Origin of the sequence: Brevundimonas sp., assembly GCF_046299595.1 — a bacterium.
Taxonomy (GTDB): Bacteria; Pseudomonadota; Alphaproteobacteria; order Caulobacterales; family Caulobacteraceae; genus Brevundimonas.
Map to the genome: position 1 here is coordinate 1,759,415 of NZ_JBKBHQ010000001.1, position 57,033 is coordinate 1,816,447.

Here is a 57,033-nt window from a genome sequence, read left to right on the forward strand (position 1 = left end):
TCTTGCCCGTCATCGCCATCGTTGGCGCGCAGGGCTCGGGAAAGACCACTCTGGCGCGCGCGGCGGCCGAGGCTTTCGGCGCGGTGCAGGTCTCTATCGACGATGTCTATCTCACGCGCCTGGAGCGCGAAGCTATGGCGCGCGAGGCCCATCCGCTGCTGCTGATGCGCGGGCCACCCGGTACCCATGACCTGGGCCTGATGGAGCAGCTCATCGACAGCCTGGCGCGCGCCGGTCCTGACGATACGACGCTGATCCCCGACTTCGACAAGCGCGGCGACGACCGCTGGCCGCTCAGCTGCTGGCGCGAGTATCGGGGCCGCCCGCGCGCGGTGCTCATCGACGCCTGGTGCCTGGCCGCGCTGGCTGTGCCCGAGCACGATCTGGCCATGCCCATCAACGCCCTTGAGCAGCAGTTTGATCGGGACGGGCGCTGGCGCAGCCTCGTCAACGGGCAGCTGGACGGGCCCTATGCGCGGTTCGCGCAGCGGCTGGGCGGCACGCTGTTCCTGCGCGCGCCAGGCTTCGAGGTGGTTCACCGCTGGCGCTGTCAGCAGGAGGCGGACCTGCTGGGCGTGGCACCCGAAGCCCTGCCCGCTCACGAGCGCGACAGGCTCGCGGGCTTCATCCAGTATTTCGAGCGGGTGACGCGCCAGATGCTGGACGGCCATGTCGATGCCGACGTGACGGTCCAGCTCGACGAGCACCGCCGCGCGGGCGGGCCGGTCTGGCGCAAGTCCTCGCCTCGGGTCTAAAGGGCCATGATGGCGCGCACCGCGACATAGACCGCCACGATCAGGATCAGCCCGGCAAAGAGCCTGCGCCCCAGCACGACATTCTGGCCCAGCCTGCGCGCCAAGGGCAGGCCTGCGACGGTTCCGGCCACCCCGCCCAGGGTCATGGCGCCGACAAGCAGCGGATCAACCCAGCCTGACAGCGCATAGTTGCCCGCCGTGGTGGCTCCGAACGCGGCGACGCTGAGCAGTGAGGCGGCCTGGGCGGCGGACAGGCTCATGCCCGTGGCGCTCATGAGGCCGGGCACGATCAGAAAGCCCCCGCCGATGCCGAAGAAGCCGGCCGCCGAGCCCACGCCTGCGCCGGTCAGAGAGAGGCGGGGCGTCATGGCAAGGCTGAGGACCGGCTCGGGCCTAATCACGACGGGGCGCGGGCGCAGCATGGTCAGGCCCACCGCCGCCATGGCCACGGCAAAAGCGAGCAGAAGCTGCTGGCCGTCGATCATCTTGGCCAGGGACGAACCCGCCCATGCCCCGAGCGCGCCTGTGGCGGCGAACACGCTGGCACAGGGCCAGCGCACGCGGCCCGCCCGCGCATGACCTGCCAGGGCTGTGAGCGCATTGAGCGCCACGCCCGCTGCCGAGACGCCTATGGCCATGTGCGGCTCGCTGACGCCCACCACATAGAGCAGCAGGGGCACCGCCAGCACCGAGCCGCCGCCGCCGAACAGGGTCAGGAGAAAGGCGACGATGCCGCCCGAAAGCACGGCCAGCATAAGGGGAACAAGGTCGGTGACCATGCGGGCAGCCTGTCAGGAAGGGAGGATTTCAGGCCCGGGCCGCGCGGTTCCATGGCATGACGGCCAGCAGGCGCGCCATGCCGCAGAAGCCGGTGGCACCCGCGACGAACAGCCCTGCACCGACGAAGGCCGACAGGCCCCAGAAGCCGGGGTGGACGAACAGGCCGAGCGCAGCACCGATCAGGATCATGCCGCCTGCGGTCATCTGCACCTGGCGCATCAGCTCGATGGGCTGGGAGCGGTCCTTGCGGGTGGGCAGGCCCGCCGCCTTCCAGCCCTCCAGACCCCCCTCGACAACGAAGGCCTCGCCCTCGACGCTTTCGGCGAGCCTCACGCAGTTCATCTCGGTGCGGTTGCCGGTGCGGCAGGTGTAGATCACCTGCTGGCCCGGGCGCGCCCTCGGCGGAGCAAAGGCGGACAGGGGCAGGCTGATCGCCCCTTCGATGTGTTCGCGGGCGTGCTCGTCACGCTCGCGGATGTCGACCAGAACGGCGGTTCCGGCCTTGAGGCGGGCTGCGGCCTCGGCGGGTTTGACGGGGGTGAGCGTGCTCATGCTTCAGTCCTTTCTTGAGATTGAGTGCCTGGCGGGGGCGGGCAGAAGATCTCGGCCAGTACGGCGATGACCTTGAGCACCGCAGGGTCGGTGATGCGATAGAAGATGGCCGTGCCCTCGCGCCGCGTGCCCACCAGACCTTCTTCGCGCAGGCGCGCCAGATGCTGGGACAGGGCCGACTGCGACAGGCCCACCAGAGGCAGAAGCTGGCTGACGGCCAGCTCGCGCTCGCCCAGCTGGCACAGGATCATCAGCCGTTTCTCGTTGGAGAGCGCGCGCATCAGGTCAGCGGCCTCACCGGCGCTGGCCTGGAAACGTTGCAGTCCGATGGTGTCGAGGTCGATCATGAGGCCAATATATTCAGACTTGCTAAATAAGCAATAGCTAATATATAACCGAGAACGAGAGAGGAGATCCCATGTCCCAGAAAATCCCCGCAGGCACTCATCTGTCGCGCTCCGACAATGGCCCCGACGTGCGCGGCTTCTTCGATCCGGCGACCCACACCATCACCTATCTGGTCAGCGACCCGGCCACGGCGAAGGCGGCGATCATCGATCCGGTGCTGGACTTCGAGGCGGCCAGTGCGCGCACCTCGACGCGCTCCATCGATGCGGTGCTGACCGCCATGAAGGAGGCCGGTCTGGAGCTTGATCTGGTTCTGGAAACCCATGCCCATGCCGACCACCTGAGCGCGGCCGAGCACCTGCGCCGCATGGCCGGGGTGCCCGTCGGCATCGGCGCGCACATCACCCGCGTGCAGTCGACCTTTGCGCCGCTGTTCGGTGCCCATGACGTGGGCGAGGACGGCGCGGTGTTCGATCGTCTATATCAGGACGGCGAGCGCTTCACCCTGGGCACCCTGAGCGTGGAGGTGCTGCACACTCCCGGCCACACCCCGGCTTGCGTCAGCTATCTGATCGGCGATGCCCTGTTCGTGGGCGATACGCTGTTCATGCCCGATTACGGCACCGCACGGGCCGATTTTCCCGGCGGCAGCGCCAGCACGCTCTATCGCTCCATCCAGCGCCTGCTGGCCCTGCCCGAAAACACCCGGATGTTCGTCGGCCACGACTATCTGCCCGAGGGGCGCAGCGACTATCGCTTCGAGACCACGGTGGGCGAGCAGCGCCGCAGCAACATCCATGTCGGCGGCGGCGTCACCGAGGAGGCGTTCGTGCAGATGCGAGAGGCGCGCGATGCAACACTGAAGGCGCCCCAGCTGATAATGCCTTCGCTGCAGATCAATATCCGCGCCGGCGCCCTGCCGCCGGAAGACGCCGATGGCCGACGCTATCTCAAGATGCCGCTGAACACCCTCTAGCGAAAGGGCGCCGTTTCAGTCGGCGGGCATCCGGTTCTCGTTGATGGCGATGCGGCCGATCAGCCCGCGCACGATCAGGTCCAGCGCCGAGCCCTCGCGATAGTCCGCGGCGGCGACGAAGTTCACCCGGTCCTCGGAGATCAGGCGGTGAATCTTGTTGTGATCGCCCTGATTGCTGCGCGGGTCATAGACGGCGATGGAGAAGCCGCCCTTGGTGTGCATCATCTTCATGGTGGGCACATCCGTGTCGCCGTCGCCGATGAAGATCATGCGCGAAAACGGCACCGGGCGCTCCTCGTCGGGTATGAAGTGATTGATGCGCTCGTGCTCCCAGTGATTGTGCACGCCCTTGTTGATGCGGAACAGGTACTGGGTCTTGGTGGTGTAGTTGATGCCCACGGCGGGCCAGACCGCTTCGTCCTTTTCGTCATAGGCGAATTTGGAGGCGAAGACGTGCCGGAAGGCGGGGCGGATGGGACAGCCCTCGATCATCTCCTCCAGCCCCGCCGAGATGATGTAATGCTCGATCTCGAGGCCGAAGCGCCTGCCGAACGCATTCATGCGCTCGAACCACGACATGTCCTTCAGCCCCTCGAACAGGGCCACCTCGCGGCCGTGAGCCTGAAGCGCCTGACGGGTCACGGGCACGCCGTTGTCGCGCGCCAGCTTCAGCATCATCTGCATGTACATCAGTATGCCGTCGCCATCGGCCGCCTCGGTGGCCCGTGCTGCCTCGGCCCAGAAGTCGGGGGTGCCCATGCCCACCGAGGGGATGAAGCTGACTTCCTGCATGTTGCCGCGCGCGAGCGTGCCGTCGAAGTCGTAGATCAGTGCGGTCTTGAGGGGGCGCATGGACGCTCCTTGAGGGGCTGATGCCCGGTTCAGACCGAGCGCCTCTCCGATAGAAGGTCCGGGCCCTCCAGCGCAAGCTCGGGCGCGGCGGCATCGATGTGGGCGGCATCGGGCAGGTGCAGGGTGAAGGTCGCGCCCTTGCCCGGCTCGCTCTCCACCGAGGCCCAGCCGCCATGCAGCTCGGTCAGGGCCTTGACCAGGGCGAGCGACAGGCCCGGCCCGCCGCGCTCGCGCTTGACGAACCGGTCGAACACGCTGGCCTGCAGGTGATAGGCGATGCCCCGGCCCGTGTCAGAGACATGGATGCGCGCCTCGGACGGCCCGAAATCGAGGCCGAGGGCCACCTCGCCGCCCTCGCCGACGGCGCGGATGGCATTGTCGATCAGGTGATCCACCGCCTGGGCGATGCGCCGGGCATCACCGCGGATCAGCCGCGCGGAGGGGGCCAGTTCGAGCCGCAGGCTGGCCCCCCGGCCCTCAATGCGCGGACGGGCGCGATAGGCGCAGTCCTCGAGCAGGGCGGCAAGGTTCACATCGCCGAGTGACAGCGCCATCTCGTCGGCGTCGATCTGGGCCATGTCCAGCACATCGTCGATGGAGCGCGCCAGATGGGTGGCGGCCACGCGGATGGCCCCGGCGTGCTGGCGCGAGCGCTCGTCCAGCCGGTCGCCGCTAAGCTCCAGCAGCTCGGCATAGCCCAGTATGGTGGTGAGCGGAGTGCGCAGTTCATAGGAGACATTGCCCACGAACTCGCGCTTGAGCGCCCGCGATTCCTCCAGCGCCGCCTCGCGCTGGGCCAAGGCCTGTTCCAGCTCGCGCCGCGCGGTGACATCCGAGAAGGCGACCAGGGTGGCCCCGTCCGGCAGGGGCCGGGTCAGCCAGGCGGCCACGCGCCCGTCGCTGAGCCGCGACTCCCCTGCGATGGGCACGCGGCTTTCGGGATCGGGGTCGGCGATGCGTGCCTTCAGCTCCATCCACAGGCCCGCATCGGGCAGGCGCGCGCGGGCGGCTTCGGCGAGCGAGTCGAAGTCTCGGTTCTCGTTGACCGCCTCGGGACGCAGTCCCCAGAAGGCCTCGAAGGCCTCGTTGTGAAAGCGCAGGCGCCCGTCGGTGCCGAACACGGCCACGGCGTCGGAGAGCTTGTCGAGCGTGGCGGTCTGAAGCTGGATCTGGGCGTTGTAGAGGGTGCGAAGCTCGATCTCGCCGGTGATGTCCGAAAACAGAAGCAGCAGCCCGCCCAGCGGGTGGGGCTGGCGCACCACGCGCAAGGTGCGACCGTCAGGCATGGCCCAGCTGTCGTCCGGCGAGGCCTCTGTGGCTTCGTAGAAGTCCAGCTCCTTCTGTTTCCAGGCGCTGTAGTTGGCGGTTTCGGGCAGCAGGCGGCGCTGGCGCAGGCGATCGAGCAGTTCGCCGTGGGTCGGGCGCTCGTCCAGCCATGCGGCGTCAAGGGCGAACAGGTTCTGGAAGGCGGTGTTGTAGAAGGCGAGCTTGCGCGACGGGCCGAAGATGGCCACGGCATCGGCCAGGTGGTTGAGCGTCTCGTCGTGGGCGGCCACGTGCTGGCGCAGGGTGTCGCGCGTTTCCTCGGCCTCGGTGGCCTCAAGGGCGGTGATCATGACCTGACCGTCGCCCAGCGGCTCGGCCACCAGCCGCCATGCCCTGCGGCGCCCGTCGGCGCTGGTCCAGCGGAAACTTTCCTGGCGCAGGCCCGTGCGCGAAGCCTCGCGCGCCATGCCCGCCGCGCTGCGATCAAAGTTGAGGGCGCGGGCATTGGCATCAGCCACGCTCTGCGCGCCCACGAGCTGCAGCCATGAGGCATTGGCATAGACGAGCCGGCCGCCGGCATCGAGGCACCACACAGGCGTGGCGACCGCATCGGGGCTCAGGCCCGCCCCGCCCGCCTCGAGGGCAGGGGCAGGATAAAGACGGATCAGGCTCAGCGCCCCGCTGGCGCGCCCTTCGATACGCACGGCCTCCGCACCCTCGCCGGGAGCATCGAGCGTCAGGGCAAAGCCGCGGCCCTGGGCGATCAGGGCCTCCAGCGCCCCGGCATCGATGACGCGCGCGATCATCTCGTGCAGGGTCTCGATTTCGCCCTCGCGCATGGTGTCCGGGTCGAGGCCCAGCGCCTGCACCAGCCGCCCCTCGCCGATCAGGCGAAAGCGCCCGTCCTCGATGATGATGACATCCTGGGCGAAGGTGAGGGCCGCATCGCGGTGGTCGGCGAGCGCCTGGCCCATGTGCTCGGCGCGCATTTCCGCCTCGTGGGCACGGGCCAGCATCCGCGCGCGAAACCGCCACGCCCATGCACTGACCGACAAGGCCAGCCCTGCGGCTCCGGCCGCTGCCACGAAGGCGATTTCGGCTTCCGCCATGCCCGCTCGCCCGGATCGTCCCGAATCGGGTCAGCATAGCGCAAAGTCAGAATCGTGCACCTGTGCATCCGCTCACGCCCCTGCACGGATGCCTCTGCACGGATGCTCCTGCACAGAGGCTACTGCACAGAGGCCCGCACATTCAGGCCAGCGGCCTTAGCGCTATCGCCGCCCCTGCTTCTCGATCAGCACCGCCTGTTGCCATCGCCCCGGTGCCTTGTCGGTGCGGTGGATGCAGCCTGCCCAGCAGCAGGGGCGGCGCTTGCCCTCGCGCAGTTCCTCGCAGGTCCGCTCGATGCGGCGCTGGCGCGTGGCGGGCTGCTTGGCGTCCTCCACCCAGCAGATGAACTCGTTGCGCCCCAGCGGCGTCAGGCCCTGCCAGAGCGCCAGCAGCCTCGGGTCGGCGCGCAGGGCGGCCTGCATATCCTCGCCCGCCCGGTGGACGGTGCCGTGCGCAAAGCTGTCGCTCATCTCTGGAGTATCGCCTGAGAGGGTGTGACCTTGATGGGTCCGATCATGGATTAGCTGCGCGCGAAGGTCCATACCCGGCCTTGCGGCGGGGACGCAGCCCGCTGATATGAAGGCCATGACATCCTCGCACCGCGCGCCCTTTGCCGATGCCACCGCGCCTTCGCTGGACCTGTTCGCCGAGATCGCGGCCCAGGCCTGGCAGTCGCTGCCCCACGCCTTTCGCAGCCTCAGCGGCGACGTGGAGATCCGCGTGCTCGATTTTGCCGAGGACGATGTGCTCGAGGAACTGGGCATGGAAAACCCCTTCGAGCTGACCGGGCTCTATTCGGGGGTCGATCTGCGCAACCGCTCGGTGATCGATCCCATGCCCATGGCGTCCCAGGTGTTCCTCTATCGCAGGCCTATCCTCGATGAATGGGCCGAGCGCGGCGACGTCACCCTGGCGGACCTGATCGCCCATGTGCTGATCCACGAGATCGGCCATCACTTCGGCCTTTCCGACGACGACATCGAGGCCATCGAGGCCGACGCCCGCTAGTCACGCCCGCGCGTGCCGCCCGCCGCTGGCGAAAGGCCCGCCGTTCACGCTTCGTGAGCGGTCGATGCCGCCCGCCTCACGAAGCGGGCCCGTCAGCTCACGCAAAGCCGCTGGCGACGGCGCGCGGCGTGTTCATTCTGGCTCTCGACGGCGGACGGACATCCCGGTCCTGACGCCCTTCAGCAGATGGAGAGCCCCATGCGAAAGAACCTGATCCTGCGTAACGCCCTTGTCGTGTCCGGTGCCCTTGCCGCCGTGCTTTGCGCCAGCCCCGCCAGCATCGCCCACGAGGCGCGCTGCGGTACGCAGGTCGAGAGCGCTGCCGCCTCGGCCGACGGCCACAGCCTGACCTTCACCTTCGAGACCTCCGCGCGCACCGGTCAGATCATGGTGGCCCTTTTCGACAGCGAGGCCGCCTACAACGCCGATCAGGCCTCGCGCCATGCGATGGTCGATGTCAGCCGCGGCCAGACCAGCGTGACCTTCGATCACCTGCCTGCGGGGCGTTACGGCATGAAGGCCTTTCACGATGTGAATGCCAACGGCCAGCTCGACCGCAACCCCTTCGGCATTCCCGCCGAACCCTTCGCCTTCTCGAACAATGCGCGCGGCAACATGGGCCCGGCCCGCTGGGACCGCGCCAGCTTCGCGCTCGAAGGCGACGCCGCCCAGAGCATCGACCTGCGCTGAACGGCCACGAGGGGAAGGACCGCGCCATGACCGTCAACCGCCGCCAGATGCTGCTTTCAGCCGGAGCCATCAGCCTGATGACACCCGAGACCCTGTGGGCCAGAGCCGCCCTCGATCATGCAAGCCAGTGGGCGCTGGCCACCATGGATGTCGAGAGCGACGTGAGCGAGCGCTCCCTTACGCTCATCCACGGCCGCGTACCGGACGGGCTGTCGGGCACGCTCTATCGCAATGGCCCGGCCAAGTTCCGCCGCCCCGGCGGACGCGCGGCGCACTGGTTCGACGGCGATGGCATGGTGCGCCGCTGGCACATCGGTGATGGGCAGGCCCGCCTGTCGGCGCGCTTTGCCGACACGCCCAAGCGCCGACAGGAGACGCGGCTCGATGCCATGGTCATGCCGGGCTTTGGCACCCCTGCCGATCCGCGTGCCGAGATCATGAACCCCGACGATGCCAATGCCGCCAACACCTCGGTCATCCGCGTGGGCGATCAGGTCTGGGCGCTGTGGGAGGCGGGCTCGCCCATGGCCATGGATGCCGACAGTCTGGCCACCGAGGGCTTTGTCACCCTTCGCGATGACTTGCGCCATATGCCGTTCCTCGCCCATCCGCGCGTGGAACCCGACGGCACGATCTGGAATCTCGGCATGGCGATCCATCAGGCCATGGTCTGGAAGCTGGCCCCCGATGGCAGCCTGCTGGCCGCCGAGGTGATTGCACTGCCGCGCGGGGCCTATGTCCATGACTTCACCGCCACGGCCCGCCATCTGGTGATCGTTCTCCAGCCCTGGGTCGCGGCACCGGGCGCGCGCACGGTGGCCGACGGCTATCGCTGGCTGGAGGGTGAGAGCACCCTGGTGCTGATCGTGGACAAGGACGATCTCAGCCGCCGCCGCATCGCCGAGCTGCCGGGCTTCGGCTTCTTTCATCTGGGCGATGCGTGGGAAGATCAGGGCGGCACCATCCGTTTCGATGTCTGTGCCTATGCCGACATGGCCTTTGCGCAGAGCGGCGGGCGCGAGATTCTCAACGGCATCGAGGTGGGCGGCCAGCCCGCCACCCTTGCTCTTGCCACCCTCCCGCCTGAGGGGCCGGGCAGACTGGAGCGCACCGGTATCACCGCCGAGTTTCCGCGCGCCGGTGCCGATGTGGCGGGCCTCTCGCGCCGCTTCAGCGTCCATGTCACGGGCGAGCGGTCGGACCGGCCCCTGGCCTCGGGCGTGGGCGTCATGGACTGGCACAGCGGCATCTCGCGGCGCTTCGACCTTGGCGAGGCTCACGTGGTCGACGAGATGGTAGTGGTGCGAAAGCCCGGTGCGGTGCGCGAGGACGATGCCTGGCTGATCGGCCCGTCGATCAACCTTCACGAGGGCGTCAGCGAGCTGCACGTTCTGGACATGGCGCGGCTGGAGGACGGACCGGTGGTGTCCTGGCGCGCCGACATCGCCCTGCCGGCTGCCTTCCACGGCAACTGGTACGCCAGCTAGAGAAAGCCGCGATCTCGCAGGGCCTTCGCATGGGTGCGGCTGACCGGCACCTTCAGCCCGCTGATCAAGGTCAGGGTGGCGCGGCCATCGTCCCGCTCGACCGAGACGATGGCGTCGCGCGCGACCCACCAGCTGCGATGGGTCTGGGCACCGTCCACCGTGGCCAGCGCACGCACCGCATCTGACAGGCGCATCAGAACGAGGTCCGAGCCCTGGTCGGTGTGCAGGCGCAGGTAATGGTCCTCGGCCTCGATCGCCAGAAGCCGCGCCGCACGCAGGCGATGGGGCAGGCGGTCCATCAGCGCGGCGGGGCCGTCGGCGGGCGGGGAGGGTTGGCCAAGCTCGGGCAAGGTGGGCTCGGGCAAGGTGGGCTCGGGCAAGGTGGGCTCGGGCAGACTGGAGTCGGGTTGGGCGGGCTCGGGCCGGGCGGCGGGCTGTCTCATCTCGCGCAGCAGGTTGATGCCCGTCAGCAGGGCGGTGATGGCCAGCACCGGCACGATGAAGCCGCCCAGATACTCCAGCGGATAGGGACGCCCCCGGAAGAACAGCCCCGAGGCAAACCAGATGATCACCGACAGCGGGCCGGAGATCACCAGCACCTGCACGATCGCCCCCGTGAGCGGATGGCGGCGCAGGTCGATCACGCGGCAGATGGCGGCGCTGGATGCATGGCCCCACAGCCCGCCGAGGATCATCATCAGCGTCCAGTAGACGATGCGCTGCCCGAGGCTGGTGTTCGCCGTATTGAACGCACCGGATATGGCCAGGAAGAACCCGACCGCCAGGGCCCAGGCCAGCCCGCGCAGCAGCTCGGGGCGAAGAAAGGCGGGCAGGGACCAGCGCGTCCCTACAGTTTGCGGCTCCATGTCGCCTGTGCTCACGGGTCAGGTTTCCGCGGGGTCGGTCTCGCCGTCGCGCCGGCACGCGGCGCGAAAGCCTGCGGCGGCGAAGCGGACCATGTAGTCGCACGCCGCGTCCAGATCGCCCGAGCGGCACAGCCCCGCAGACAACCGGTCGATGCGCCCGGTCTCGCCCAGGGTCAGCGTCAGGGCGCCCGACAGATTGTGCCAGCCCCAGTAGAGATCCTCGTCCCGCGCCTCGGGCAGGATCTCGCGGATCAGTTCGATCAGACGGTGGATGGCCGGGTCGAAATAGCGGGCCATGATCTCGCCGCCGAAGGTGGGATTGGCATTGGTCTGGGCGACCAGGGCGGCATAGTGCTTCCAGCCCGGCCCGCCCTTGAGCGACCACTGGAAGGGCGGGCGCAGGAAGGCGTCGAGCAGGCCCTCCAGCGTCATGGAGCCCTTGTGATCGCGCGCATAGCGGTTGACCGCCTCGACGCGCTCGTTGTTCCAGATTTCGGCGCGGCGCAGGAACACGGCGTCGAACAGGTCGCGCTTGGCGCCGAAATAATAGTGGACCAGGGCCGTATCGACCCCGGCCTCGCGGGCGACCTCGCGGATGGTGACGCCGTAGAACCCGTGCTTCGAGAACAGGTCTTCGGCTGCATCCAGAATGGCCTCGCGCGTCTCGACGCCCTTGTGGTCCTTGGGCGGACGCCCGCGCCGGGCCGCAGCCTTGCGGGCGGGAGCCGGGGCAGGGGTGCCCTGTGCGGGCAGAGGGGTCTTGCTGGCGGTGGGGGCGCTCATGGCGCGAGCCTAGAGCATTTTTCCGTCACGTCGATATGACCCCGCCGTGATCGTGGAGCTGAAACAGCGGCGGTGACAGATGCAAACGCGCAACAGTGTTATGCCGAACTTTCGCCAGAGGTCCGACACGTCCCTGCCTTTTGTTTGACAGCTGGGTGAAAGGCGTTCACCTTCCGGCAAAATCATTGATCGCTGAATAAACAATTCGGCGCGGGAAACGCAGTCAGGTCGGGAGAACATCATGAACCGCATCATCAAGCCTGCCCTCATGGCCACTGTGGCCTGGGGCGCAATGTCGTTTGGCGCCGCGGCGCAGGACGCGCCGCAGTCCGGTCCGCAGGCCACCACGGTCGACGAGATCGTCATCACCGCCCGCCGCCGCGAGGAGACGCTGCGCGAAGTGCCCGTGGCCGTCTCGGCGCTCGGTGCCGAGCGTCTGGAACAGACCGGTGCCGCCGACATCACCGCCCTGCAGCAGCAGACCCCCAACGCCACCGTCCAGGTCGCGCGCGGCTCCAACTCGACCCTGATCAGCTTCATTCGCGGCGTGGGCCAGCAGGACCCGCTGTGGGGCTTCGAGCCGGGCGTGGGCCTCTATATCGACGACGTCTATGTGGCGCGCCCGCAAGGGGCCGTGCTCGACATCTTCGACATCGAGCGCATCGAGGTGCTGCGCGGGCCGCAGGGCACGCTGTATGGCCGCAACACCATCGGCGGCGCGATCAAATATGTGACCCGCCGCCTGTCCGACACGCCCGAGCTGAGCCTCACCGGTCAGGTGGGCTCCTACAACCAGCGCGACCTGATCGCGGTCGGCTCGCTGCCGCTGGCCGAGGGCCTGCGCGTGGGCGCGGGCTTTGCCACCTACAACCGCGACGGCTTCGGCGAGAACCTCACCACCGGTGCCGAGCACTATAACCGCGACGTGGTCGCCGGGCGCTTCAGCGTCGAGTTCGAGCCCAGCGCCAACCTGTTCTTCCGCCTCGCCTACGACCGGGTGGACGATGAGTCCAACGCCCGTCACGGCCACCGCGAGCTGAACGGCGGCTTTGCCGGTGCGGACGTGCTGCCGGGCCGCTATGACACACGCGCGGGCGCAGGCGACGCCAACTCGGTGCGCACCGAAGGCCTGTCCTTCACCGGCCAGTGGGTCGTGGACGACACCCTGACCTTCCGCTCGATCACCGCCTGGCGCGAGGGTCGCACGGACACCGTGATCGACTTCGACGGCACGCCCTCGCCCGTGCTCGACATCCCCGCCTACTATGCCGACACCCAGTTCACCCAGGAGTTCCAGGCCCTGTTCGACACGGGCGTGATCTCGGGCGTGGCGGGCTTCTTCTATCTGGACGGCAGTGCCGAGGGCGCCTTCGACACCATCATCGGCAACCTTGGCCTGAACATCGGCACCGGCGGCGATGTGCAGACCCGCAGCTATTCGTTCTATACCGATGTCAGCTGGAACATCACCGATCGCCTGCGGGCCTCGCTCGGTGCGCGCTACACCAACGACAACAAGACCGGCACCGTGTTCCGCGCCACCTATCTGGGCACCGCGCGCAGCCCGCTGACCGGTGGCGCGCCCGCGACCCCGCTGCTGACCAACACCAACTACACCAACCAGCGCGAGTTCGAGCAGTTCACCCCGCGCGTCTCGCTGTCCTATGACCTGACCGATCAGCTGACCGGCTACATTTCCTACAGCCAGGGCTTCAAGTCGGGCGGCTTCGACATGCGCGGCGATGCCACCGCCACGCCCCAGACCGTCAACGGCTATGATCCCGAGACCGTGGACACCTACGAAATCGGCCTGAAGGGCACGGCGTTCGATCGCCGCCTGACCTTCGCCTCGGCCTTCTTCTATTCGGACTATACCGACCAGCAGGTCACCACCCAGGTGCCCTCGGGCGCGACCATCGCCAGCTTCGTCGACAACGTCGGCAACTCGACCATCTACGGGGCCGAGTTCGAAGGCTCGCTGTTCATCAGCAGCAGTCTCACCGCCAACTTCTCGGTGGGCTGGCTGCGCGCCGAGTTCGACGAGTTCATCCGCTTCAACCTGGGCACCGGCACCTTCGAGGACATCTCGGATCTGGTGGTGTTCCAGAACGCGCCGGAGTGGAGCGGCTATCTGGGTCTGACCTGGACGGGTCTGGTGGCCAACGGCCTGCTGGCGATCACCCCGTCCATCTCGTACCGCGGTGCCTATTCGCAGTTCGAGTTCCCGAATCCGATCCTCGATCAGGATGCCTATACGCTGGTCGATCTGTCGGCGGTGTGGACTGCGCCGTCCGAGCGCTACCAGATCGCCTTCTATGGCCGGAACCTGACGGACGAGGCCTATCGCATCGGCGGCTACAACTTCCCCGGCGCAGCGTTCGGCGATTCGGTCAGCGCCTTCTACGGCCCGCCGCGCACCTACACCGTGGCCCTGAGGGTCCGGTTCTAAGCTCCTGAAGCGTGAACTTGCGGCGGCGCCTTACCTCCTGGGCGCCGCCGTATTTGTTTGTGCGAAAACGCTTTCCCACAGCGCCCTTCTGCCGCTAGCGTGCAGGGGCATCATCCGCGAGGGGTCATCACCATGAGCATCACTCAGGCCGTCAATCCGGCAACGCGCCCGAACTATCGCTACTGGGTGCTGCTGATGCTGTTCGTGGTCTATGCGTTCAATTTCCTTGATCGCCAGATCATCTCCATTCTCGCCATTCCGATACGCGAGGAGCTGGGCCTGTCGGACCGCCAGCTGGGCCTGCTGGGTGGCATTGCCTTTGCCTTTCTCTATTCGACGCTGGGCGTGCCCATCGCCTGGCTGGCCGACCGCACGAACCGCGTGCGCATCATCGCCATATCCCTGACGTTCTGGAGCGCGTTCACCGCCGTGTGCGGCCTGGCCCAGAACTTCTGGCAGCTGTTCCTGGCCCGCGTGGGCGTGGGCGTGGGCGAGGCGGGCGGGGTCGCCCCTTCCTATTCGCTGATCGCCGACTATTTCCCGCCGCGCTCGCGGGCGCGGGCCCTCGCGATCTACTCGCTGGGCATTCCCATCGGCTCGGCCTTCGGCGTGGTGGCCGGTGCCCAGATTGCGGGCGGCGCGCTGGGTGACAGTCTCGACTGGCGCTCGGCCTTCATCATCGTTGGTCTGGCAGGCGTTCTGGTGGCGCCGGTCTTCTGGCTTACCGTCAAGGAGCCGTGGCGCGGCGGGCTGGACCGCAAGGCGGCCGCAGCGCCCGAGATCAAGCATCCGCCCCAGCAGGGCGAGGGGCTGGCTGCGGGTGCCATCGAACAGGCTGCTGCCAAGCCGGGCATCGGTACGGTGCTGAAGCTCCTGTCGAAGAAGCCGTCCTTCTGGCTGCTGACCTTTGGGGCGTCGTGCTCGTCGATGATGGGCTATGGCGTGTTCTTCTGGCTGCCCAGCTTCTTTGCCCGCAGCTTCGGGCTCGGCATCATCGACACCGGCTGGCTGTTCGGTGCGGTGCTGTTCATCGGCGGGTGCCTCGGCATCCTGCTCGGCGGCGTGCTGGCCGACTGGCTGGGCAAGGCCCGCAAGAGCGCCTATGCCATCGTGCCCGCCATCGCCTTCCTGTTCGCCTTTCCCATGTATGTGGCGGGCGTGCTGGCGCCCTCGCCCATGCTGGCGGTGCTGCTGTTCCTGATCCCGACCGCCCTTGGCCTGAGCTGGCTGGGGCCGACGCTCTCGGCCTTCCAGCATCTGGCGCCGCCCGACATGCGCGCCATGGCCTCGGCCATCTTCCTGCTGATCAACAACCTGCTGGGCATCGGCGGGGGCATCTATGTGCTGGGCGAGATCTCGACCCTGCTGACGCCCACCTTCGGCGAGGAGGCGCTGCGCTATTCGATCATGGTGGGTGCCTCGCTCTATGTGGTGGCGGGCATACTGTTCCTGCTGGCCGCGCGCACGCTTGCGCGGGACTGGGAGCAGCAGGACTGAGCCGGCCCCTCCCTTGAGGGTCTGGCCCTGATGGTGCTTGCTTGAGGGGCGTCGCTCAGGCGCTCAGCGCGGCGTCGAAAAGCTGGCCCGAGCCATAGGCCCAGACGAATGCGGTCTGGGCGTCGGTTTCGGGCACGCGATGCTTGCGCGCCTTGCCCACGATCTCGAGGGCGCGGCCCGCGCTCATGCCGCGCTCGATCAGCACGCAGGCGGCCAGGGACGGCGCGCGCCCCAGCGCCGCGCGGCAGTGAATGACGATCTTCTCGCCTGCGGCCATGCGCGACGCCAGCGCCTGGGCGACCTCGCGGTAATGGGGCAGATCGACGGGAATGTCGTGATCGCGCACGGGCACATTGGCGAAGATGATCCCGTGCCTGGCGCACAGCTCGGCCTCGCGCGCCAGTCCCAGGGCCTCGGCCTCGGCGGTCTCGAGCATGCTGACGACCACGTCCACGCCGTCGTCGCGCCAGTCGATGATCTCGGTCTCGAGGTCATCGCCGCCATCGGGCCGTGGCGTGATGCCAAGGCGCCCCGGCCCGTCGGTCTTGATCCAGAAGATGCGCATCAGAAGCCGCGATATAGCCAATCTGCTCCGGCGACAATGGCACAGGTGCCACAGCAGAGCTGCCATTTCTCGCCCGCCACAAGCGGGGTGACAGTCGCATCAGGATGCGCTAGAAGCCGCTCCACATCGTTATCGACGGGGCGTCGGACGACGCTTCCAGAGCGGAGCGGCGGTCGACAGGCCCGCCGCTTTTTTGTTTCTGCCGTTTTTGCCCCTGCCCGTTTTTGCCCCTGCCCGTGTTCCACCGCCGGACCCGTCCGGTCCCGTTGCCTGAGCCTGATCCTTGCGCGCCAAGACTGCCGAAGACCGCCGCCTGCTTGAGCTGATCGACCCCGTGGCCGATGCCCTGGGTCTTGCGGTCGTGCGCGTGCGGCTGATGGGCGGCGATGCGCGTCGGCGCCTGCAGGTCATGGCCGAGCGCAAGGGCGAGCACGACATCGATGTCGAGGCCTGTGCGCGGCTGTCGCGCGCCATTTCCGAGGTGTTCGACGCGGCCGATCCCATCTCGGGCGAATATCTGCTCGAGGTCTCCTCGCCCGGCATCGATCGGCCCCTGACGCGCCTGTCCGACTTCGAGGCTTTCGAGGGCCTGGAGGCGCGCCTTGAGAGCGACCGCCTGATCGAGGGCCGCCGCCGGTTCCGCGGCACCCTGGCCGGGATCGAGGGCGATCACGTCTGTGTCGATCTGGAGGGCGAGGAGGACACCGCCCTCATTCCGTTTGCGTGGCTCACCGACGCCAAGCTGGTGATGACCGACGCCCTGTTCGAGCGCGGCCGCGAGGCCCGGGCTCATGCGACAACTGCCAAACCAGAGGACAACGCCGAATGAGCGTTACAGGCATCAGCGCCAACCGTCTTGAGCTTCTCCAGATCGCCGACGCGGTCGCCCGCGAGAAGGCCATCGATCGTGAGATCGTCATCGAGGCCATCGAGGAGGCGATCCAGAAGGGCGCCAAGTCCCGCTACGGCGTCGATCACGACATCCGTGCGCGCATCGACCACAAGACCGGCGAGCTGTCCCTGACGCGCCACGTCACCGTGGTCGCCGACGACTGGCAGCCCGAGGACGAGCTGGAGAGCTTCAACGATGCGGCCCTGGTGCGCCTCAGGGACGCCCTGCGCACGGACCCCGAAGCCGAGGTCGGCAAGGAGTATGTCGAGGATCTGCCGCCCTTCGACTTTGGCCGCGTCCAGACCCAGATGGCCCGCCAGGTGGTCATGCAGAAGGTCCGCGAGGCCGAGCGTGCGCGCCAGTACGAGGAGTTCAAGGACCGCGTGGGCGAGATCGTCAACGGTACGGTCAAGCGCGTGGAATACGGCAACACCATCATCGATCTGGGCCGGGGCGAGGGCATCATGCGCCGCGACCAGTCCATCCCGCGCGAGGCCTTCAACATCGGCGACCGCCTGCGCGCCTACATCTTTGACGTTCGCCCCGAATCCAAGGGCCCGCAGGTGCTGCTCAGCCGTGCCCATCCGGGCTTCATGGCCAAGCTGTTCGCCCAGGAGGTGCCCGAGGTCTATGACGGCGTGATCGAGATCCGCGCCGCCGCCCGCGATGCGGGCTCGCGCGCCAAGATGGCGGTGCTGTCCAACGATTCCTCCATCGATCCCGTGGGCGCGTGCGTGGGCATGCGCGGCTCGCGCGTGCAGGCCGTGGTGGCCGAGTTGCAGGGCGAGAAGATCGACATCATCCAGTGGAGCCCGGACGAGCCCACCTTCATCGTGAACGCCCTGGCACCCGCCGAGGTCTCCAAGGTCGTGCTCGACGAGGAGGAAGGCCGCGTCGAGGTCGTGGTGCCCGACGAACAGCTCAGCCTCGCCATCGGCCGCCGTGGCCAGAACGTGCGCCTGGCCAGCCAGCTGACCGGCTGGCAGATCGACATCATCACCGAGAGCCAGGACTCCGAGCGCCGCCAGCGCGAGTTCGCCGAGCGCACCGCCCTGTTCCAGGAAGCGCTCGATGTCGACGAGGTGATCGCCCAGCTTCTGGTGACCGAGGGCTTTGCCACGGTCGAGGACGTGGCCTTTGTCGAGGAGCACGAGATCGGCTCCATCGAGGGCTTTGACGACGAGACCGCCGCCGAGCTTCAGGCCCGTGCGCGCGAGTTCCTGGACCGTCAGGCCGGCGAGCTTGACGAGAAGCGCCGCAGCCTTGGCGTCGAGGACGGCGTGCTCGAGGTGCCGGGCGTCAGCCTGGCCATGGCCGTGGCCCTTGGCGAGGGGGGCATCAAGACCATCGAAGACCTCGCTGACCTGGCCACCGACGAGATCCGCGGCGGCTTCGAGCAGCGCGGCGGCGAGCGCGTGCGCGTGCCCGGCGTGCTGGAGAGCTTCGCGCTCAGCCAGGCCGACGCCGAGCTGCTGATCCTTCAGGCCCGTGTGGCAGCGGGCTGGATCGATGCGTCCGAACTGCCCGCTTCCGCTCTGGAAGCCGAGGCCGACGCCGGGTTCGAGGCCGGTGACGAGGGCTTCGAGCCGGGCGCGCTCGAGGGCGATGAAGCGGCGGCCTTCGGCGAGGCCCTCGAACAGTCCCGCGACGCGTGATGAGCGGGGTCGGCACGCGTGAGGCAGCACGGACCCACACCGGCTGAGAAGGATGGCCCCCGCCACGCGGCGGGGGACGATCCGCGCGCGCCTGCCCCGAACGCCTCTGCGCCCTCCAGGGCGTCCTCGCGCGAGCGTCGCGACCTTGTCTCGGGCGAGGTCATGGACGAGGCGCGCCTGATCCGCTTCGTGGCCGGACCTGATGGTGCGGTGGTGCCGGACCTGGCCGCGCGTCTGCCCGGACGCGGCCTGTGGGTCGCGGTGCAGCGCGACGCGCTCGAACAGGCGGTCCGCCGCAACCTCTTTGCCCGCGCCGCACGCCTGCCGCTCAAGCCCGCTGCCGACCTGCCCGATCTGGTGGAGCGGCTGCTGGCGCGGCGCGTGCTCGACCAGCTGGGGCTGGCGCGGCGCGAGGGCGTGCTTATATCGGGCTTCGAGAAGTGCCTGGCGGCGATCCGCGCGGGCCGGGCGGCCTATATCGTCGAGGCCTCTGACGGATCGGCCGACGGCCGTGACAAGCTGCTGAGGGCGGCGAACGGCCTCGAAAAGCCGCCGCCGGTATGCGGGGCTTTCAGCGGCGAAGATTTGAGTTTGGCCTTGGGCCTCGAAAATGCGATACACACCGTCCTGCTTGCGGGACACCGTGCGCGGCGCTTCACCGATGAGGTCGGGCGCCTGTCGGGATTTCGCAACCTACACCCCGTGGACTGGCCGGTAAGCGGGTCATCGGCGGGGCGCAGGCAGGAGACAGCCTTCGACGGGCGGGGCGCCGGGACCTGAAAGGGTTTCGGGGTCTTTGGCCTGTTTTTGTGTTTTATAACGAAAGGCGGCAGATGCGTCTGCCGCAGGTAAAGCGACCGGATGAGCGACGCGAACGACGACAAGACCAAGACTGGCGAAGGCCCCCAGGGCACGGGCGAGGGCGCATCTGGTGCCGCGACCGGCGGCTCGGGGGCATCGGGCCCGCGCGCGCCGCTGAGCCTGAAACCGCGCCAGGCCGGTTCGATTTCCACGGGCACCGTCCGTCAGAGCTTCAGCCATGGTCGCACCAAGACGGTGGTGGTCGAGACCAAGCGCCGCGCCGGTGGTGCCTCGCCGGTCCAGCGCCAGCAGGGCTTCGATGTCGCCAAGGCCCGTCCTGCCCAGTCCGAACCGCGCCAGCCCGCGCCCGCCCCTGTCGATGACAGCGGTGCCGGTGGCCTGTCCGCCGAGGAAATGGAGGCGCGTCGCCGCGCGATCGCTCTGGCCCAGGCCGAGAAACAGCGCCGCGACGAGGAAGCCCGCCGCAACGAGGAAGCGCGCCGCGCTGCCGAGGCCCAGCGCAAGGCCGAGCAGCAGGCCGCCCAGGCCGCGGCTGAAAGCGCGAAGGCGCAGGGCACTGCCACGTCCGAGGCTCCGCAAAAGCCTGCGCCGGAGGCTGCCTCGCCGACCGCCGCAGCGCCAGCTGCCGAGCCTGCGCCGGAGGCAAGACCGGAGGCGAGGCCAGAGCCCAAGCCTGCTTCCCGCGCACCTGCGGTCAACTTTGGCCAGCGTGCGCCGCGCCGCGATACCGAGCGTCCAGAGCGTCCCGCCTTTGGCGGCCGCAGCGCCCGCGAGGCGGCCATGGCGCGCAGCGGCTCGGGCGAGCGTTCGCCCGCTTCCGGTGGTGCGGGCGGAGCGGCCAAGCCTGCGGGCACGGTGCGCTATTCGGCGCTGAACCCGCGCCCGGCGCCTGCGCGCCCCGGTGCGCCGCGTGGCCCGCGTGAGGCCGCCGCCGCGCCGCCCGCGACGCCCGAGGTGGCCCGTCCGGCCCGCGCCGGTGTCACCGCCAAGGATCCGCGCCGTGACGACGACCGGGGCGACAAGCGTTTCTCCGATGCCGGACCGGGCAAGGCCGTCTCGCGCTCTCGCGGAGAGCCGCGCCGCCGCGAAGGACGCCTGACCATCCAGGCTCTGGCCGGTGACGGTGACACCGCCGAGCGGATGCGCTCGCTCGCCTCGGTGCGCCGTGCGCGCGAACGTGAGAAGGAAAAGCGCAAGGGCGGTGCCGCCGATACCCCGCGCGTGGCGCGCGACGTGGTGATCCCTGACGTCATCACCGTGCAGGAGCTGGCCGCGCGCATGGCCGTGCGCGGCGTCGACGTCATCAAGTTCTTGATGCGTCAGGGCATGATGATGAAGATCAACGACATCATCGATTCCGACACCGCAGAGCTGGTTGCCACCGAGTTCGGTCACACCGTGCGCCGCGTGTCCGAGTCGGACGTCGAGACGGGCTTCATCAGTGACGACGACGATCCCGCCGACACCCTGCCGCGCCCGCCCGTGGTGACGGTCATGGGCCACGTCGACCACGGCAAGACCTCGCTGCTCGATGCGCTGCGCTCGACGGACGTGGCTGCGGGCGAGGCCGGAGGCATCACCCAGCACATCGGGGCCTATCAGGTGCGCCTCGAGAGCGGTCAGCGCGTGACCTTCCTCGACACGCCCGGCCACGCGGCCTTCTCGGCCATGCGTGCGCGCGGTGCCAATGTCACCGACATCGTTATCCTGGTGGTGGCGGCCGACGACGGCGTCATGCCCCAGACCATCGAGGCCATCAATCACGCCAAGGCCGCCGGGGCACCGATCATCGTGGCCATCAACAAGATGGACAAGCCCGAGGCCGATCCCACGCGCGTCATCAACGACCTGCTTCAACACGAGATCGTGGTCGAGAGCCTGGGCGGTGACACCCAGGCGGTGCCGGTCTCGGCGCTCAAGCGCGAGGGCCTCGACAACCTGATCGAGGGCGTGCTGCTGCAAGCCGAGATGATGGACCTGCGCGCCAACCCCGAGCGCAACGCCGACGGCGTGGTGATCGAGGCCAAGCTGGACAAGGGACGCGGCCCGGTCGCCACCGTTCTGGTCAACCGCGGCACGCTCAAGCGCGGCGACATCGTGGTGGCGGGCTCTCGCTGGGGCCGGGTGCGCGCCCTGCTGAACGAGCGCGGCGAGCAGCTCACCGAGGCTGGGCCGACCGTGCCGGTGGAGATTCTCGGCCTCGACGGCGCGCCCGATCCGGGCGAGCCCTTCGCCGTCGTCGAGAACGAGGCCCGCGCCCGCGAGCTGACCGAATACCGCGAGCGCAAGCGCCGCGAGAAGCTGGCCGCCCCGGCCATGGCCGTGTCGCTGTCGGACATGATGTCCAAGCTTCAGGACAAGAAGGTCTCGGAGCTGCCGGTGGTCATCAAGGCCGATGTGCAGGGTTCGGCCGAGGCCATCGTGGGCGCCCTCGACAAGATGGGCACCGACGAGGTGCGTGCGCGCATCATCCACTCGGGCGTCGGCGGCATCACCGAAAGCGATGTGCAGCTGGCCAAGTCTGCGGGCTCGCCGATCCTGGGCTTCAACGTGCGTGCCTCCAGGCAGGCGCGCGACCTGGCCGAGCGCGAGGGCGTCGAGATCCGCTACTATGCGATCATCTACGACCTGATCGACGACATCAAAGGCGTGCTCTCGGGCCTGCTGGCACCGGTCCAGCGCGAGACCTTCCTCGGCAATGCCGAGGTGCTGGAGGTTTTCGACATCTCCAAGGTCGGCAAGGTCGCGGGCTGTCGCGTCTCGGAGGGCGTGGTGCGCAAGGGCGCGCGCGTGCGGATCGTGCGCGACGACGTGGTGGTGCTGGAACTGGGCGTGCTTCAGACGCTCAAGCGCTTCAAGGACGAGGTCAACGAAGTGCCCTCCGGTCAGGAGTGCGGCATGACCTTCCAGGGCTTCCAGGACATCAAGAAGGGCGACCTGATCGAGTGCTTCTCGGTCGAGGAGATCAAGCGGACGCTGTGATGATGCGCAGGAATATCGGCCGGGGGGCCATGGTGGCGGTTGCGGCCCTGATGGTGGCGACCCCGGCGCTCGCCCAGCAGGCGACGCGCTTCTATTCCTACGACCCGGCCAATGACGAGGCGCAGCGCATGACGCGCGGCATCACGCTGGAGGTGCGCCGCGGCCTGTTCGGTGCGTCACAGGTGCAGCGCTTCTATTCGACCGAGGCGCGGGGCTCGGCGGAACTGGAGCGCGTGTCCACCACCGCGCCCCTGCGGGCACTGCCTGCCGGAGCGGGTGAAACCAATGTCTATCGCATCGCCGAGGCGGGCGATGGCCGCGCGCTCGGCCGGGCGCTGTGCCCCGGCACGCTCGAGACCTGGCTGGTGATCGGACGGGTGCGTGCGCGCAGCGACATCCGCCTGCACGCCGTCGGGCGCACCGAGGCGGGCGAGATGCGCCTGTGCCGCACCATGAGCTACACCTATCGCGGCGAGTGGTCTGTGCCCAGCGACCTGCCCCCGCCCGCTGCCGAGCCCCTGGGCAACCCGCCCTCGCGCTGAGCGCCCGTGCGCGCCGTGCGGATCGCCGTGCCGCCAGAGCGCCGAGAAACCAGAGCGCCGAGAAAAGAGACGTCATGAGCCGCAACCGCTCCCGCCCCGGTCATCACCGCAGTGCCTCCGAAGGCCCCAGCCAGCGCCAGCTTCGCGCCGGTGAGCTGATCCGTCATGCTCTGGTCGAGGTGCTGCGCGAGGAGGAAATCCACGACGAGGCCCTGCGCGGCATATCGCTCACCGTCACCGAGGTGCGCATGAGCCCCGACCTGCGCCACGCCACCTGTTTCGTCGAGCCGCTGGGCGCCGGTATCGACAGTGCGCCCGCCGCCGGGCACGTCAATGAGATCATCCGCGCCCTCAACGCTCATGCGCGCTTCCTTCGCGGTCAGCTCGGGCGGCACATCGACATGAAGTTCACGCCGGACCTGCGCTTCCTGCACGACGAGAGCTTTGACGCCGCCAGCCACATGGAGCGCCTGTTCGCCGATCCGCGCGTGCGCGCCGACATCGAGGCGGACCGGGACGAGGACGGGGACTGAGCCGTGTCGCGTCGCAAGAAAGGCCAGCGCGTCCACGGCTGGGTGGTGCTGGACAAGCCCCTGGCCATGGGCTCGACCCCGGCGGTCTCGAAGGTTCGCCACCTCTTTCAGGCCCAGAAGGCCGGCCACGCCGGCACCCTCGATCCCCTGGCCAGCGGCATACTGCCCGTCGCGCTGGGCGAGGCGACCAAGACCGTGCCCTGGCTGATGGACGCCCAGAAGGTCTATCGTTTCACCGTGCGCTGGGGCGTCGAGACGACCACGCTCGATGGCGAGGGCGAGCCGTGCGCGCACAGCGATGTGCGCCCCGCCCCCCAGGCCGTGCAGCGCGCCCTGGCGGGCTTCCTCGGAACCATCTCCCAGACTCCGCCCGCCTATTCGGCCATCCGCGTCGATGGCGCGCGCGCCTATGATCTGGCCCGCGCGGGCGAGACGGTGATGCTGGAGCCGCGCGAGGTGGTCATCCACGAGGCCGAGGTGGTGGGCGCAAACGAGCATCAGGCCGAGATCCGCATCCGCTCGGGCAAAGGGGTCTATGTGCGCTCGCTCGCACGCGATCTGGCCCATGCGCTGGGCACGCTTGGCCACGTGACGCAGCTGCGCCGCGAACAGGTCGGCCCGTTCACGCTGGAAGACGCCATCGGCTTCGAGGCGCTGTCACAGCTTGAGCAGGCGGGCGAGCTGGAGGGCGCGCTTCTGCCGCTTCATGCGGCGTGCGAGAGCCTGCCCGAGCTGGTCATCAGCGAGGCCGATGCGGCGGACCTGCGCCTTGGCCGCAGCCTGTTGGTCACCCCCTCGCGCATGGAGGGGCTGCGCGCGCAGCTCGGCGAGGACCGCCAGTGCCTGGCCATGACGGGCGATGAGGCCGTGGCCATAGGGGAGGTGCGCGCCGGGCGCTTCCAGCCGACCCGCGTGTTCCAGCCCTGAGCCCTGCGCGAAGCGGCGCGGGGGGCCGCAAGCCGGAGCGGGCTTTCTTTTGTCACGGCTTTGCGTCATAAGGCGCCTGCCTGAGCTTTCAGGGGCGGCGGATTTCGCTGCTGACGGTACTGGACGACATCCCGGTAAGCGCCAGCGGTCAGGTCTTCTCCCCGCGTCGGGCCGGACGGCTTTCCCCCCTTCCGTGTGCACCTGTGACGCCGGCATCGCTGGTGAAGCGCGGCGCACATCCTGGCGGGCGAGGCAGGCTCCGGTCAGGCGTTCCGGGCCGCGAAACCCGCCGGGTCCAGCGTTTCATCCACTCCATTTTCGGGAGATTCACGATGTCGATCACTGCTCAGCGCAAGGCTGAAGTCATTGCTGACAACGCCCGCTCGGAGGGCGACACCGGTTCGGCCGAGGTGCAGGTCGCGATCCTTTCGGAACGCATCGCCAACCTCACCGAGCACTTCAAGACCCACAAGAAGGACAACCACAGCCGTCGTGGCCTGCTCAAGCTGGTCTCGCAGCGTCGTCGCCTTCTGGACCACCTGAAGAAGGTCGAAGAGAGCCGCTATCAGGCGCTCATCGAAAAGCTGGGTCTGCGCCGCTAAGGCGGTATCGGGAAGAGGCGCGCGGGCATCGCGCGCCTTTTTCGCATACGCATTGTTCACGGGGGCCGCGTGATCTCCCCCACGTCTCAAGATCACTCAGCCGCCGGGCCACCGGCCTGCGGCGCATACGCGAGGGCTCTATCCGGTCCTCATATTTCCGGGCCTTGCGCGCACCGCGTGCATCGATGGCCCGCCACTGGACCCGAAGGACGGCCCTCGTGCCTGCCCCGCTGTCCGCCCCGCCGGGAATACGCCCGCCGGGAATGAGAAGAGAGACATCATGTTCGATATCAAGCGCAAGTCCATCGAGTGGGGCGGTCGCACCCTCACGCTCGAAACGGGTCGTGTGGCCCGTCAGGCCGATGGCGCCGTGCTGGTCACCTATGGCGAGACGGTGGTTCTGGCCACGGTGGTCTATGCCCGCCAGCCCAAGCCCGGCCAGGACTTCTTTCCCCTGACGGTCAACTATCAGGAAAAGACCTTCGCGGCCGGCAAGATTCCGGGCGGCTACTTCAAGCGTGAAGGCCGTCCCTCGGAGAAGGAGACGCTGGTTTCCCGCCTCATCGACCGCCCGATCCGCCCGCTGTTCGTCAAGGGCTTCAAGAACGAGGTCCAGGTCGTGCTCACCGTGCTCCAGCACGACATGGAGAACGATCCCGACATCGTGGCCATGGTCGGTGCCTCGGCGGCCCTGACCATCTCGGGCGCGCCCTTCATGGGCCCCATCGGCGGCGCGCGCGTGGGCGTCATCGACGGCGAATACGTTCTGAACCCCACCATCGAGCAGATGGAGAACTCTGACCTCGATCTGGTTGTCGCGGGCACCGGCGACGCCCTGATGATGGTGGAGTCCGAGGCCAAGGAGCTGTCCGAGGAGAAGATGCTGGGCGCGCTCATGTTCGCGCACCGCGGAATGCAGCCGGTCATCGACGCCATCATCGAGCTGGCCGAGCACGCCGCCAAGGAACCCTTCGAGTTCGAGGCCGAGGATGTCTCGGACGCGGTCAAGGCCATCAAGGCCATCGTGGGCGATGATATCAAGGCCGCCTACGCCCTGACCGGCAAGCACGACCGCCGCGATGCCGTGGGTGCCGCCAAGAAGAAGGCCCAGGAAGCCCTGCTGGCCTCCGAGGCCAAACCCGAGGGCTTCGATGCCCAGACCTTCGGCACCGCCTTCAAGGAGTGCGAGGCCGAGGTGCTGCGCCGCGACATCATCGAGAACGCGCACCGCGTCGACGGCCGCGCCCTCGACAAGGTCCGCGCCATCGTTTCGGAAGTGGGCGTGCTGCCGCGCACCCACGGCTCGGCCCTGTTCACGCGCGGCGAGACCCAGGCGCTGGTCGTGGCCACGCTCGGCACCGGCGAGGACGAGCAGTACATCGACTCCTTGCAGGGCACCTACAAGGAGTCCTTCCTGCTGCATTACAATTTCCCGCCCTATTCGGTCGGTGAAGCGGGCCGCATGGGCAGCCCCGGCCGTCGCGAGATCGGCCACGGCAAGCTGGCATGGCGCGCCCTGCGCCCCGTGCTGCCCTCGAAGGAGGACTTCCCCTACACCCTGCGCCTGGTGTCGGAGATCACCGAGTCGAACGGCTCGTCGTCCATGGCCACGGTGTGCGGCTCCTCGCTGGCGCTGATGGATGCGGGCGTGCCGATCGCGCGTCCGGTGTCGGGCATTGCCATGGGCCTGATCCTGGAGCCCTCGGGCGAGTTTGCCATCCTGTCGGACATCCTGGGTGACGAGGATCACCTCGGCGACATGGACTTCAAGGTCGCCGGCACCAGCGAGGGCATCACCAGCCTTCAGATGGACATCAAGGTGCCCGGCATCACCGAGGAGATCATGACCAAGGCTCTGGCCCAGGCCAATGCCGGACGCCTGCACATCCTCGAGGAAATGAACAAGGCCATGGAGGCCCCGCGCACCGAGCTGGGCGAGTTCGCGCCCAAGATCGACGTGGTGAAGATCCCCGTGGACAAGATCCGCGAAGTGATCGGCTCGGGCGGCAAGGTGATCCGCGAGATCGTCGAGAAGACCGGTGCCAAGATCGACATCGCCGACGACGGCACCATCAAGGTCGCCGCCAACGAGCAGTCCAAGATCGACGCGGCCAAGGAGTGGATCAACTCCATCGCCGCCGAGGCCGAGCCGGGCAAGATCTACACCGGCAAGGTGGTCAAGCTGGTGGACTTCGGTGCCTTCGTGAACTTCTTCGGTGCCAAGGACGGCCTGGTGCACGTCAGCCAGATCTCGCTGGAGCGCGTGTCCAACCCGGCGGACGTCCTGACCGAAGGCCAGGAGGTCAAGGTCAAGTTCCTCGGCCTCGATGACCGCGGCAAGACCAAGCTGTCGATGAAAGTGGTCGATCAGGAAACCGGTGAGGACATCACCGACAAGATCAACGCCGAGCGCGCCGAGCGCGGCGAGCCGCCTCTGACCGAGGACACCGGCGGGCGTCCGCGCGGCGAAGGTGGCGGTGGCGATCGCAACCGCGGCCGCCGTCGCCGCGACTGATCCCGGCATCACGACCGGCAAGGGCCTCGGGGGCGACCCCGGGGCCTTTTTTCCGGGCACCCGGCGGCGCCGGCTGGCCCCTGCGGCCCGATTTAGGCGGCCAGTAAGGTTGCGCCTGCAAACCCCGCCCGCCTATAAGCGCGCCCTAGACCCGTCGTCTCCTTCCCGGATGATCCATGAACATTCACGAATACCAGGCCAAGCAGGTCCTCAAGGGCTATGGCGCTCCCGTTGCCGCAGGCGTTCCCATCACTTCGGTCGATGAGGCCGAAGCTGCCGCGCGCCAGCTTCCCGGACCGCTCTATGTCGTGAAGTCGCAGATTCATGCCGGCGGGCGCGGCAAGGGCCGGTTCAGGGAACTGGGCGAGGGCGCCAAGGGCGGCGTGCGCCTCGCCTTCTCGATTGAGGAAGTGGTCGCCCACGCGCGCGAAATGCTGGGCAACACCCTGGTGACCGCCCAGACCGGCGATGCGGGCAAGCAGGTCAACCGCCTCTACATCGAGGACGGGGCCGACATCGCGCGCGAGCTGTATTGCTCGCTGCTGGTTGATCGCGCGGTCGGGCGCGTGGCCTTCGTGGTCTCGACCGAAGGGGGCATGGACATCGAGGCCGTCGCCCACGACACGCCCGAGAAGATTCACACCATCGCCATCGACCCCGAAGCGGGCGTGACGGCCGACGACGTGGCGCGCATCTCGGCGGCGCTGGAGCTGGACGGCGATGCGGCCGAGGATGCCAGGGGCCTGTTCCCGGCGCTCTACAAGGCCTTTGTCGAAAAGGACATGGCCCTGCTCGAGATCAATCCGCTGATCGTGATGAAGGACGGGCACCTGCGCGTGCTCGACGCCAAGGTCAGCTTCGACGGCAACGCCCTGTTCCGTCACGACGACATCCGCGAGCTGCGCGACGAGACCGAGGAGGACGCCAAGGAAATCGAGGCCTCCAAGTGGGATCTCGCCTATGTGGCGCTCGACGGCAACATCGGCTGCATGGTCAATGGCGCGGGCCTGGCCATGGCGACCATGGACATCATCAAGCTGTACGGCAAGGAGCCCGCCAACTTCTGTGACGTGGGCGGCGGCGCCTCCAAGGAGAAGGTCGCGGCGGCCTTCAAGATCATCACCGCCGATCCGCGCGTCGAGGGCATCCTCGTCAACATCTTCGGCGGCATCATGCGCTGTGACGTCATCGCCGAGGGCGTGGTCGCGGCGGTGAAGGAAGTGGGCTTGAAGGTGCCGCTGGTGGTGCGCCTGGAGGGCACCAATGTCGAGCTGGGCAAGAAGATCCTCAACGAGTCGGGCCTGGCCATCACGGCGGCGGACGACCTCGATGACGCCGCCCAGAAGATTGTGAAGGCGGTGGGCTGATGTTTTTGGCACTTGTCATGACCGCGGCCATGGCCGGCCAGTCGACCGGGCCTGGCGTTGTGGACCGGCTTCAGCAGTTCTGCCTGGCCACCGAGATGCGCGAGGCCGCGTTTGTGCGTGTGGCGCAAGAGCAGGGCATGGAGAGGCTCATACGTGTTGTCAGAAGTGTCGACGATATCGACCACAGCGAGTGGGACTCGATGTTCCGTGGCGGCGGGCTGTCTGTAGGCATGACCGGGCGCGCTGGCGAAGATGTCGCCACCTACTGTGCCGTCATGCTGCCCGTGCCCGCTGAGGATTGGCGAGGGGATGGCGCACGCCTCGCCGAGGCGATGGGTCTGGTGCCGGCCGACGCGGAAACCCCGGACGACGTACTTGAGATGCATATGTGGAGCGACCCTGAAGGCGAGCAGCCATCTCTCGTCTATATGCTCTATCGCTCGTCCCTCGTGGTGAGTCTGGAGCGGCGCGCCAACCCCTGAACCGCTTCGAGTGCGGTTGGCCCAATGAGCATTCCCCCTGGAGGCACCGGGCGACGGTGGCAGGGCAGGGATGGCTTCATGGGCTGGTCACCATACCCTGCTTCGGGGCTGGTGATGATCGAACTTTACCGCCCGCTCTAGCCCGGCGCGAGCTGGCACGGATTGTGTGCTACACATAACCCGTGTATATTTTGCCCATGACGCGCAATCTCACCCTCGCCATTGACGACGCCCTGCTCGACAAGGTTCGCGTGCTGGCGGCCATGAAGCGCACCAGCGTCAATGAGATGGTACGCCAGTTCCTCACCCGGATCGTCGAGGAAGAAACCGAGCACGACGAAGCAACCGAGGCCTTGCTCAAGCTGGCCCGCACGAGCGAGGGCCGCCTGGGAGACTGGCGCCCCTCACGAGACGAAACTTACAGCGGCGAGCCTCGTTTTGATCGCGGGCGCTGAAGTTTTCCTCGACACCAATGTCCTTATCTACGCCGCTCTGGGCTCGGTCGACGAGCCGGCAAAGCACGAGCGCGCCGTCGAGCTTCTGACGCTGCGCTTCGGCACCTCGGCGCAGGTGCTGGCAGAGTTCTACGTCAATGCTCAGCGCAAGGGCGAGCGCCCCTTGAGTGCGGAAGTCGCGAAAGACTGGGTGTCCGCCCTGTCGAAAAAGCCTTTTCAGCCGGTCGATTACAAGGTCGTGCGAGCGGGCATCGACTATGCAGGGCGCTATCGCATTTCCTACTGGGACGGCGCGATCATCGCCGCCGCAGAGCGCCTGGGCGCAAGTATCATCTATTCCGAAGACCTCGGCCACGGCCAGACCTATGGCTCGATCCGGGTCGAAAACCCTTTCCTTCCCACTGCCTGAAAGCACGCCCATGTCCATTCTCGTCAACAAGAACACCAAGGTCATCGTCCAGGGCCTGACCGGCAAGACCGGCACCTTCCACACCGAGCAGGCGCTGCGCTACTACGGCACCCAGATGGTCGGCGGCGTGCATCCGGCCAAGGGCGGCGAGGTGTGGCACGGCTCGGAGGGCGAGAGCCTGCCGATCTTTGCCAGCGTGGCCGAGGCAAGGGACGCCACAGGCGCCGACGCCAGCGTCATCTATGTGCCGCCCGCAGGGGCCGCCGATGCCATCATCGAGGCCATCGAGGCCGAAGTGCCCTTCATCGTCTGCATCACCGAAGGCATCCCGGTGCTGGATATGGTGCGCGTCAAGGCACGGCTGGATCGCTCGAACTCGCGCCTGCTCGGCCCGAACTGCCCCGGCGTGCTGACCCCCGAGGAATGCAAGATCGGCATCATGCCGGGCTCGATCTTCAAGAAGGGCAATGTGGGCATCGTCTCGCGCTCGGGCACCCTGACCTATGAGGCCGTGTTCCAGACCACCAACGAGGGTCTCGGCCAGACCACGGCGGTCGGCATCGGCGGCGATCCGGTCAAGGGCACCGAGTTTATCGACGTGCTCGAGATGTTCCTTGCCGACGAGGCGACCCAGTCGATCATCATGATCGGCGAGATCGGCGGCAGCGCCGAGGAAGACGCCGCCCAGTTCCTGATCGACGAGGCCAAGAAGGGCCGCCGCAAGCCCATGGCGGGCTTCATCGCCGGTCGCACCGCGCCCAAGGGCCGCACCATGGGCCACGCCGGCGCGGTCGTCTCGGGCGGCAAGGGCGATGCGGAGAGCAAGATCGCGGCCATGGAGGCGGCGGGCATCCGCGTCTCGCCCAGCCCTGCGCGCCTCGGCGCCACCTTGATGGACGTGCTCAAGGGTTAATGGCGGGGGGCTGACCGGCCCGGGCCTTGCCTGCTTCAGGGCGACAGCGTGGAGCGCTCGATCGCGCTCAGCATGCCCAATATGCCCATCAGCAACAACGTCAGCCTCTAGCCGTGACAACAAAAGGGGCGGGGGAGCGAAAAATCCCCCGTCCTCGCCTCGTTTCGGTCATGACCCGTCAAAAAACTGCGCCTATATGAAGGCGCTCACGCGCGTGCACGCTGTGCGCGGGTGATCAGGGAATGACGATAGATCATGGCTGACGACTCGGGCCGGCTGAACCAGGTATTTGCCGAAACCGCCTTTCTTTACGGCACCAATGCGGGCTTCATCGAGGACCTGCACGAACGCTGGGCCAGCGACCCGGCCTCGGTCGGCGCGGGCTGGCGGGCCTTTTTCGACTCGCTGCGCGATGACGCGGCCCATGTGCGACAGGTGGCGGGGGCAGGAAGCTGGGGTCGGCCTGCGCAGATCGCCCGAACCGAACAGCTGAGCGCGCTCGACGGCTACTGGCCCGAGACGCCCTCGCAAGGCACCGCGAAGGCCGCCGAGGCCAAGGCGGCGGCACAGATCGCCGCCCGCCCCGCCAATGCCACGGACGTGCGCGAGGCGGCGCGCGATTCGGTGCGCGCCCTGATGCTGATCCGCGCCTATCGCATCCGGGGCCACCTTCAGGCCAACCTCGACCCTCTGGGCATCGAGCCGCCCCACCAGAACCCCGAACTGACCATCGAGCACTGGGGCTTCACCAGCGCTGACCTCGACCGGCCGATCTTCATCGACGGCCTGCTGGGCCTCGAGACGGCCAGCTTGCGCGAGATTCTCGCCATCCTGCGCCGCACCTACTGCGGCAGCCTCGGGGTGCAGTACATGCACATCGCCGAGCCCGAGGAGAAGGCGTGGATCCAGGAGCGCATCGAGGGGCGCGACAAGGAGATCACCTTCACCCGCGAGGGCAAGATCGCCATCCTCAAGAAGCTGATCGAGGCCGAGAGCTTCGAGCGCTTCCTGCACCGCCGCTTTCCGGGCACCAAGCGCTTCGGGCTGGATGGCGGCGAGGCCATGGTCCCGGCACTGGAACAGGTCATCAAGCGCGGCGGCGCGCTGGGCGTGGACGAGATCGTGCTGGGCATGGCGCACCGCGGCCGCCTGAACGTGCTCGCGGCCGTCATGGGCAAGCCCTATGAGGTGATCTTCCACGAGTTTCAGGGCGGTTCGTCCCTGCCGTCCGACATCGAGGGCTCGGGCGACGTGAAGTATCACATGGGCGCGTCTTCGGACCGCACCTTCGACGGGCACAAGGTGCACCTGTCCCTGACCGCCAATCCCAGCCACCTCGAGATCGTCAATCCGGTGGTGCTGGGCAAGGCGCGCGCCAAGCAGGCCTTCGACATCCGCGAGAACGGCGGCGATGGCATGGACCGCAGCCAGGTCCTGCCCCTGCTGATCCACGGCGATGCGGCCTTTGCCGGTCAGGGCGTGGTGGCCGAGTGCTTCGCCCTGATGGGGCTGAAGGGCTATCGCACCGGCGGCACGCTGCACTTCGTGGTCAACAACCAGATCGGCTTTACCACCAGCCCGCGCAACTCGCGCTCCTCGCCCTATCCGTCGGACGTGGCCATGATGGTGCAGGCACCCATCTTCCACGTAAACGGCGATGATCCCGAGGCCGTCACCTTCGCCACCAAGGTCGCCATCGAGTTCCGCCAGCGCTTTGGCAAGGACGTGGTGGTGGACATGTTCTGCTATCGCCGCTTCGGCCATAACGAGGGTGACGATCCCACTTTCACCCAGCCGATCATGTACGCCCGCATCAAGGCCCAGCCGACCACGCGCGAGCTTTACTCCGAGCGGCTGATCGCCGAGGGCGTGGTCACGAGCGAGGAGGTCGAGGCCTGGATCAGGGACTTCGAGACCTTCCTCGATGCGCAGTTCGAGGCGGGCAAGAGCTACAAGGCCAACAAGGCCGACTGGCTGGATGGCAAGTGGCAGGGGCTGGGCAGTGTCGACGGCGAGAACCGCGGGGCCACGGCGGTGCCCGAGGCGCGCCTGCGCGAACTGGGCCGCAAGCTGACCACCATCCCCGAGACCATCAACATCCACCGCACCTTGAAGCGCGTCATGGACGGACGCCGCGAGATGATCGAGAGCGGGCGCGACATCGACTGGGCCACCGCCGAGAGCCTGGCGTTCGCGAGCCTGCTCGACGAGGGCTTTCCGGTGCGCCTGTCCGGTCAGGACAGCGTGCGCGGCACGTTCAGCCAGCGCCACTCGGGCATCATCGATCAGGTGACCGAGGAGCGCTATGTACCCCTCAACGCCCTGCGCGAGGGCCAGGCCCCCTTCGAGGTGATCGACTCGGCGCTGTCCGAAGAAGCGGTGCTGGGCTTTGAATACGGCTACAGCCTGGCGGACCCCAACACCCTGGTGCTGTGGGAGGCGCAGTTCGGCGATTTCGTCAACGGTGCCCAGGTCGTGATCGACCAGTTCATCAGCTCGGGCGAGCGCAAGTGGCTGCGCATGAGCGGCCTGACCATGCTGCTGCCCCATGGCTATGAGGGGCAGGGCCCCGAACACTCCTCGGCCCGGCTCGAGCGCTTCCTGCAGGCCTGCGCCGAGGACAATATGCAGGTGGCCAACTGCACCACGCCGGCCAACTATTTCCACATCCTGCGCCGCCAGATGACGCGCCCGTTCCGCAAGCCCCTGGTGCTGATGACGCCCAAGAGCCTGCTGCGTCACAAGAAGGCGGTCTCTACGCTGGCCGACATGGCCGAGGGCTCTTCCTTCCACCGTGTGCTGCACGACGATGCCCAGCATCGCCCCGAGGTGGCCGAGATCGCCCTGCGCCCCGATGCCGAGATCAGCCGCGTGATCCTGTGCTCGGGCAAGGTCTATTACGATCTGCTCGACGCGCGCGCCAGGCGCGGGCGCGATGATGTCTATCTGCTGCGCCTCGAACAGTTCTATCCGTGGCCGATCAAGTCGCTGTCGACCGAACTGGCCCGCTTCCCCGGCGCCGATCTGGTCTGGTGCCAGGAAGAGCCCAAGAACATGGGTGGCTGGACCTTCGTGGATCCGTGGCTGGAGCTGACGCTGGACAAGCTGGACGTGAAGTCGAAGCGCGCGCGCTATGTGGGCCGTCCCGCCTCGGCCTCGACGGCTGCGGGCCTGATGAGCCGGCACCTGCGCGAGCTGGAAGCCTTCCTCGACGAGGCCTTTGCCTGATAACACCTGTGGGCCAGCCCTGGCCCGCGCACTGCCGAACGAACCTCCGACCCACGCTCACGACAACCGGAAGCACGATAAAATGGCCGATATTCTCACCCCTACCCTTGGCGAATCCGTCAGCGAGGCCAGCGTGGCGCGCTGGACCAAGGCCGTGGGCGATACCGTGGCCAAGGACGAGGTTCTGGTGGAACTGGAAACCGACAAGGTCTCGCTGGAGGTCGCGGCCCCGCGCGACGGCGTGCTGAGCGAGATCGCGGCGGGCGAGGGCGACACGGTGACGCCCGGTCAGGTGCTGGGCCGCATCGGAGACGGCGGCGCGGCTGCTTCACCCCAGCCTGCCAAGACCGAGCCTGCAAAGACCGAGCCTGCCAAGTCGGAGCCCGCTAAAGCCGAGGCCAAGGACGACGCCAAGGCTGACGCCAATGCTGACACGGGCGCGGCGCTGATCGATGTGAAAACCCCGGTCATGGGCGAGAGCGTGGCCGAGGGAAGCATGGGCACCTGGTCCAAGAAGGCGGGCGATGCCGTGGCCAAGGACGAGGTTCTGGTCGAGATCGAGACCGACAAGGTGGCCGTCGAGGTCGCTTCGCCCGCCGACGGCGTGCTGGCCGAAATCACCGCCGAAGCCGGGGCCACCGTCACGCCCGGACAGGTGATCGCACGCATCGCGCCGGGTGCCAGTGCCGCTCCGGCCTCTGCGGCGCAGGCCAGCTCTCCGGCCCGCACTCAGGATGCCGATGGGGACAGGCCGCTGTCGCCTGCGGTCCAGCGCATCGTCAGCGAGAACAATCTGGACCCGGCCAGCATCGAGGGATCGGGCAAGGACGGGCGCATTCTCAAGGGCGATGCCCTGGCCGCCGCCTCGCGCCCCGCGTCCCAGAGCCAGCCAGCCCAAAGCCCCGCCCGCGCCAGCGCGCCTGCTGCCCCGTCTGCTCCCCAGTCTGCGCCGCGCGAACTGGGCCCGCGCGAGGAGCGGGTGCGCATGACACGCCTGCGCCAGACGGTCGCGCGCCGCCTGAAGGAATCCCAGAACACCGCCGCCCAGCTGACCACCTTCAACGAGGTCGATCTCAGCGCCATCATGGCCCTGCGCGCCAGCTACAAGGACGCCTTCGAGAAGCGCCACGGCGTCAAGCTCGGTTTCATGGGCTTCTTCGTGCGCGCCACGGTCGCGGCCCTGAAGGAGATTCCGGCGGTCAATGCCGAGATCGACGGCACCGACATCATCTTCAAGAACCACTATGACATCGGCGTCGCGGTCGGCACCGATCGCGGTCTGGTCGTGCCGGTTCTGCGCGATGCCGATCAGCTTTCGCTCGCGGGCATCGAGAAGGGCATCGGCGATCTGGGCCGCGCCGCGCGCGATGGCACCTTGTCACTTGACCAGCTTCAGGGCGGCACTTTCACCATCACCAACGGCGGGGTCTATGGCTCGCTGATGTCGACGCCGATCCTCAACATGCCCCAGACCGGCATTCTGGGCATGCACGCCATCAAGGAGCGCCCGGTGGCCATCGATGGTCAGGTGGTGATCCGGCCGATGATGTATCTGGCGCTCAGCTATGATCATCGCCTCGTGGACGGCAAGGAGGCCGTGACCTTCCTCGTGCGCATCAAGGAACACATGGAAGACCCCGCGCGCCTGCTGCTCGATCTGTAACTTGGCCGGGCGACCGGCGCCCGCTAGGCTGGTCCCATGTCGCTGGTCGAGATCGCCCGCTTTGCCGATGTCTATGAGGCCGACCTCGCGCTCGGCTTCCTGCGTGCCCATGGCGTGAATGCCGAACTGGGCAGCTCGGGCCATGCCAAGATCGATCCCCTGATGCAGCAGGCGCTGGGCTGGGCGCGGGTGCTGGTGCCTGCCTCCCAGGCCGATGAGGCCATGGCGCTGCTGAGCGAGGTCAGGGCGGGAGCACACGCCCTTCAGGACGGCGATGACATCGAGCGCCCGGCGGGCCGACCGGGCATGGCGGCCATGGCTGTGGGCCTGCTGGTCGGGGGCGAGGCGGCCATGGGCGCGCTGGCCTTCAAGCGCAGGCGTGGCCTGTTGCAGGGGCTCGGCCTCGCCCTGATCGCGCTCGGCGTGGTTCTGGTCATCACCTCATGGGTGATCGCGCGAAGCTAGAGCACGCCCTCATCGCGCAGGGCGGCGATCTCGTCACTGCCCATGTGAAGCCACTGCGCCAGAACCTCGTCGGTGTGAGCGCCCAGTGCGGGCGGGGGCAGGGGGGCGCTGTTCTGCCCCGCGCGCGACAGGCGCAGCGGCGAGGCCACGGTGCGCACCGGCCCTGCCAGATCGTCGCGAGGGGTCTCGATCACGAGGCCGCGGGCGCGGGCCTGAGGCTCGTCGAACACCTGATCGACGCGGTTGACCGGGCCGCAGGGCACTCCGGCCACCTCCAGCACCTGCATCAGCGCGCTCATGTTCATGGAGGCCGTGGTGGCGGCCAGCACCGTGGTCAGGCTGTCGCGGTTCCCGACGCGCGCGGCATTGGTCAGATAGCGCGGATCGTCCGCCAGATCGTCCTGCCCCAGGGCGCGGCACAGGGCGCGGAACTGGGCGTCGTTGCCGACCGCGATCACCACGGCACCGTCCTGACAGGCAAAGGGCTGATAGGGCGAGAGATTGGGATGGGCATTGCCCAGCCGCTTCGGTGGCTGGCCGCTGACGAACCAGTTGCTGGCCTGATTGGCGAGCATGGCCGCCTGACTGTCGAACAGGGCCATGTCGATGTGCTGGCCCTCTCCGGTGCGCTGGGCATGAAACAGGGCAGCCAGAATGGCATTGGCGGCATTGGTGCCGGTGAACAGGTCGGCGACGGCCACGCCCACCTTCATGGGCTCGGCCCCGGGCTGGCCGTCCGGCTGGCCGGTAATGCTCATCAGCCCGCCCATGGCCTGGATCATGTAATCATAGCCCGCCCGCTTCGCCTCCGGTCCGTCCTGGCCAAAACCGGTGATCGAGCAATAGACCAGCCGGGGATTGAGCGCGCACAGGCTTTCATGGTCGAGGCCGTAGCGCTTCAGGCCGCCGACGCGGAAGTTCTCGACCAGCACGTCGGCCCTGCCGGCAAGCTGGCGGATCAGGGCCGCACCGCGATCATGGGCGATATCCACGGTCACCGAACGCTTGCCCCGGTTGGCGCACATGAAATAGGCCGCGTCGCCGCGCGTGCCGTCCTTGCGCGTGACGAAGGGCGGTCCCCACTGGCGGGTGTCGTCGCCCACACCGGGCCGCTCGATCTTGATCACATCCGCGCCGAGGTCCGCCAGGGTCTGGGTCGCCCACGGACCGGCCAGCACCCGCGAGAGGTCCAGAACCCGGATGCCTTTCAGCGGCCCATCCATCACGCGCCCATCCATCACGATCCCGCCCGCTGGAAGGGATAGAAGCCGGGGCCCAGCTCGAGAATGGCGGTCAGCTCGTCGAGCGCGCCGCGTGCCTCCTCGATCAGCTGGGGATCGGCCAGATCTGCGGGCAGCAGACGGTCGCGATACCAGCGCGCGGCCCAGACGCTGAGGCGCGCGTGCAGCGTCTCGTCCAGCCGCATGGCCGGATTGCTGGCGCCCAGCTCGTCTTCGCTCAGCACCACGCGCAGGCGCAGGCAGGCCGGCCCGCCGCCGTTGCGCATCGACTGGCGCACATCGACATAGCGCACATCGCCGATGGGGCCGTTCGAGGCCGCAATCGCCTCGGCGACGGCGTGGGCGCGCGCGTTGTCGCGGGTCTCGACCGGGCAGATCAGCGTCAGGCGATCACGTCCGGGAAGCTGCACCAGCATGGAGTTGAACAGATAGCTCTCGATGGCATCGGCCAGCGGCAGGTCGGCGGCGCTGATCTGGACGAACTGCGGCTCGAACAGGCCCTGCGCCGCGCGCGTGATGGCCGCATGGACGCCGGGCGTATCCTCGAAGGCGCTTTCGTGGTGCAGCAGGCAGGTGCGCGCGCCCACGCACACCACATCGTTGTGAAAGCTGCCCTCGTCGATGGCGGCGCGGCCCTGCCTCAGCAGCAGGCTGCGCGAAGCGCCGTGGCGGCGCACCACCGCCTCGCTGGCCTCGCGGGTCTGGCGGGCGGGGTGGCGGCCCTGCCAGGTCTCGAAGGCGTCGCGGCCATAGACGAACAGATTGACGCCCGCCTCGCCGTGATCGGCACACAGGCGAACGTGATTGGCGGCGCCCTCGTCGGCCAGATGGGCCGTGGCAGGAAGGGCCTCGTGCACCGCAAAGCGCGCCTCGTCAGGGAACAGGGCGTTGAGCGCGCGGCGCGTCTGTCCGGGCTCCAGCGCGCGGTGCAGGTTCGAGACCAGATTGGCGGGCGTGAAGTGAACCCGGCCATCGTGACTGTCGACGCCGGGGGTCACGGTGGCGGCATTGGCGGCCCACATGGCACTGGCCGAGCAGGCCGCAGATGCCAGCGCAGGTGCGGCCCGCCACGCGCCTTGCAGCACCTCTGCGTCGGTGCCTGCAAAGCCCAGCGAGCGCAGAAAGGCGATGTCGGGGCGCTCCTGCGGGGGCAGCACCAGCTGGACCAGCCCTGCGCGATGCATCTCCAGCATCTTGTCCAGCCCCTGCAGCACCGCATCGCGGGGGCTGGAGGCCTGACCGGCATTGAGGCTGGAGGCCAGATTGCCCGGAGAGAGCCCGGCATAGCTGTGGGTCGGCCCGATCAGGCCGTCGGCATTGGCTTCGATGGCGCTCATGCGGGGCCGAGCCCCCTGATCTCGCCGGTAAGGTCGCTGAGCGTCCCGGCCTCGAAACTGGCGACCGGATAGGCGCAGTAGTCGGCGGCATAATAGGCGCTGGGCCGGTGATTGCCGCTGGCACCAAGGCCCCCGAACGGCATGTCGCCTGCCGCGCCCGTGGTGGGCCGGTTGAAGTTGACGACGCCCGCGCGGATGCGATGGCGGAAGAAGTCCCAGTGGGCGGCATCATCGCTGATCAGGCCTGCCGACAGGCCATAGCGGGTGTTGTTGGCCAGGCCGATGGCGCGGGTAAAATCGCTGGCGCGATAGACCTGGAGCACGGGTGCGAAGATTTCCTCGTCGGGCACGTCTCGCGCCTCGCTCATGTCGAGAATGGCCGGGGCGAGGAAGGCATCCGAGCGTCCGCTGACGCGCTCCAGCGCCCGGATGGGCCGCGCCCCCCGGGTGACAAGATTGCGCACGGCATGGGTGGCCTGCTCGGCGGCGCTGGCCGAGATCAGCGGGCCGCCGAAGGGCTCGGGATCGCTGTCCCATGGCGCATAGATCAGGCGATCGGTGAGGGCATGCAGGGCCTCGATGATCGCATCGCCCGCGCGCCCATCGGGCACGATCAGGCGGCGCGCGCACGAACAGCGCTGGCCGGTGGTGATGAAGGCCGACTGGGCGATGATGGCCGCTGCTGCTGCGGGGTCTGCGACATCCCAGGCGATGAGCGGATTGTTGCCGCCCAGCTCCAGCGCCATGATGACGTGGGGGTTGTCGGCGAACCTGCGCCGGAAGTGGCTGCCCGCCGCGCCCGATCCGGTGAACATCAGCGCATCGATGGGCTGGTCCAGCAGGGCTGCACCGACGTCGCGTCCGCCCTGCACCAGATTGACCACGCCCGCCGGAAGCTCGGCGGCCTCCAGCGCGGCCATCATGAGCTGACCCGTCCACGGCGTCAGCTCCGAGGGCTTGAACACCACCGTATTGCCCGCCAGCAGGGCCGGAACGATGTGGCCATTGGGCAGGTGGCCGGGAAAGTTGTAGGGGCCGAGCACGGCGGCGACGCCGTGGGGCCGGTGGCGCAGCACCGCGCGCCCGAAACCCGTCGCGCTCTCGCGCTCGCCCGCGCGCTCGTCCATGGCGCGGATCGAGATGTCGACCTTGCCCGCCATGGCCGCCAGCTCGGCGGTGGTCTCCCACAGGGCCTTGCCGGTTTCGCGAGATATGGCCTCGGCATAGGCGGGGGCGCGCTCTTTCAGCACCCCCTGATAGCGCCTGAGGTAGCCGACGCGGTCCTCGCGCTCCAGCCCCGCCCAGGCCGGGAAGGCGGCCCGCGCCGCCTCATAGGCGCGCCTGACGTCCTCGACGCCGGCTTCGTGGCCGCTCCAGACCACATCGCCCGTGGCCGGGTCCACCGAGGTGAAGGCCTCGCCCGTGCCCTGGCCCCAGCTTGCGTTGATAAAATGGCTCATCAGCTTTTCACCCGCACTGTGTCTCCGGCCCGCACCTTCAGCGTTTCTGCCGCTTCCCTAGACAGCCGCACCTGATCGCCCTCGATACCCGCCAGGGTCCGCACGGCACGGAAGCGGGCGATGTCGGTGGTCGAGATCAGGCTGACCAGTTCCGCATCGACCTCGTCGCTGATGATGACGCTGAGCACGCGCGCATCGCGCACCGTGCGGATGTTGTCACGCTGGCAACTCACGGTCGGGCCTGCATCGAAGATGTCCACCAGGCCGTTGGGGCGGAAGCCCTCGGATTCCAGCAGCGCCATGGCGGGCACGCCTTGCGGGTGCACCTTGCCGATCACAGCGCGCGCAGGCTCGGGCAGCAGGCCGACATAGATGGGATGGCGCGGGGCCAGGTCGACGATGAACTGCTTGTCGGTCGAGCCGGTCATGCGGTCTGCGGCGTCAAAGTCCATGGGAAAGAAGCGGTGCGCCACATGATCCCAGAACGGACAGGCACCATCAGGCGTGAACACCCCGCGCAGCTCGGCAAGCACCATGTCGGCGAACAGTTCGGGCGCGGCCCCGATCAGCATATAGCGCGACTGGGACAGCAGCCTGCCCGCCCCGCCCTTGCGCCGGTCCGCCTTGAGAAACAGCGAGCCGACCTCGGACCAGCCCGTGCACTCGTTGACCAGCACCAGCGTCTGGTGGTCGAGCCGGATGCCCAGCGAGGGCGAGGACTGGGTGTGATTGACGATGCGGAACGAGAAGAACGGCCGCTTGAGACCGACCGCCGCCTTGACGCTGCCCACGCCGTCCACGTCGCCCGTGGCGGTGTCCTCGAGCATGAGGGTGTACCAGCGCTCCTGTTGCGGCAGGGTGCCCGCAAAGCTGTCGCGGCTGATCTCGAGCCGCTCGGTCAGCACGTCGGGGTCTTCGGGCAGGCTGGTGAAGCCCGGCCCCGACAGTATGGCCAGCTCCAGCAGGGAATCGAGATCGGCAGGCCCCGCAGGGCGGACGGTGAGCATTCAGACCTCAGGCCTTTACGAGAACAGTCGTGCGGTTCAGGGCGCGCCTTGGGCCACGGCCTCGTGGCGCAGGCGCTTCAGGGCGAGGGCGTCGATGGTGCCCTCGGCAATCTTGGCGAGCAGCAGCGCCGAGAGCTGGGCGCGCTCGGCGAAGCTTTCAGCGATGGCGTATTCGCCCTCGGAGTGGATGTCACCCCCGCGCACGCCCAGCGTATCCACATTGGCCAATCCCGCCGCATAGAGGTTGTTGCCCTCGCACACCCCGCCGGACGCCTTCCAGGCGATGGGCTGGCCCAGCAGGTCGCCCGCGCGCCGCACCTGCTCGAACAGGGCGCTCTGGGCCGCATCCATGGGCTTGGGCGGGCGGGTGAAGCCGCCATGCAGATGGCAGCTCAGGCCCTCGAAGGGCGCCTCGCGCAGGATGCGGGCGATGGCCTGCTGCATGGCGGCGGCGGCATCCTCGTCGGGCACGCGCACATTGAAGCGCACGATGGCCACGTCCGCGACCACGTTCAGCGCCGCGCCGCCGTCGATACGGGCCACATTGACGCTGACATCGGGCAAGGTGCCGTTGATGGCATGAAGCTGACCGGCGATCAGTGCCGCGCCCGCCACCGCATTGCGGCCCTCGGAGAAGGCGCGCCCCGCGTGGGCCGAGCGCCCCTTGACCACGATGTGAAAATTGCCCGAGCCCTTGCGCGCCCCGGCCAGGGAGCCATCGGCCAGGGCTGGCTCATAGGTGAGGCCGACATGGCCGCGCGCGCCCAGCCTTGCCAGCACCGGTGCCGAGCCGTGCGAGCCCACTTCCTCGTCGGGCGAGATCAGGGCGGTCCAGCCGATGCGATGGGCCAGGGGGTGATGCTCGAAGGCCTCCAGTGCCCCCAGCATGACCGACAGCCCGCCCTTCATGTCGGCGATGCCCGGCCCGTTCAGGGTGCCGTCCTCGCGCACGATCACGCTCTGGAACGGGCTCGATGGCGGATAGACGGTGTCATAGTGGCCGGTCAGGACCACCTGAACGGGCGCCTCGGGCCGCACGCTGAGCTGGAGGGCGGGCTCGTTGGGCCGCATCTCAACCCGGCCGTCATCGCCCACGATCTCGGTGGGAGGCAGGGGGATCTGTTCGATGGTGCAGGCGATGGATCGCGCGCACTGCTCCAGCGCCTCGCGTTGCAGGGCAAGGCCGGTGGCGTTGAAGCTGCCCGAGTTGATGGCGCACCAGTCCTCGGCGCGTCCGATCAGGTTCGCGCCCTCAGCCGCGATGGCATCGAGCATGGCCGTATCGTCTGGCGTGATCCGCATGCGGGCGGACCCTAGAGCCTCGCGGGGCGGCTTGGAAGCACCCGATGGAATTTCCCTGTGGCCGCCCGGGCCTCAGTCCGTGCGGAGCTGATCGCGCAGGCCACGCCAGCCGCGCCTGCCGCCGCGCGCCTCCGTGCCGGGCTGGCGGGTCTGCTGGCGCCAGCGCACCGACAGGGCCGCATTGCCATCGCCGCTGACGCGCGAGACGACGGCGACGTTCTGGCGCGGCTGCCACTCGATCTGGATGGCCGCACCATCGCGCCCGCCACCGATGATCTCGAGATAGATGTCGTCGGTCAGATACTTGCCGCCCGCGATGGTGATGGCCGAGGCCTCGCCTCCGAACGACAGGCGGTCCAGACCGGCGAACTCGCGCAGGTTCCCGAGCACGTCAAAGCCGCCGCCGCCGGTCAGCGAGGCGGTACTGGACGCGAGCTGTGCGGCCTCGATGGCCGAGAGCTGGGAGGCGGAGCGTCCGAACAGCACCTGAGAGAGGATCTCGTCCTGGGGCAGGGCGGGCACCGAGGTCAGGGTGATCTCGGGCTGGGCGGCGGTGCCGGTCACACGCACGGTGGCGGTCAGGGCCGGGTCTTCGCGCGTGGCGGTCAGGTTGAGGCGGATGCGGTCGGGCCGCGTGGACAGGCTGACCGAGCCGCGCGGATCGAACACGAAGCGCTTGCCCGCGAACTCGTAGTCGCCGCGCACGACATTGGCCGTGCCCGTGAGCGTTGGCTGGGACAAGGTGCCACCCACGCGCGCCTCCACCGCCATCTCCACGTCGAGGCCGCGTCCGCGCACGAACACGCGGCCGTCGCTGGCGTCCAGGGCGATGTCGAGATTGATGACCGGACCGCGTGAGCGCTCCTCGCGCGTGTCGATGTCGCCGCCGGGGCGGTTGATCTCGATCACGTCCATGCGCACCACCCCGCTGGGCGTGGGCGGATTGGGCGCGATCTCGGCCTCGTCGATGCGCAGGCGACCGGCCAGAGCGATGTTGCCATCGGCCGCACGCGTGACGGTGATCGGACCTGTCGCCGTGGCCTCTATCAGGTCGTTGTCGATCAGCTCGAAGCGCTGGAAGGTGAGGGTGAGGGTCGAAGTCGAGCCCTGTTGCAGGTTCAGCCTGCCGGTGCCGGTGACGGTGCCGCGCCCGCCGTCATTGGCGCTGAAGCGTTCGATCACCGCGCTGGAGCCATCGAAGCGGGTGGCGAACTCAAGGTTAGAGAGCGTCAGGCCCGCGCCCGCATCGCGCAGGCGACCGCGGCTGAGGCTGAGCTGTCCGTTCAGGCTCGGCTGCTGCAAGGTGCCTGCGATGGTGGTCTGGGCATCGATCACGCCCGACAAGGTGCGCTCGTCGCCGAAGAACAGATCCCAGATCGGCTGGATCTGGCCACTCAATGTGGCATTGCCGCTGATGGGCTGGTTGTTCACCATCGCCAGACGCAGGGGCGCGGCCGAGGCCACCACCGGCAGAACCAGATTGACCTGGGAGGTGGCGCCCTCGCTGTCGCGGGCGATGGCGCGCACGCTCATGCGGCTGCCCGCGATCTCGGCGCCGACATTGGCATTGATGGACGGCCCGCTGCCACTGCCGCGCGAGCGGGCGTTCTGGATGGCGAGGGTGGCGGTGCCGCCCAGGCTCTCTCCGGTGCCCGAAAGATTGACCTCGCCGGTAATCTGGCCGGCCAGATCGGCGGCGATGGAGCCGAGGTCCACCTGTTGCAGGCTGGCCGTGAGCGTGGCGCTGCGCGCATCCTGATTGAGCGATCCGCTGAGCGTGCCGTTGCCGATGCCAAGGTCCACGCTCACCTCGCGGCGCTCGCCCTGAAGCGTGAGGGTGGCCGCCCTGCGGGTAGTGAATGCCACCTCGCGCACGCGCCCGCCGCCCTCCAGCGCCACCGAGGTGCGCTCGCCCGCGCGCGAGAACAGACCCCGCCCATCGAAGGCTACGGGCGTGTCGCCGCCCACGTCGGCGCGCAGGGTGAAGGGCAGGCGCTCCAGCGTGCCGCGCCCCGCGAGATCGAAGGTGCGGATCAGATAGGTCGAGCCGGTGAAGCGCACGTTGCGCCCGCTGACATCGAGCAAGGCGGTATCGCTGCCTGCGCCTTCGGTCAGGCGGATGGTGCCCTCGGCCGCGCCCGACTGCAGAAAGGCACCGGGGCGGGCGCTGAACACCAGATCGGCGCTGGAGGGCGTAGCGCCGTTCAGCGCCACGGCACCGCGCGCCCGCACGCCCCCGGCGTCCAGCTCCAGCGCCTCGAGGCGCACGCCCTCGCCGCGGATGAAGATGTTGGCGCTGGCCGAGGCGGGGCCATAGTTGCTGGCGCTCTGGATGGCCACGCGCCCGTCCGACTCGTCCGCCCCGCGCCGGAAGCTGACGATGGCTTGGGTGTCGGTCAGGGTGAGTGCGCCCACATCGACCTCCGAGAAGCCCGCGCGGAAATCGAGGCGCGGCTGATCGAGCGTGCCGGTGATGGCGCCGTCGCCGCTCATGTCGCCGACGATCTCGACGGGGCCGATGCCGAAGGGGCCGGTGCCGGTCCAGTCCATGAGCAGACGCACCGGCCCTGACGGTTCGAGGATGCCGCGCGTGTTCAAGGTGGCGTTCTGGCCGCTCAGCGAGGCGCGCTCGATGGCGATTTCGCCGCGCTCCAGCCGCCCGTTGCCTTGCAGGCGCGGGCTGTCGCCCAGCAGGTGATCGAGCAGCTCCATGCCCGTGTTCAGGCGGCTGGCGCGCGCATCGAGGCCGAACTGCCAGGGCTGGCCGGGGCGGTTCTGGCTGGCGCGGACATCGGCACGAAGCGCGCCCGTGGCCCCGTCGCGCAGGATGGAGGCATCGCTGATCTGTGCATCGGCGCGGAAGTTGAGACCACCGTTCAGTGCGCGCGCGCCGTTGCCGGTCAGGATCAGGCTGCGCCCGCGCACATCAAGGCGGCGCATCAGCAGGCGGCCATCGCCCATGCGCCGGATGTCGGCCTGAAGACGTGGGGCCGCACCCAGCAAGGTGCCGACCACGCCCGCGCCCGAGCCTGCACGCCCCTGAAGATCGGCGGTGACGGTCGCGTCGGCCTCTGTCCATTCGAGGTTCAGCGGGCCTTGCAGCGCGCCGAGGCGATAGCCCGCCAGCGCCGCACCGCTCAGCGAGACCTCGCCGCGAAGCTGCCAGCGCTCGGGCGTGCCGGTCCAGGTGCCGCGCCATCCGCTCTCGCCCGCGATGTCGGTTCCGGCCAGGCGGGTCAGCGAGGGGGTGGAGACATTGATGCGCAGGCCGTTGACGCTCTCGCGCGTCTCGCCGACCACAAGGCCTTGCGCCCGCGAGGTGATGTTGTCGGCCAGCAGGGTCCAGGCCACGCCATAGACGCCCTCGCGGCTGGCATCGGGCACGGCGGCAAAGCCGAAGCGCGCGCGCTGGCCGATGCGCTCGGCGAACGGCTCCAGCAGGTCCGAGCCGGAAAAGTCCATCAGGCCGGTCAGGGTGCCGCCCTGCTCCGAGAACTCGCCTTCCACGAACAGCGGCATGAAATCGCCGGTGCGCAGGCGTGCGCGCACCTGCTGCTCGTCGATGGCGACATTGAGCAGGAAGGGATCGCGCGGCGAATAGCCCAGCGCCCCGGCCAGCGGCCCGCCGCTGGCTTCCTCGGCCCGCGCCCGCACGAACAGGGGCTCGCCCTCGCCCATGCGCACCTCGGCGCGCAGGAAATCGCCGGGCCGCGAGAGGGAATCGGCGCTGAGCCGCAGGTTCTGGCTGCCCGCGCGCAGCAGTTGGGCCTCGCCCTCCAGCCGCCACCGGCCGTAGTCCTGCGAGAAGTCCTCCATCAGCTCGACCTCGGTAGCAAAGCTGCGGATGCGAACGTCCAGCGGCATACGCCCCGGCGGCAGTTCGGGCTCCGGCCCCAGCTCGGGCCTGCGCAGGAAGCGGATGCGCTCGGCGCTGATCTCGCGCGCATCGAAACGCCGCGCGATCAGGGCCCAGTAGTTCCACTTCACGCGCGCATTGGTGGCCTCGATCCACACGCCCTCGATGTCGGTGACGGTGAGGCGCTCGATGGTGAAGTCGCTCCACAGATCGCCCTTGACGCCCTCGACGTTGATCGCGCCATAGCGTCCGATCTCGCGGCCCTGAACGAACGTCAGCACCAGATCGCGCCCGGCGGGCGACAGCAGATAGAAGCGCCCGCCCACCGCCAGGGCCGCCATCAGCACCGCGAGGCCCGCCAGACAGATGGCCGCAATCTTCAGCGCGCGCCGCGTGCGGGCATAGCGCACGGGCTCGGGCTCGCCCGCAGACTTCCGGGCGGGCAGGGTGAGGGCTTCATCCTCGGGCTCTGGCGTGTTCGGATCGGTCAAAACGCCTGGCCTACGCTGATGTAGATCTGGAAGTTGGGATCGCCCTCGCGCCGGTCGATCGGCACGGCGATGTCCGCGCGCACCGGCCCGAACGGCAGGCGATAGCGCACGCCCGCGCCCGCGCCCCAGCGCATGTCATCGACACCGGGCGTCGAGCTGGGCCGCACCGAGCCGCCATCGAGGAAAACAACGCCACCGAAGTTGCGCCCGAAGTCGCGGCGCACCTCGATCGAGGTTTCCACCACCGACAGCCCGCCGCGCGGGGTGTTGTCGATCAGGCGCGGGCCGACGCCCTGAAAGTCATAGCCGCGCACCGATCCGCCACCGCCCGAGAAGAACAGGCGGTCGCCCGGCACGTCCAGCTCGTCGGCGCCGAGGATCGAGCCCACCTTCAGGCGCCCGGCCAGAATCGTGCGGGGGCTGGCCTGCACGGGGTAATAGGCAGACAGGGTGACCTCGGTGCGCACGAAGGTCGCGTTCACGTCGCCGGTCACATAGGTGGGCTGCACCGAGACCAGGGCGCGATAGCCCGTGGTCGGATCGAGCAGGTCGTTGGCCCGGTCCATATAGGCGGTGGCGCGCCCGGTCACGATGGCCAGATCGCGCGTCAGATCGACCAGAGGGTTCAGATCGTCGACGAAACGCCGCTCGTTGTAGCGCCCGCCGTCAAGGCTGACGCCCACCGCCGCATAGGAGGTGCGCCCGATGCGCTGGTTGACGTCGGCGGCGACGTTGAGTGCCAGGCGGTCATAGGCATCGGTGTTCTCGAACACGATGGCGGTGCCCAGCGACAGGGTGCGCCCCGGCCGGGTCCAGTGCGGAATGGACAGCGTCACGCCCAGGCGGCTGTCGATCTGGGCGGCGCGGGCGGCAAAGCGCAGGGTGTCGGCGCGGCCGAAGCGGTTGTACCAGGTCCAGGTGCCGTCGATGCCCGCGCCCTCGGCGGTGGACAGGGTGACACCCGCCTCCAGGATTCTGGCGGGGCGGTCGCGCAGGGTGATGATGACCGGGCGCAGGCCTTCGGGGGTGGTCTGCTCGGGGCGGGCGAGGGCCACGCCGACCGTGTCATAGACGCCGGTCTCCAGCAGGCGGCGCTCAAGCTCGGCCACGGCCTCGGGATCATAGACCTGCCCTTCCTCCCACGGCGCGAGCCCGGCGACCCAGTCGGCGCGCGTGGGCCCGCGCGTCACCAGGCGGATGCCGTCGAGGCGAACCAGCGGCCCCGCCGCGATGCGATAGGTGGGCTCCACGCTGGTCTCGGCGTGATCGACGACGACGCGCCGGTCCTCGGCCCGAGCATCGGCATGGCCCGATCGGGTCAGCAGGGCAATGATGCGCCCCTCCGCCGCGATCACATCGGCGGCGCGGCCCGGCTCTCCGGGCTCCAGGGCGATGGCTTCGCCGGCCTGCCGGGCGATTTCGGATGCGGGCTCGCCCTCCAGCCACTGGATTTCGGGGCGGCTCAGGGTGAAGCGCGGGCCGGGGGTGACGACGATGATGGCGCGCGGCTGGTCGTCACCTTCTACGTCGGCCTCGATCACCGACTGGTAGTAGCCCTCCGAGCGCAGCACGGCCTCGGCGTTCTCGGCGGCCTGACGGGCATTGCGCCGTGCCTGAAAGCGGTTCTCGGGGCTGGATCGCACCTCGCCGACCGCGCGCACCACCCGCTCGCGCAGGTCGCCGTCCAGATCGCCGCGCACCTCGGCGCGCGGTTCGTCGGCCAGGGCCGCCTGCGGCACCGCCAGCACCCAGCACGACACCGCGCCCACGCACAGCACCCTGGCCAGAACGCTCCTCGCCGCCCGCGTCACGGACCGGTCCTGCGCTGTGACTGTCTCGCGATCCGATACCAACGGCTCTGCACCACTCTCTAAGCGAACACCCGTGCTGCCGTATCTGCGGCCCGGAAGAAGGAGCCCCCTCGTCGCATCCCATCACCACGCCCGAGGGGTAAAAAAATGACGAGTCCTGCGCGCGCGGCCAGTCAGTAGAACAGGGTCTCGCTCTCGGGCTGGACGCTCTGCTCGGACGAGCGCTGATCGGGCGGCAGCATGGACGGATCGATGGGCGGCGTATCGGGCACCGTGTCGGCGGCGGGCGGTGCCACATCTTCCGCAGCGGGCGGCATCTGTTCGGGCACGGGCTCTGGCGGAGGCACGGGCTCGTTGCGCTCATAGCTCTCGCCGCACGCCGACAGCGCGAGCGTGCCCGCCATGGCTAGGGCTGCGGGCACACAGGCCCTGATGATGCTGTTCTGTCTCATGAAATGACCCCCGGATGGTTGGCGCAGCACGCTTCTAGGCCAACGCCCGTAACCGCCGCCGGTTCCGGCGGGCGCGGTGCGGGCGTCGCGGCGTCAGCATTATCCAAACCTTTGGAAACACAATCTAGCCTGTGCGCGAACGTTGCATGATCGCGCGAGGTCGCAACGGACAAGGGGAGGGACAGGGCATGGGCAGTCTGGCTGGCACGGCGCGTGATTACGCCCTTCTGGCGCAGGGGCGGGCTCAGGGCGTGTTGTCGCGCATCGCCCTGGCCGCGTTCATCGGTGTCACCACCCTCTTTCTGGCCCCTTCCCTGATCGTGCTGGGCTGGTTCGGCGCGGTGGTGGCCGGTCAGGGGCTGGACCGGCTGGTGTTCCGGCACATGGACCAGCATCCCGACCAGATGCCCTCGCGCGGCTATCGCATGGCCATGATCGCGGCGACGGCGCTCAACACCCTGATCTATTCGGGTATTGCCGTCTATCTGTGGACCGCAGGGGGCGAGATCGGGCGGATGTTCGCCATCGTCCAGGTGGCGGGGGGCCTTCTGCACGTCAGCCTGCACATGCATCCGGTGCGCGAGATGCTGATCGCGGCCGTGACGCCCCATGCGATCTATTTTCTGGGTCTGCCGCTGTGGTACGGGCTTAGCCACGGCGCGGCGGGGGCGGTGGTCGTGTTCATCGGCGGGCTGCTCTATCTGATGCACCTGGCCATTGCCGTGCGCCACTCCAAGGCCACCACCGATGCGCTGGAGGATGCGCGCGTCGAGGCCGTGCGCGAGCGCGAGCGCGCCGAGCGGGCCAGCGCCGCCAAGTCGGACTTTCTTGCGGTCATCAGCCACGAGATCCGCACGCCTATGAACGCGGTGGTCTCGGCGGCCAACCTGCTGCGGCGCACGCGCCTCAGCACCGAGCAGCGCGAGCACGTCTCCATGCTGATCGATGCGGGCGACGTGCTGGTGGGCCTGCTGAACGATGTGCTCGACTTCTCCAAGATCGAGGCGGGCAAGATGACGTTCGAGCGCGCGCGCATGGCGCTTCAACCGCGTCTCGGCGCCGTGGTGCGCCTGTGGGAGCCGAGGGCTCATGCCAAGGGTCTGCGCCTGAAGCTGGTGCTGGATGACAGCCTGCCCGAGGCCATCATCACCGACCCGCTGCGCCTGCAGCAGATCCTGTTCAATCTGATGTCCAATGCGGTCAAGTTCACCGACGAGGGCGAGGTGCGCCTCGATGTGCGTCTCGACGCCTCGCGCACGCGCCTGATCGCGGCGGTCAGCGATACCGGCTGCGGCATCGCGCCCGAGCGGCTGGAGCGCATCTTCGCCTCGTTCGAGCAGGCCGAGGCGGGCACCACGCGCCGATATGGCGGCACTGGCCTCGGCCTGGCCATCAGCCGCCGCCTGGCCGAGCTGATGGGCGGATCGCTCAGTGTCGACAGCACGCCCGGTCAGGGTTCGCGCTTCACGCTTGAGCTTCCGGTCGAGGTGAGCGGGGCGGGCGCCGACGTCGAGACCACCGCCGATCCCGCCGCCCTGTCGCTGAAAGGGCGGCGCGTGCTGGTGGCCGAGGATCATGAGGTCAACCGGCGCATCATCCGCCTGCTGCTCGAGCCGTTCGGGGCCGATCTGACCCTGGTGGAAAATGGCGAGGAGGCCGTGCGTGCCGCCGCCGAAAGTGCCTTTGACGTGCTGGTGCTCGACATGCAGATGCCGGTCATGGACGGGCTGTCCGCCGCCAGGGCCATCCGCGCGGGTTCATCGGTCAATGCGCGCACGCCCATCGTGGTGCTGACCGCCAATGCCATGGACACCCACCGCGATGCCTGGGCCGGTGTGGGCGTGCACGGCTATCTGACCAAGCCCATCAATCCCGAGGCCCTGGCCCGGACCCTGCACGCGGCGTGCACGCCCGCCGGGCAGGATGCGCCGCTGACCTTGGCGCGGGAGCTGGCCAGCACGGGCTGAGGGGCGCGATCTGGCCCACGCGGGCTGAGAGGGCGCGAGATGTCGGGAGAAGTTCCAGATGCTGCCGCCGGGCAGGATTGAACTGCCGACCTCAGCCTTACCAAGGTCATCAGAGGCAAATCCGTAGGCGCCCAACCACATCCGAACGACCGAAAAACCTTCTAATATCCAGTAGGTAACGTCCAAGCGCTCCCGTTGGCATCCGAGCGTTTGCGACTATGGTGGTTCCGCAATGGTTCCGAGTTTGGGCCGCCTGCGGCCGCACATTTGGAGACCTGTTGCCTTGACCAAGCTTACCCGCGCCAGCGTTCAGCAGCTACCTATTCCGGCCTCTGGAGATACCCTCTACGTCGATGACGATCTGCCCAACTTCGGGGTCCGTGTGACCTCCAAGGGCGTGCGCTCCTACTACGTTCGCGTGAGGATCTCAGGTGGTCGTCGGGCTCAGCAGCGCCGTCTGAACCTCGGTCGCATCGAAACGATCACGCCCGAAGAGGCGAGGAAAGTAGCACGGGTCCATCTCGTCCAAGCCCGGCTAGGCGAAGATCCCGGTGCGCAGCGGGAAGCCCGGAGGGCCGCCCAGACCGTCGGCCAACTGATCGACGAGCGGCTCGAAGGAGCCGGCAAGCGCAACCGCCGTGGGCACATCCGCAAGGACTGCGACTGGGCGAACGACAAGGGTCGCCTTGAGAACCACGTTAAACCGGTCCTCGGCTCGATCCGGCTTCCCGACCTCCCGCGGCGGGACATCGAGCGGATGCGAGACCTGATCGCCCAGGTCCGTACGAAAAAGACATCCAAGACCAAGCTGCGGGGCAAGCCCGTCGCGCGGGGCGGGGAAGGAGCCGCAACCGCGCCTTGCGCACGCTGAGTTCGGTGCTACGGTATGCGGTCGATCACGGCAATATCGAGAAGAACCCCTGCGCGGGGGTTGTCTCTACCCCGGATCGGCGGATGGATCGCTTCCTTTCCTTGGCAGAAATCTACCGCCTCGAGGCGGTGCTGGCGACCTCATCGGAGAACCGGTGGGGGCTCATTATCATTCGCCTGCTGCTTCTGATGGGATGTCGCCGGAACGAGATCGCGGCGTTGCGCTGGTCCCAGGTCCACTTCGACCAGCGCATGCTGCGGATCGGCCTTTCGAAGGGCTTCGAGCGCCACGTCTTCTTAAGCGACGAAGCGTTGGATGCCCCTGCTTTTACTCCCCGGGATGCTCGGGATGGCACAGATACTCTCGGCATCCTAAGGGGTAGCCGTGGATCGCCACAACCCTGCGTCGCTATAGGAGTGCGCCCGCTTTGGTACGCGGCCCTTGGCCGGACGGCGTCAGGCCGTGGCGATTCATCCAGCCGAGGTAGTTGCGCAGGGCCGCCTTGCTGAACTTGTCGCGCTTTTCGGGATGCCAATCGTTCAGGACCCCGTTGATGATGGCGTCGCTCGTCGGCGACAGCCCATCAATCAGCATGTCGTTCCAGACGGCATAGAGGGTTGCCACCGCCTCTATCCCCTTATTCTCCAGCGTTCCCAGATCGGCCAGCATCTTGTCGAAGACGGCGCGGCGCTCGCCCAGCAGAGCGTCCAGTTCGGCACGCAGCGCGCCTCGCTTTCCGGTTAAACGGTAGTGAACCTGGCTGTTCGGACCGCCCGGCTGGCTGGTGGCGATGTGGCCCACCCGCGCCAACTCGGCCTCGACCTCACGCATGAGTTCGCCATCGTAAGGCCCGGCGGCCATGCGCTGCGGCTGGCTACTAAGTTCCCCTACCCCTGCGTGGGTCTCGGCCAGATATATTCGCTTGGCAGAGGTCATACGGCTGGACGCCGGGGTATCCGCAACGAGTTCGAGGACCGCCGCCCCAACAAGGCGGCGCGCAGTTGCGCAATCCCAAGTCGCTGCCTCACGAACCTGCCCGCGGACGTCGATCTTTCCGGTAGCGGCGGCAGAGATCAGGGCGGCGCGGCGCTCGTTCAGAAGTGCGACAGCCGCCTCCGCTGCCTGAGCTAGCTGATCGAGATCCGACACCTCTCGATCTATCCGGTCAGCGATCTCCCGTTGCTCTTCAGGGGGAGGAAGGCAAATCCGGACATTGCCCAGGATCGTGCGGCTCACGCGCTGCATCGTGGTGCCGCGAGCAAGTGTGTCCATGTGGGCGAAGAATGATTTTGCTGTCAGGAGATGGACGAGGTAGCGACGCACCACGTCGGATCGCGGCCGCACGACCACGTTGTCGACCGATGTGACAATCCGAGCACTGAGGTCAGGAACGATACAGGCACGCCCGATTGGCTGGTTGAGCCGTGCGATTAGAACGTCACCGGGGAGAACCTCTGTGCAGTTTAGTGCATCGAAGGTCTCCTCGCTGATGAAGCCAGCACCCTGTTCCTTATAGATCCCCTCACCGACATTTCCCGTGGTTATGTAACGGACCCCCGCGTCCGAGAGGTCCTTGCTCTCGATCCAGTCACCGTCGATGAAAATGCAGGCCGGGCCATTTGCTATAGCCCGCAAAGGTAGCGTGTCCCAATGTGCCGGCACCTCGCCGAGCCACTCAACGCCGGAGTCCTTCATGGGGACGGTGGGGTCGAGCCCCTTGGTGACGGCGTGGGAGATGACGGCCTGGCGCTTCTCCTTCAGCAGCTCGATCAGCTGCCGCTGCGCCTCCACCAGTGCGTCGATCTTGGCCGTCTCCCGGTCGAGGAAGGCGGCGATGGCGAGCTGCTCGGCATAGGGCGGCAGCGGTATGTCGAGATTGTCGACCGCGTACTGCCCCAGTCCGACGCGGGTCAGGCCGTTCGCGCGGACGGCAACAGACGCCTTGGTGAAGGCGGAGTCGAAATAGCGTTTGATAAAGGCACCAGACACTCCCGGTCGCGGCCGGATCATCGACAGGTGGTAGCCGCAAACCACCCCGGGCAGGTCGGCAGGCACGTAGGCTGCCGAGGCGATGTCGTCCGCCGTCTCCGAGTCCTTGGTGATGATCGTGTCGCCAGCCCGGAGCGTGAACTTTTCGATCTGTTCGGCCGTGGCCGTCGCCGACATGAAGTTGGGGTCATCCACGATCACGTCGGCGTAGTAGACGTCCGTGTAGTTGCAGAGCCGAACTGGCGTCTCGTCGTCATACGATTTCTTGTCGATGTTGCTCGGGAACGCGTCCGCAACGTGCTTCAGGCGGCGCACAAGCCAATGGCTCGGCACCTCGCCTAGCCAGTCCACTCCGCTATCCTGGTAGCTGCCGTAGCGAGAGAAGCTCACGCCGCCAGCTCCTCAATCATAGCCTTGATCCGGTCCGTAACCTCCCGCAGGTCCGCGTCGATCTCCCCCAAGTCGCGCGGCGGCTCGAAGACGTAGAAGTGGCGGTTGAAGGGGATTTCGTAGCCGAGCTTGGTCTTGCTATCATCGATCCATGCGTCGGGAGCGTGCGGCTTCACCTCGCGCTCAAAATAGGCCTCCACGCCCTCTGACAGCGGCACGTTCTCGGTGTCGCGGAGCGCGCTGTCGGCGACCGGCTTGCCCTTGGCCTTGCCCTTCTGGCCCAGCACCGGCCGCCCCTGGTCGTCCAGCAGGGGCCGCTCGACAGTGATGGTCCGATAGCCGAAGTCGGCGTTGTCGAAGATCAGCGACAGTGGGGCCAGTTTGACCTTGCCGCCCACTGGCGGGACAGGCAGCGTCTCGCCCTCGGTTACCACCATGTGCCCGACAACTGTGCCGTCGGCATCCAGCATCGTCGCTATCTGTGCGCGCTGGAACCCGCCGAACAGCCGGGTAATGGTAGCTATGTTGTCCTCTGACATCTCACGGCGCTTGGAACCTAGCGACTTGCGCATCTTCTGCCAGAAGCGGCTGGCGTCGATCAGCTGGACCTTGCCCTTGCGATGGTCGGGCTTCCGATTCGAGACGATCCAGACGTAGGTCGCGATGCCGGTATTGTAGAACATGTCCGTCGGCAGGGCGACGATGGCCTCCACCAGGTCGCTCTCCAGCAGATAGCGCCTGATCTCGCTCTCGCCCGAGCCCGCGCCGCCGGTGAACAGGGGCGAGCCATTCAGAACGATGCCGAACCGGCAGCCCCCCTCCCTGGTCGGACGCATCTTGGACAGCAGGTGCATCAGGAACAGCAGGGACCCGTCGGACACCCGAGGCAGGCCCGGACCGAAGCGGCCGTTGAAGCCCTGCTGCTCGTGCTCCTGGCGGACGACCTTCTCCACCTTCTTCCACTCCACCCCGAAGGGTGGGTTGGACAACATGTAGTCGAACTTCTGGGTCGGGTGGCCGTCGTCGGACAGTGTGTTGCCGAAGGCGATGTTGTTCACGTCCTTGCCCCGGATCAGCATGTCCGCCTTGCAGATGGCGTAGGACTCCGGGTTCAGTTCCTGGCCGAACATGGTCAGCCGCGCCATAGGGTTCAGGTCCGCCAGGTAGTCTTCGGCGACCGAGAGCATCCCGCCGGTGCCCGCCGTCGGATCGTAGATGGTCCGCACGACGCTGGGCTTGGACAACAGGTCGTCGTCCTCGACGAACAGGAGCGAGACCATCAGCTTGATGACCTCCCGGGGCGTGAAATGCTCTCCGGCAGTCTCGTTAGACAGCTCGGCGAAGCGCCGGATCAACTCCTCGAAGGCGAGGCCCATCTGGTGGTTGTCGACCGACGAGGGGTGAAGGTCGATACCGGCGAACTTCTCGGTGACCTGATAGAGCAACCCCGCCTTGGCCAGTCGGTCGACCTGAGTGACGAACTCGAAGCGCTCGAAGATGTCCCGTACGGCCGGGGAGAAGCCCTGGACGTAGGCGTAGAGGTTCTGGGCGATGTGGTCGGCGTCACCGACCAGCTTCTCCATGTCGAGCCTGGACGTGTTGTAGAAGCTCAGGCCCGCCGCCCGCAGCAGGAAGGGTTCGGGGTTCAGCCCCTCGCTCGACCGTTTTTGATGCTCCGCCAGCACGGCCACCTTGGTCGGCGCGAGGACGCAATCCAGCCGCCGCAGCACCGTGAACGGCAAGATCACCTTGCCGTAGTCGGACTGCTTGTAATCGCCCCTGAGCAGGTCGGCGACCGACCAGATGAAGGCGGACAGGCTTTGGTGGTTCATGCGCTCCCCCTAGGGCCGCAACCTAGCACGTGGCGGCTAGAGCTCGACAAGCCCTCCAGCTTTTTCGCCTGCTGCGCCAAATGCGGTCGTCTACCGAGGCCGAAACGCCCCAGCAGCTGACCAGAACGACGGGCCTCGCCGTCGGTCTTCGCGCTCCGCAACTTGTGGAGCTAGGCATTGCGAGCGCCGCCACGCGATCATGTGAAAGATGGAGTTCGGCCACTCGCTGCTGGGTGGCGCACTGCCTTGCCAGGCGCGCCGCCAACGGCGGCTCACGAACCGGATGGCACCACCCCGCGAGATACGCTTTTTTGCGAGGGGGCAGATGACCGCCGAGGGTCGCGTGATAGATTGACGGCTTCTGACCTCGTGGTTCCACGGTGGTTCCGAGTTCAGCTAACGCTTTGGAGGCCTGCTACAAAAACATAGCGAAATCAATCAGTCAGATGGTGCCGCCGGGCAGGATTGAACTGCCGACCTCAGCCTTACCAAGGATGCGCTCTACCACTGAGCTACGGCGGCCCGATCTGAGGAACCGGGCCTATAGCCAAACCCGGCGGGCATGGGAAGCCCTAATCGCGCGCGCCGCCC

General features: G+C 68.0%; 47 protein-coding genes and 1 tRNA gene (2 of these 48 only partly in view). 28 read left to right on the forward strand and 20 right to left on the reverse strand.

What is annotated here, in order from left to right; all coding sequences use genetic code 11:
* Window positions 1–755, forward strand: partial view of a kinase gene (locus tag ACK4E3_RS08645; RefSeq protein ID WP_409699236.1) — the 3' portion only. The gene continues 85 nt to the left of window position 1, outside the view; only the last 755 of its 840 coding nucleotides appear in the window; its start codon lies off the left edge, out of view; it ends in the stop codon at window positions 753–755.
* On the opposite strand, the gene ACK4E3_RS08650 is transcribed toward ACK4E3_RS08645, so the two are convergent.
* The 3 genes from ACK4E3_RS08650 to ACK4E3_RS08660 are packed head-to-tail and all read right to left on the reverse strand — an operon-like array spanning window position 752 to window position 2,434.
* Complete coding sequence (locus ACK4E3_RS08650; protein WP_409699238.1) at window positions 752–1,534, reverse strand: sulfite exporter TauE/SafE family protein; 783 nt, start codon at window positions 1,532–1,534, stop codon at window positions 752–754. The genes ACK4E3_RS08645 and ACK4E3_RS08650 overlap by 4 nt on opposite strands.
* 28 nt (window positions 1,535–1,562) lie before the next feature.
* Window positions 1,563–2,087: a rhodanese family protein gene (locus ACK4E3_RS08655; protein WP_409699241.1), complete on the reverse strand. Its 525-nt coding sequence runs from the start codon at window positions 2,085–2,087 to the stop codon at window positions 1,563–1,565.
* Window positions 2,084–2,434 (reverse strand): ArsR/SmtB family transcription factor, encoded by a 351-nt coding sequence (locus ACK4E3_RS08660; protein ID WP_409699244.1) that lies wholly within the window; start codon window positions 2,432–2,434, stop codon window positions 2,084–2,086. The genes ACK4E3_RS08655 and ACK4E3_RS08660 overlap by 4 nt, the downstream gene beginning before the upstream one ends.
* A 71-nt stretch (window positions 2,435–2,505) precedes the next feature.
* Here ACK4E3_RS08660 and ACK4E3_RS08665 point away from each other — a divergent pair, with 71 nt between their 5' ends.
* A complete protein-coding gene (locus ACK4E3_RS08665; RefSeq protein ID WP_409699247.1) occupies window positions 2,506–3,411 on the forward strand; it encodes an MBL fold metallo-hydrolase in 906 nt (301 codons plus the stop codon).
* Window positions 3,412–3,426: 15 nt separating this feature from the next.
* Here the strand turns inward: ACK4E3_RS08665 and ACK4E3_RS08670 are convergent, their stop codons facing one another.
* The 3 genes from ACK4E3_RS08670 to ACK4E3_RS08680 form a co-directional block, all read right to left on the reverse strand.
* The gene (locus tag ACK4E3_RS08670) at window positions 3,427–4,263 is read right to left on the reverse strand and encodes an HAD family hydrolase (protein ID WP_409699250.1); all 837 of its coding nucleotides are present in this window, start codon (window positions 4,261–4,263) and stop codon (window positions 3,427–3,429) included.
* A 29-nt stretch (window positions 4,264–4,292) separates the two neighbouring features.
* The gene (locus tag ACK4E3_RS08675; RefSeq protein ID WP_409699253.1) at window positions 4,293–6,638 is read right to left on the reverse strand and encodes an ATP-binding protein; all 2,346 of its coding nucleotides are present in this window, start codon (window positions 6,636–6,638) and stop codon (window positions 4,293–4,295) included.
* A 162-nt stretch (window positions 6,639–6,800) separates the two neighbouring features.
* Window positions 6,801–7,109: a YdeI/OmpD-associated family protein gene (locus ACK4E3_RS08680; protein ID WP_409699256.1), complete on the reverse strand. Its 309-nt coding sequence runs from the start codon at window positions 7,107–7,109 to the stop codon at window positions 6,801–6,803.
* A 115-nt stretch (window positions 7,110–7,224) separates the two neighbouring features.
* Here ACK4E3_RS08680 and ACK4E3_RS08685 point away from each other — a divergent pair, with 115 nt between their 5' ends.
* The 3 genes from ACK4E3_RS08685 to ACK4E3_RS08695 all read left to right on the forward strand — a co-directional run bounded on the left by ACK4E3_RS08685 (window position 7,225) and on the right by ACK4E3_RS08695 (window position 9,824).
* Complete coding sequence (locus tag ACK4E3_RS08685; RefSeq protein WP_409699259.1) at window positions 7,225–7,647, forward strand: metallopeptidase family protein; 423 nt, start codon at window positions 7,225–7,227, stop codon at window positions 7,645–7,647.
* Between the two features lie 198 nt (window positions 7,648–7,845).
* Window positions 7,846–8,337: a DUF2141 domain-containing protein gene (locus ACK4E3_RS08690; RefSeq protein WP_409699262.1), complete on the forward strand. Its 492-nt coding sequence runs from the start codon at window positions 7,846–7,848 to the stop codon at window positions 8,335–8,337.
* 26 nt (window positions 8,338–8,363) lie between these two features.
* Window positions 8,364–9,824, forward strand: coding sequence for a carotenoid oxygenase family protein (locus ACK4E3_RS08695; RefSeq protein ID WP_409699265.1), 1,461 nt, complete (start codon window positions 8,364–8,366; stop codon window positions 9,822–9,824).
* Here the strand turns inward: ACK4E3_RS08695 and ACK4E3_RS08700 are convergent.
* Window positions 9,821–10,705, reverse strand: coding sequence for a LytTR family transcriptional regulator DNA-binding domain-containing protein (locus ACK4E3_RS08700; RefSeq protein ID WP_409699268.1), 885 nt, complete (start codon window positions 10,703–10,705; stop codon window positions 9,821–9,823). The genes ACK4E3_RS08695 and ACK4E3_RS08700 overlap by 4 nt on opposite strands.
* A 3-nt stretch (window positions 10,706–10,708) precedes the next feature.
* Entirely contained in the window at window positions 10,709–11,473 is a 765-nt protein-coding gene (locus tag ACK4E3_RS08705) for a TetR/AcrR family transcriptional regulator (RefSeq protein ID WP_409699271.1), read from the reverse strand.
* Window positions 11,474–11,714: 241 nt separating this feature from the next.
* Here ACK4E3_RS08705 and ACK4E3_RS08710 point away from each other — a divergent pair, with 241 nt between their 5' ends.
* Both ACK4E3_RS08710 and ACK4E3_RS08715 read left to right on the forward strand, forming a co-directional pair.
* The gene (locus tag ACK4E3_RS08710) at window positions 11,715–13,922 is read left to right on the forward strand and encodes a TonB-dependent receptor (protein ID WP_409699274.1); all 2,208 of its coding nucleotides are present in this window, start codon (window positions 11,715–11,717) and stop codon (window positions 13,920–13,922) included.
* 132 nt (window positions 13,923–14,054) lie between these two features.
* Window positions 14,055–15,419, forward strand: a complete 1,365-nt coding sequence (locus ACK4E3_RS08715; protein ID WP_409699277.1) for a spinster family MFS transporter — start codon at window positions 14,055–14,057, stop codon at window positions 15,417–15,419.
* 55 nt (window positions 15,420–15,474) lie between these two features.
* Here ACK4E3_RS08715 and ACK4E3_RS08720 read toward each other — a convergent pair whose 3' ends face one another.
* Window positions 15,475–15,984: a hypothetical protein gene (locus tag ACK4E3_RS08720; protein ID WP_409699280.1), complete on the reverse strand. Its 510-nt coding sequence runs from the start codon at window positions 15,982–15,984 to the stop codon at window positions 15,475–15,477.
* Between the two features lie 283 nt (window positions 15,985–16,267).
* Here ACK4E3_RS08720 and rimP point away from each other — a divergent pair, with 283 nt between their 5' ends.
* From rimP to ACK4E3_RS08805, 17 genes are all read left to right on the forward strand, one after another.
* On the forward strand, window positions 16,268–16,813 hold the full coding sequence (gene rimP / locus ACK4E3_RS08725) for a ribosome maturation factor RimP (protein WP_409699283.1): 546 nt from the start codon (window positions 16,268–16,270) through the stop codon (window positions 16,811–16,813).
* On the forward strand, window positions 16,810–18,531 hold the full coding sequence (gene nusA, locus ACK4E3_RS08730) for a transcription termination factor NusA (RefSeq protein WP_409699286.1): 1,722 nt from the start codon (window positions 16,810–16,812) through the stop codon (window positions 18,529–18,531). Before rimP ends, nusA begins: the two co-directional genes overlap by 4 nt.
* 18 nt (window positions 18,532–18,549) lie before the next feature.
* A complete protein-coding gene (locus tag ACK4E3_RS08735; RefSeq protein WP_409699289.1) occupies window positions 18,550–19,311 on the forward strand; it encodes an RNA-binding protein in 762 nt (253 codons plus the stop codon).
* 81 nt (window positions 19,312–19,392) lie between these two features.
* Entirely contained in the window at window positions 19,393–22,335 is a 2,943-nt protein-coding gene (gene infB, locus ACK4E3_RS08740; protein ID WP_409699292.1) for a translation initiation factor IF-2, read from the forward strand.
* The gene (locus ACK4E3_RS08745) at window positions 22,335–22,877 is read left to right on the forward strand and encodes a hypothetical protein (RefSeq protein WP_409699295.1); all 543 of its coding nucleotides are present in this window, start codon (window positions 22,335–22,337) and stop codon (window positions 22,875–22,877) included. Before infB ends, ACK4E3_RS08745 begins: the two co-directional genes overlap by 1 nt.
* A 74-nt stretch (window positions 22,878–22,951) precedes the next feature.
* Window positions 22,952–23,410: a 30S ribosome-binding factor RbfA gene (rbfA, locus tag ACK4E3_RS08750; RefSeq protein ID WP_409699298.1), complete on the forward strand. Its 459-nt coding sequence runs from the start codon at window positions 22,952–22,954 to the stop codon at window positions 23,408–23,410.
* A 3-nt stretch (window positions 23,411–23,413) separates the two neighbouring features.
* The gene (truB, locus tag ACK4E3_RS08755) at window positions 23,414–24,337 is read left to right on the forward strand and encodes a tRNA pseudouridine(55) synthase TruB (RefSeq protein ID WP_409699301.1); all 924 of its coding nucleotides are present in this window, start codon (window positions 23,414–23,416) and stop codon (window positions 24,335–24,337) included.
* Window positions 24,338–24,669: 332 nt separating this feature from the next.
* On the forward strand, window positions 24,670–24,939 hold the full coding sequence (gene rpsO, locus ACK4E3_RS08760) for a 30S ribosomal protein S15 (RefSeq protein WP_409699303.1): 270 nt from the start codon (window positions 24,670–24,672) through the stop codon (window positions 24,937–24,939).
* A 280-nt stretch (window positions 24,940–25,219) separates the two neighbouring features.
* Window positions 25,220–27,454, forward strand: a complete 2,235-nt coding sequence (pnp, locus tag ACK4E3_RS08765) for a polyribonucleotide nucleotidyltransferase (protein WP_409699306.1) — start codon at window positions 25,220–25,222, stop codon at window positions 27,452–27,454.
* Window positions 27,455–27,630: 176 nt separating this feature from the next.
* Entirely contained in the window at window positions 27,631–28,821 is a 1,191-nt protein-coding gene (gene sucC / locus ACK4E3_RS08770; RefSeq protein ID WP_409699309.1) for an ADP-forming succinate--CoA ligase subunit beta, read from the forward strand.
* Entirely contained in the window at window positions 28,821–29,303 is a 483-nt protein-coding gene (locus ACK4E3_RS08775) for a hypothetical protein (protein WP_409699312.1), read from the forward strand. The genes sucC and ACK4E3_RS08775 overlap by 1 nt, the downstream gene beginning before the upstream one ends.
* Window positions 29,304–29,500: 197 nt before the next feature.
* Window positions 29,501–29,758, forward strand: a complete 258-nt coding sequence (locus ACK4E3_RS08780) for a DUF6364 family protein (protein ID WP_409699315.1) — start codon at window positions 29,501–29,503, stop codon at window positions 29,756–29,758.
* A complete protein-coding gene (locus ACK4E3_RS08785; protein WP_409699318.1) occupies window positions 29,742–30,167 on the forward strand; it encodes a PIN domain-containing protein in 426 nt (141 codons plus the stop codon). Before ACK4E3_RS08780 ends, ACK4E3_RS08785 begins: the two co-directional genes overlap by 17 nt.
* 10 nt (window positions 30,168–30,177) lie before the next feature.
* Entirely contained in the window at window positions 30,178–31,080 is a 903-nt protein-coding gene (gene sucD, locus ACK4E3_RS08790; protein ID WP_409699321.1) for a succinate--CoA ligase subunit alpha, read from the forward strand.
* Window positions 31,081–31,335: 255 nt separating this feature from the next.
* Window positions 31,336–34,308 (forward strand): 2-oxoglutarate dehydrogenase E1 component, encoded by a 2,973-nt coding sequence (locus ACK4E3_RS08795; protein ID WP_409699324.1) that lies wholly within the window; start codon window positions 31,336–31,338, stop codon window positions 34,306–34,308.
* 82 nt (window positions 34,309–34,390) lie between these two features.
* Window positions 34,391–35,971, forward strand: a complete 1,581-nt coding sequence (gene odhB, locus ACK4E3_RS08800; RefSeq protein ID WP_409699327.1) for a 2-oxoglutarate dehydrogenase complex dihydrolipoyllysine-residue succinyltransferase — start codon at window positions 34,391–34,393, stop codon at window positions 35,969–35,971.
* A gap of 36 nt (window positions 35,972–36,007) precedes the next feature.
* Window positions 36,008–36,436, forward strand: a complete 429-nt coding sequence (locus ACK4E3_RS08805) for a hypothetical protein (RefSeq protein WP_409699330.1) — start codon at window positions 36,008–36,010, stop codon at window positions 36,434–36,436.
* On the opposite strand, the gene ACK4E3_RS08810 is transcribed toward ACK4E3_RS08805, so the two are convergent.
* The 8 genes from ACK4E3_RS08810 to ACK4E3_RS08845 form a co-directional block, all read right to left on the reverse strand.
* Window positions 36,433–37,659, reverse strand: coding sequence for a CaiB/BaiF CoA transferase family protein (locus ACK4E3_RS08810; RefSeq protein ID WP_409701196.1), 1,227 nt, complete (start codon window positions 37,657–37,659; stop codon window positions 36,433–36,435). The genes ACK4E3_RS08805 and ACK4E3_RS08810 overlap by 4 nt on opposite strands.
* Window positions 37,660–37,673: 14 nt before the next feature.
* Entirely contained in the window at window positions 37,674–39,014 is a 1,341-nt protein-coding gene (locus ACK4E3_RS08815) for an N-succinylarginine dihydrolase (protein WP_409699333.1), read from the reverse strand.
* Window positions 39,011–40,474, reverse strand: a complete 1,464-nt coding sequence (gene astD, locus ACK4E3_RS08820) for a succinylglutamate-semialdehyde dehydrogenase (protein WP_409699336.1) — start codon at window positions 40,472–40,474, stop codon at window positions 39,011–39,013. Before astD ends, ACK4E3_RS08815 begins: the two co-directional genes overlap by 4 nt.
* A complete protein-coding gene (locus ACK4E3_RS08825) occupies window positions 40,474–41,481 on the reverse strand; it encodes an arginine N-succinyltransferase (protein WP_409699339.1) in 1,008 nt (335 codons plus the stop codon). Before ACK4E3_RS08825 ends, astD begins: the two co-directional genes overlap by 1 nt.
* 36 nt (window positions 41,482–41,517) lie before the next feature.
* Window positions 41,518–42,783 (reverse strand): hydrolase, encoded by a 1,266-nt coding sequence (locus tag ACK4E3_RS08830; RefSeq protein ID WP_409699341.1) that lies wholly within the window; start codon window positions 42,781–42,783, stop codon window positions 41,518–41,520.
* A gap of 72 nt (window positions 42,784–42,855) precedes the next feature.
* Window positions 42,856–47,130, reverse strand: coding sequence for a translocation/assembly module TamB domain-containing protein (locus tag ACK4E3_RS08835; RefSeq protein WP_409699344.1), 4,275 nt, complete (start codon window positions 47,128–47,130; stop codon window positions 42,856–42,858).
* Window positions 47,127–48,941 carry an autotransporter assembly complex protein TamA gene (locus ACK4E3_RS08840; protein WP_409699347.1) on the reverse strand — a complete coding sequence of 605 codons (1,815 nt, stop codon included), beginning with the start codon at window positions 48,939–48,941 and terminating at the stop codon, window positions 47,127–47,129. The genes ACK4E3_RS08835 and ACK4E3_RS08840 overlap by 4 nt, the downstream gene beginning before the upstream one ends.
* Window positions 48,942–49,114: 173 nt before the next feature.
* The gene (locus tag ACK4E3_RS08845; protein ID WP_409699350.1) at window positions 49,115–49,393 is read right to left on the reverse strand and encodes a hypothetical protein; all 279 of its coding nucleotides are present in this window, start codon (window positions 49,391–49,393) and stop codon (window positions 49,115–49,117) included.
* 188 nt (window positions 49,394–49,581) lie between these two features.
* On the opposite strand from ACK4E3_RS08845, the gene ACK4E3_RS08850 reads away from it, so the two are divergent.
* The 3 genes from ACK4E3_RS08850 (at window position 49,582) to ACK4E3_RS08860 (ending at window position 52,740) form a co-directional block, all read left to right on the forward strand.
* Window positions 49,582–51,360: an ATP-binding protein gene (locus ACK4E3_RS08850; RefSeq protein ID WP_409699353.1), complete on the forward strand. Its 1,779-nt coding sequence runs from the start codon at window positions 49,582–49,584 to the stop codon at window positions 51,358–51,360.
* 283 nt (window positions 51,361–51,643) lie between these two features.
* A complete protein-coding gene (locus tag ACK4E3_RS08855) occupies window positions 51,644–52,231 on the forward strand; it encodes an Arm DNA-binding domain-containing protein (protein WP_409699356.1) in 588 nt (195 codons plus the stop codon).
* 83 nt (window positions 52,232–52,314) lie between these two features.
* The gene (locus tag ACK4E3_RS08860; RefSeq protein ID WP_409701199.1) at window positions 52,315–52,740 is read left to right on the forward strand and encodes a tyrosine-type recombinase/integrase; all 426 of its coding nucleotides are present in this window, start codon (window positions 52,315–52,317) and stop codon (window positions 52,738–52,740) included.
* Here the strand turns inward: ACK4E3_RS08860 and ACK4E3_RS08865 are convergent.
* The 3 genes from ACK4E3_RS08865 to ACK4E3_RS08875 all read right to left on the reverse strand — a co-directional run bounded on the left by ACK4E3_RS08865 (window position 52,640) and on the right by ACK4E3_RS08875 (window position 56,964).
* A complete protein-coding gene (locus tag ACK4E3_RS08865; RefSeq protein ID WP_409699359.1) occupies window positions 52,640–54,610 on the reverse strand; it encodes a restriction endonuclease subunit S in 1,971 nt (656 codons plus the stop codon). The genes ACK4E3_RS08860 and ACK4E3_RS08865 overlap by 101 nt on opposite strands.
* Window positions 54,607–56,442, reverse strand: a complete 1,836-nt coding sequence (locus tag ACK4E3_RS08870; RefSeq protein WP_409699362.1) for an N-6 DNA methylase — start codon at window positions 56,440–56,442, stop codon at window positions 54,607–54,609. The genes ACK4E3_RS08865 and ACK4E3_RS08870 overlap by 4 nt, the downstream gene beginning before the upstream one ends.
* A gap of 447 nt (window positions 56,443–56,889) precedes the next feature.
* Window positions 56,890–56,964: transfer RNA gene (locus ACK4E3_RS08875), tRNA-Thr, on the reverse strand.
* A gap of 40 nt (window positions 56,965–57,004) precedes the next feature.
* On the opposite strand from ACK4E3_RS08875, the gene ACK4E3_RS08880 reads away from it, so the two are divergent.
* Window positions 57,005–57,033: the beginning of a hypothetical protein gene (locus tag ACK4E3_RS08880; protein ID WP_409699365.1), read on the forward strand. Its footprint extends 250 nt past the window's final position; only the first 29 of its 279 coding nucleotides appear in the window; its start codon is at window positions 57,005–57,007; its stop codon lies beyond the right edge, outside the window.

What these genes read in the sequence shown, in the direction of transcription:
- infB (WP_409699292.1), top strand. Translation starts at nt 19,393, where the DNA reads ATGAGCGACGCGAACGACGACAAGACCAAGACTGGCGAAGGCCCCCAG.
- ACK4E3_RS08685 (WP_409699259.1), top strand. Translation starts at nt 7,225, where the DNA reads ATGACATCCTCGCACCGCGCGCCCTTTGCCGATGCCACCGCGCCTTCG.
- ACK4E3_RS08680 (WP_409699256.1), bottom strand. Translation starts at nt 7,109, where the DNA reads ATGAGCGACAGCTTTGCGCACGGCACCGTCCACCGGGCGGGCGAGGAT.
- sucC (WP_409699309.1), top strand. Translation starts at nt 27,631, where the DNA reads ATGAACATTCACGAATACCAGGCCAAGCAGGTCCTCAAGGGCTATGGC.
- rbfA (WP_409699298.1), top strand. Translation starts at nt 22,952, where the DNA reads ATGAGCCGCAACCGCTCCCGCCCCGGTCATCACCGCAGTGCCTCCGAA.
- ACK4E3_RS08810 (WP_409701196.1), bottom strand. Translation starts at nt 37,659, where the DNA reads ATGGATGGGCCGCTGAAAGGCATCCGGGTTCTGGACCTCTCGCGGGTG.
- ACK4E3_RS08745 (WP_409699295.1), top strand. Translation starts at nt 22,335, where the DNA reads ATGATGCGCAGGAATATCGGCCGGGGGGCCATGGTGGCGGTTGCGGCC.
- ACK4E3_RS08775 (WP_409699312.1), top strand. Translation starts at nt 28,821, where the DNA reads ATGTTTTTGGCACTTGTCATGACCGCGGCCATGGCCGGCCAGTCGACC.
- sucD (WP_409699321.1), top strand. Translation starts at nt 30,178, where the DNA reads ATGTCCATTCTCGTCAACAAGAACACCAAGGTCATCGTCCAGGGCCTG.
- ACK4E3_RS08830 (WP_409699341.1), bottom strand. Translation starts at nt 42,783, where the DNA reads ATGCGGATCACGCCAGACGATACGGCCATGCTCGATGCCATCGCGGCT.
- ACK4E3_RS08780 (WP_409699315.1), top strand. Translation starts at nt 29,501, where the DNA reads ATGACGCGCAATCTCACCCTCGCCATTGACGACGCCCTGCTCGACAAG.
- ACK4E3_RS08655 (WP_409699241.1), bottom strand. Translation starts at nt 2,087, where the DNA reads ATGAGCACGCTCACCCCCGTCAAACCCGCCGAGGCCGCAGCCCGCCTC.
- ACK4E3_RS08690 (WP_409699262.1), top strand. Translation starts at nt 7,846, where the DNA reads ATGCGAAAGAACCTGATCCTGCGTAACGCCCTTGTCGTGTCCGGTGCC.
- ACK4E3_RS08805 (WP_409699330.1), top strand. Translation starts at nt 36,008, where the DNA reads ATGTCGCTGGTCGAGATCGCCCGCTTTGCCGATGTCTATGAGGCCGAC.
- ACK4E3_RS08710 (WP_409699274.1), top strand. Translation starts at nt 11,715, where the DNA reads ATGAACCGCATCATCAAGCCTGCCCTCATGGCCACTGTGGCCTGGGGC.
- ACK4E3_RS08860 (WP_409701199.1), top strand. Translation starts at nt 52,315, where the DNA reads ATGGATCGCTTCCTTTCCTTGGCAGAAATCTACCGCCTCGAGGCGGTG.
- ACK4E3_RS08670 (WP_409699250.1), bottom strand. Translation starts at nt 4,263, where the DNA reads ATGCGCCCCCTCAAGACCGCACTGATCTACGACTTCGACGGCACGCTC.
- ACK4E3_RS08795 (WP_409699324.1), top strand. Translation starts at nt 31,336, where the DNA reads ATGGCTGACGACTCGGGCCGGCTGAACCAGGTATTTGCCGAAACCGCC.
- ACK4E3_RS08675 (WP_409699253.1), bottom strand. Translation starts at nt 6,638, where the DNA reads ATGGCGGAAGCCGAAATCGCCTTCGTGGCAGCGGCCGGAGCCGCAGGG.
- nusA (WP_409699286.1), top strand. Translation starts at nt 16,810, where the DNA reads ATGAGCGTTACAGGCATCAGCGCCAACCGTCTTGAGCTTCTCCAGATC.
- ACK4E3_RS08815 (WP_409699333.1), bottom strand. Translation starts at nt 39,014, where the DNA reads ATGAGCGCCATCGAAGCCAATGCCGACGGCCTGATCGGGCCGACCCAC.
- pnp (WP_409699306.1), top strand. Translation starts at nt 25,220, where the DNA reads ATGTTCGATATCAAGCGCAAGTCCATCGAGTGGGGCGGTCGCACCCTC.
- ACK4E3_RS08705 (WP_409699271.1), bottom strand. Translation starts at nt 11,473, where the DNA reads ATGAGCGCCCCCACCGCCAGCAAGACCCCTCTGCCCGCACAGGGCACC.
- ACK4E3_RS08695 (WP_409699265.1), top strand. Translation starts at nt 8,364, where the DNA reads ATGACCGTCAACCGCCGCCAGATGCTGCTTTCAGCCGGAGCCATCAGC.
- odhB (WP_409699327.1), top strand. Translation starts at nt 34,391, where the DNA reads ATGGCCGATATTCTCACCCCTACCCTTGGCGAATCCGTCAGCGAGGCC.
- ACK4E3_RS08660 (WP_409699244.1), bottom strand. Translation starts at nt 2,434, where the DNA reads ATGATCGACCTCGACACCATCGGACTGCAACGTTTCCAGGCCAGCGCC.
- ACK4E3_RS08650 (WP_409699238.1), bottom strand. Translation starts at nt 1,534, where the DNA reads ATGGTCACCGACCTTGTTCCCCTTATGCTGGCCGTGCTTTCGGGCGGC.
- astD (WP_409699336.1), bottom strand. Translation starts at nt 40,474, where the DNA reads ATGAGCCATTTTATCAACGCAAGCTGGGGCCAGGGCACGGGCGAGGCC.
- ACK4E3_RS08665 (WP_409699247.1), top strand. Translation starts at nt 2,506, where the DNA reads ATGTCCCAGAAAATCCCCGCAGGCACTCATCTGTCGCGCTCCGACAAT.
- ACK4E3_RS08845 (WP_409699350.1), bottom strand. Translation starts at nt 49,393, where the DNA reads ATGAGACAGAACAGCATCATCAGGGCCTGTGTGCCCGCAGCCCTAGCC.
- ACK4E3_RS08715 (WP_409699277.1), top strand. Translation starts at nt 14,055, where the DNA reads ATGAGCATCACTCAGGCCGTCAATCCGGCAACGCGCCCGAACTATCGC.
- ACK4E3_RS08720 (WP_409699280.1), bottom strand. Translation starts at nt 15,984, where the DNA reads ATGCGCATCTTCTGGATCAAGACCGACGGGCCGGGGCGCCTTGGCATC.
- ACK4E3_RS08870 (WP_409699362.1), bottom strand. Translation starts at nt 56,442, where the DNA reads ATGAACCACCAAAGCCTGTCCGCCTTCATCTGGTCGGTCGCCGACCTG.
- ACK4E3_RS08850 (WP_409699353.1), top strand. Translation starts at nt 49,582, where the DNA reads ATGGGCAGTCTGGCTGGCACGGCGCGTGATTACGCCCTTCTGGCGCAG.
- rpsO (WP_409699303.1), top strand. Translation starts at nt 24,670, where the DNA reads ATGTCGATCACTGCTCAGCGCAAGGCTGAAGTCATTGCTGACAACGCC.
- ACK4E3_RS08825 (WP_409699339.1), bottom strand. Translation starts at nt 41,481, where the DNA reads ATGCTCACCGTCCGCCCTGCGGGGCCTGCCGATCTCGATTCCCTGCTG.